This window comes from Facklamia sp. P12955 (genome assembly GCF_050409565.1).
Taxonomy (GTDB): Bacteria; Bacillota; Bacilli; order Lactobacillales; family Aerococcaceae; genus Facklamia.
The window spans coordinates 1-57,671 of record NZ_JBNUPF010000014.1 but is presented as its reverse complement, the minus strand read 5'-3'; the positions used below and the strand labels follow the sequence as shown (position 1 = coordinate 57,671).

The 57,671-nt window shown below is 36.0% G+C and carries 50 protein-coding genes and 1 pseudogene (1 of these 51 running past the window's edge); 41 read left to right on the top strand and 10 right to left on the bottom strand.

Annotated features, from left to right (window positions below; genetic code table 11):
- From ACQV2G_RS05415 to ACQV2G_RS05345, 15 genes are all read left to right on the top strand, one after another.
- Positions 1-491 carry the 3' end of a hypothetical protein gene (locus tag ACQV2G_RS05415; RefSeq protein ID WP_428876304.1) on the top strand. Its footprint begins 682 nt before the window's first position, so only the last 491 of its 1,173 coding nucleotides appear in the window; its start codon lies off the left edge, out of view; its stop codon occupies positions 489-491.
- Between the two features lie 72 nt (positions 492-563).
- Positions 564-1,757, top strand: coding sequence for a class I SAM-dependent rRNA methyltransferase (locus tag ACQV2G_RS05410; protein ID WP_428876303.1), 1,194 nt, complete (start codon positions 564-566; stop codon positions 1,755-1,757).
- Positions 1,758-1,775: 18 nt separating this feature from the next.
- Entirely contained in the window at positions 1,776-2,477 is a 702-nt protein-coding gene (locus ACQV2G_RS05405) for an ABC transporter ATP-binding protein (protein ID WP_428873556.1), read from the top strand.
- A 12-nt stretch (positions 2,478-2,489) separates the two neighbouring features.
- On the top strand, positions 2,490-5,402 hold the full coding sequence (locus ACQV2G_RS05400; protein WP_428876302.1) for an FtsX-like permease family protein: 2,913 nt from the start codon (positions 2,490-2,492) through the stop codon (positions 5,400-5,402).
- Positions 5,403-5,495: 93 nt separating this feature from the next.
- Entirely contained in the window at positions 5,496-7,544 is a 2,049-nt protein-coding gene (locus ACQV2G_RS05395) for a serine hydrolase (protein ID WP_428876301.1), read from the top strand.
- A 129-nt stretch (positions 7,545-7,673) separates the two neighbouring features.
- Entirely contained in the window at positions 7,674-8,195 is a 522-nt protein-coding gene (locus tag ACQV2G_RS05390) for a hypothetical protein (RefSeq protein WP_428873559.1), read from the top strand.
- A gap of 68 nt (positions 8,196-8,263) precedes the next feature.
- The gene (locus tag ACQV2G_RS05385; protein WP_428873560.1) at positions 8,264-8,914 is read left to right on the top strand and encodes a glycoside hydrolase family 73 protein; all 651 of its coding nucleotides are present in this window, start codon (positions 8,264-8,266) and stop codon (positions 8,912-8,914) included.
- Positions 8,915-8,941: 27 nt separating this feature from the next.
- Positions 8,942-10,078: an ATP-grasp domain-containing protein gene (locus tag ACQV2G_RS05380; RefSeq protein WP_428873561.1), complete on the top strand. Its 1,137-nt coding sequence runs from the start codon at positions 8,942-8,944 to the stop codon at positions 10,076-10,078.
- A gap of 140 nt (positions 10,079-10,218) precedes the next feature.
- A complete protein-coding gene (locus ACQV2G_RS05375; protein ID WP_428873562.1) occupies positions 10,219-12,600 on the top strand; it encodes a UvrD-helicase domain-containing protein in 2,382 nt (793 codons plus the stop codon).
- A gap of 10 nt (positions 12,601-12,610) precedes the next feature.
- Positions 12,611-14,635, top strand: coding sequence for an NAD-dependent DNA ligase LigA (gene ligA / locus ACQV2G_RS05370; RefSeq protein ID WP_428876300.1), 2,025 nt, complete (start codon positions 12,611-12,613; stop codon positions 14,633-14,635).
- Positions 14,625-15,926: a CamS family sex pheromone protein gene (locus tag ACQV2G_RS05365; RefSeq protein ID WP_428873564.1), complete on the top strand. Its 1,302-nt coding sequence runs from the start codon at positions 14,625-14,627 to the stop codon at positions 15,924-15,926. The genes ligA and ACQV2G_RS05365 overlap by 11 nt, the downstream gene beginning before the upstream one ends.
- 16 nt (positions 15,927-15,942) lie before the next feature.
- Positions 15,943-16,242, top strand: coding sequence for an Asp-tRNA(Asn)/Glu-tRNA(Gln) amidotransferase subunit GatC (gene gatC, locus ACQV2G_RS05360; RefSeq protein WP_428873565.1), 300 nt, complete (start codon positions 15,943-15,945; stop codon positions 16,240-16,242).
- A 1-nt stretch (position 16,243) separates the two neighbouring features.
- The gene (gatA, locus tag ACQV2G_RS05355; protein ID WP_428876299.1) at positions 16,244-17,710 is read left to right on the top strand and encodes an Asp-tRNA(Asn)/Glu-tRNA(Gln) amidotransferase subunit GatA; all 1,467 of its coding nucleotides are present in this window, start codon (positions 16,244-16,246) and stop codon (positions 17,708-17,710) included.
- 10 nt (positions 17,711-17,720) lie between these two features.
- A complete protein-coding gene (gene gatB / locus ACQV2G_RS05350) occupies positions 17,721-19,151 on the top strand; it encodes an Asp-tRNA(Asn)/Glu-tRNA(Gln) amidotransferase subunit GatB (protein ID WP_428873567.1) in 1,431 nt (476 codons plus the stop codon).
- Between the two features lie 110 nt (positions 19,152-19,261).
- The gene (locus ACQV2G_RS05345) at positions 19,262-20,149 is read left to right on the top strand and encodes a YitT family protein (RefSeq protein WP_428873568.1); all 888 of its coding nucleotides are present in this window, start codon (positions 19,262-19,264) and stop codon (positions 20,147-20,149) included.
- Between the two features lie 129 nt (positions 20,150-20,278).
- On the opposite strand, the pseudogene ACQV2G_RS05340 reads toward ACQV2G_RS05345, so the two are convergent.
- The 3 genes and pseudogenes from ACQV2G_RS05340 to ACQV2G_RS05330 form a co-directional block, all read right to left on the bottom strand.
- A pseudogene (locus ACQV2G_RS05340) lies at positions 20,279-20,407 on the bottom strand (IS3 family transposase); the annotation flags it as partial.
- 549 nt (positions 20,408-20,956) lie between these two features.
- The gene (uvrC, locus tag ACQV2G_RS05335; protein ID WP_428874873.1) at positions 20,957-22,768 is read right to left on the bottom strand and encodes an excinuclease ABC subunit UvrC; all 1,812 of its coding nucleotides are present in this window, start codon (positions 22,766-22,768) and stop codon (positions 20,957-20,959) included.
- 15 nt (positions 22,769-22,783) lie between these two features.
- Complete coding sequence (locus tag ACQV2G_RS05330; protein ID WP_428873570.1) at positions 22,784-23,107, bottom strand: hypothetical protein; 324 nt, start codon at positions 23,105-23,107, stop codon at positions 22,784-22,786.
- A gap of 129 nt (positions 23,108-23,236) precedes the next feature.
- Here ACQV2G_RS05330 and ACQV2G_RS05325 point away from each other — a divergent pair, with 129 nt between their 5' ends.
- From ACQV2G_RS05325 to map, 7 genes are all read left to right on the top strand, one after another.
- Positions 23,237-24,940 carry a M3 family oligoendopeptidase gene (locus tag ACQV2G_RS05325; RefSeq protein WP_428873571.1) on the top strand — a complete coding sequence of 568 codons (1,704 nt, stop codon included), beginning with the start codon at positions 23,237-23,239 and terminating at the stop codon, positions 24,938-24,940.
- A gap of 25 nt (positions 24,941-24,965) precedes the next feature.
- Positions 24,966-25,976, top strand: a complete 1,011-nt coding sequence (locus tag ACQV2G_RS05320; protein ID WP_428873572.1) for a Gfo/Idh/MocA family protein — start codon at positions 24,966-24,968, stop codon at positions 25,974-25,976.
- Between the two features lie 61 nt (positions 25,977-26,037).
- Positions 26,038-27,306, top strand: coding sequence for a DEAD/DEAH box helicase (locus tag ACQV2G_RS05315; protein ID WP_428876298.1), 1,269 nt, complete (start codon positions 26,038-26,040; stop codon positions 27,304-27,306).
- Between the two features lie 97 nt (positions 27,307-27,403).
- Entirely contained in the window at positions 27,404-28,555 is a 1,152-nt protein-coding gene (locus ACQV2G_RS05310) for a glycosyltransferase family 4 protein (protein WP_428876297.1), read from the top strand.
- A gap of 109 nt (positions 28,556-28,664) precedes the next feature.
- Positions 28,665-28,910, top strand: a complete 246-nt coding sequence (locus ACQV2G_RS05305; RefSeq protein WP_428873575.1) for a GlsB/YeaQ/YmgE family stress response membrane protein — start codon at positions 28,665-28,667, stop codon at positions 28,908-28,910.
- 84 nt (positions 28,911-28,994) lie between these two features.
- Positions 28,995-29,786 carry an acyl-ACP thioesterase domain-containing protein gene (locus tag ACQV2G_RS05300; protein ID WP_428874870.1) on the top strand — a complete coding sequence of 264 codons (792 nt, stop codon included), beginning with the start codon at positions 28,995-28,997 and terminating at the stop codon, positions 29,784-29,786.
- Positions 29,787-29,831: 45 nt separating this feature from the next.
- Positions 29,832-30,590 (top strand): type I methionyl aminopeptidase, encoded by a 759-nt coding sequence (gene map, locus ACQV2G_RS05295; RefSeq protein WP_428873577.1) that lies wholly within the window; start codon positions 29,832-29,834, stop codon positions 30,588-30,590.
- 620 nt (positions 30,591-31,210) lie between these two features.
- Here the strand turns inward: map and ACQV2G_RS05290 are convergent.
- From ACQV2G_RS05290 to ACQV2G_RS05275, 4 genes are read right to left on the bottom strand one after another with little or no spacing between them, the layout of a single operon-like run.
- Positions 31,211-32,323 (bottom strand): glycosyltransferase family 4 protein, encoded by a 1,113-nt coding sequence (locus ACQV2G_RS05290; RefSeq protein ID WP_428876296.1) that lies wholly within the window; start codon positions 32,321-32,323, stop codon positions 31,211-31,213.
- A 5-nt stretch (positions 32,324-32,328) separates the two neighbouring features.
- The gene (locus ACQV2G_RS05285) at positions 32,329-32,601 is read right to left on the bottom strand and encodes a hypothetical protein (protein ID WP_428873579.1); all 273 of its coding nucleotides are present in this window, start codon (positions 32,599-32,601) and stop codon (positions 32,329-32,331) included.
- 24 nt (positions 32,602-32,625) lie between these two features.
- Complete coding sequence (locus ACQV2G_RS05280) at positions 32,626-33,867, bottom strand: aminopeptidase (RefSeq protein ID WP_428873580.1); 1,242 nt, start codon at positions 33,865-33,867, stop codon at positions 32,626-32,628.
- Between the two features lie 15 nt (positions 33,868-33,882).
- Positions 33,883-34,332, bottom strand: coding sequence for a flavodoxin (locus ACQV2G_RS05275; protein ID WP_428873581.1), 450 nt, complete (start codon positions 34,330-34,332; stop codon positions 33,883-33,885).
- A 195-nt stretch (positions 34,333-34,527) separates the two neighbouring features.
- Between ACQV2G_RS05275 and galE the strand changes: the two genes are divergently transcribed.
- The 9 genes from galE (at position 34,528) to ACQV2G_RS05230 (ending at position 44,563) form a co-directional block, all read left to right on the top strand.
- A complete protein-coding gene (galE, locus tag ACQV2G_RS05270; protein WP_428873582.1) occupies positions 34,528-35,538 on the top strand; it encodes a UDP-glucose 4-epimerase GalE in 1,011 nt (336 codons plus the stop codon).
- A 24-nt stretch (positions 35,539-35,562) separates the two neighbouring features.
- Positions 35,563-36,393: a hypothetical protein gene (locus ACQV2G_RS05265; RefSeq protein WP_428876295.1), complete on the top strand. Its 831-nt coding sequence runs from the start codon at positions 35,563-35,565 to the stop codon at positions 36,391-36,393.
- 23 nt (positions 36,394-36,416) lie between these two features.
- Positions 36,417-37,592, top strand: a complete 1,176-nt coding sequence (locus ACQV2G_RS05260; RefSeq protein WP_428874869.1) for a glycosyltransferase — start codon at positions 36,417-36,419, stop codon at positions 37,590-37,592.
- A 3-nt stretch (positions 37,593-37,595) separates the two neighbouring features.
- Complete coding sequence (locus ACQV2G_RS05255) at positions 37,596-39,008, top strand: lipopolysaccharide biosynthesis protein (RefSeq protein WP_428873585.1); 1,413 nt, start codon at positions 37,596-37,598, stop codon at positions 39,006-39,008.
- Between the two features lie 35 nt (positions 39,009-39,043).
- Positions 39,044-40,345 (top strand): O-antigen ligase family protein, encoded by a 1,302-nt coding sequence (locus tag ACQV2G_RS05250; protein WP_428876294.1) that lies wholly within the window; start codon positions 39,044-39,046, stop codon positions 40,343-40,345.
- On the top strand, positions 40,342-41,409 hold the full coding sequence (locus ACQV2G_RS05245) for a hypothetical protein (protein ID WP_428876293.1): 1,068 nt from the start codon (positions 40,342-40,344) through the stop codon (positions 41,407-41,409). The genes ACQV2G_RS05250 and ACQV2G_RS05245 overlap by 4 nt, the downstream gene beginning before the upstream one ends.
- Before the next feature lie 13 nt (positions 41,410-41,422).
- The gene (locus ACQV2G_RS05240) at positions 41,423-42,184 is read left to right on the top strand and encodes a glycosyltransferase family 2 protein (protein WP_428874867.1); all 762 of its coding nucleotides are present in this window, start codon (positions 41,423-41,425) and stop codon (positions 42,182-42,184) included.
- A gap of 48 nt (positions 42,185-42,232) precedes the next feature.
- Positions 42,233-43,555 (top strand): nucleotide sugar dehydrogenase, encoded by a 1,323-nt coding sequence (locus ACQV2G_RS05235; RefSeq protein WP_428873589.1) that lies wholly within the window; start codon positions 42,233-42,235, stop codon positions 43,553-43,555.
- A 129-nt stretch (positions 43,556-43,684) separates the two neighbouring features.
- The gene (locus tag ACQV2G_RS05230) at positions 43,685-44,563 is read left to right on the top strand and encodes a M15 family metallopeptidase (protein WP_428874865.1); all 879 of its coding nucleotides are present in this window, start codon (positions 43,685-43,687) and stop codon (positions 44,561-44,563) included.
- Between the two features lie 158 nt (positions 44,564-44,721).
- On the opposite strand, the gene ACQV2G_RS05225 is transcribed toward ACQV2G_RS05230, so the two are convergent.
- The gene (locus ACQV2G_RS05225; RefSeq protein ID WP_428873591.1) at positions 44,722-45,276 is read right to left on the bottom strand and encodes a chromate transporter; all 555 of its coding nucleotides are present in this window, start codon (positions 45,274-45,276) and stop codon (positions 44,722-44,724) included.
- 4 nt (positions 45,277-45,280) lie between these two features.
- Entirely contained in the window at positions 45,281-45,832 is a 552-nt protein-coding gene (locus tag ACQV2G_RS05220; RefSeq protein WP_428873592.1) for a chromate transporter, read from the bottom strand.
- Between the two features lie 144 nt (positions 45,833-45,976).
- On the opposite strand from ACQV2G_RS05220, the gene ACQV2G_RS05215 reads away from it, so the two are divergent.
- From ACQV2G_RS05215 to ACQV2G_RS05175, 9 genes are all read left to right on the top strand, one after another.
- Entirely contained in the window at positions 45,977-47,092 is a 1,116-nt protein-coding gene (locus ACQV2G_RS05215; protein ID WP_428873593.1) for an ATP-NAD kinase family protein, read from the top strand.
- Between the two features lie 300 nt (positions 47,093-47,392).
- Complete coding sequence (locus tag ACQV2G_RS05210) at positions 47,393-49,063, top strand: formate--tetrahydrofolate ligase (protein WP_428873594.1); 1,671 nt, start codon at positions 47,393-47,395, stop codon at positions 49,061-49,063.
- Positions 49,064-49,157: 94 nt separating this feature from the next.
- Positions 49,158-50,012, top strand: coding sequence for a bifunctional 5,10-methylenetetrahydrofolate dehydrogenase/5,10-methenyltetrahydrofolate cyclohydrolase (locus ACQV2G_RS05205; protein WP_428873595.1), 855 nt, complete (start codon positions 49,158-49,160; stop codon positions 50,010-50,012).
- Positions 50,013-50,021: 9 nt separating this feature from the next.
- Positions 50,022-50,648, top strand: a complete 627-nt coding sequence (locus tag ACQV2G_RS05200) for a cyclodeaminase/cyclohydrolase family protein (RefSeq protein WP_428873596.1) — start codon at positions 50,022-50,024, stop codon at positions 50,646-50,648.
- Between the two features lie 18 nt (positions 50,649-50,666).
- Positions 50,667-51,803, top strand: a complete 1,137-nt coding sequence (gene gcvT / locus ACQV2G_RS05195) for a glycine cleavage system aminomethyltransferase GcvT (protein ID WP_428873597.1) — start codon at positions 50,667-50,669, stop codon at positions 51,801-51,803.
- Positions 51,804-51,886: 83 nt separating this feature from the next.
- Positions 51,887-52,246: a glycine cleavage system protein GcvH gene (gene gcvH, locus ACQV2G_RS05190; RefSeq protein ID WP_428873598.1), complete on the top strand. Its 360-nt coding sequence runs from the start codon at positions 51,887-51,889 to the stop codon at positions 52,244-52,246.
- A 119-nt stretch (positions 52,247-52,365) separates the two neighbouring features.
- Positions 52,366-53,715: an aminomethyl-transferring glycine dehydrogenase subunit GcvPA gene (gene gcvPA, locus ACQV2G_RS05185; protein WP_428876292.1), complete on the top strand. Its 1,350-nt coding sequence runs from the start codon at positions 52,366-52,368 to the stop codon at positions 53,713-53,715.
- Positions 53,715-55,208 (top strand): aminomethyl-transferring glycine dehydrogenase subunit GcvPB, encoded by a 1,494-nt coding sequence (gcvPB, locus tag ACQV2G_RS05180; protein ID WP_428873600.1) that lies wholly within the window; start codon positions 53,715-53,717, stop codon positions 55,206-55,208. The genes gcvPA and gcvPB overlap by 1 nt, the downstream gene beginning before the upstream one ends.
- Positions 55,209-55,335: 127 nt before the next feature.
- On the top strand, positions 55,336-55,794 hold the full coding sequence (locus tag ACQV2G_RS05175; protein WP_428873601.1) for a Fur family transcriptional regulator: 459 nt from the start codon (positions 55,336-55,338) through the stop codon (positions 55,792-55,794).
- A 48-nt stretch (positions 55,795-55,842) separates the two neighbouring features.
- Here the strand turns inward: ACQV2G_RS05175 and trpS are convergent, their stop codons facing one another.
- Positions 55,843-56,832: a tryptophan--tRNA ligase gene (trpS, locus tag ACQV2G_RS05170; RefSeq protein ID WP_428876291.1), complete on the bottom strand. Its 990-nt coding sequence runs from the start codon at positions 56,830-56,832 to the stop codon at positions 55,843-55,845.
- Positions 56,833-57,165: 333 nt separating this feature from the next.
- On the opposite strand from trpS, the gene spxA reads away from it, so the two are divergent.
- The gene (gene spxA, locus ACQV2G_RS05165) at positions 57,166-57,564 is read left to right on the top strand and encodes a transcriptional regulator SpxA (RefSeq protein WP_428873603.1); all 399 of its coding nucleotides are present in this window, start codon (positions 57,166-57,168) and stop codon (positions 57,562-57,564) included.
- The last annotated feature ends 107 nt before the right edge of the window (positions 57,565-57,671 follow it).

The window sequence follows — 57,671 nt, the reverse complement described above, 5'->3', positions numbered from 1 at the left end:
TCTCTTATCGTTTAGATCATTTAATTCAACCTTCTACTTCATCTATCATGAGCGAGTATCAAGATTGGGAAAATCAATTCAACCATCAAATTAAAATTAATGAGCAAGCGAATGATTTTTTATTCGGAACAAAAATTGAATCCGAATTTTCTAACCATTTACAAGTTAAGGAAACGGAACACCGAACACCACAGTTCAATAAAACACTAAATTTGATGAGCCAAGGTTTAACTGATAAATTAACGAGTTTCACCATGGACTTTGATCCAGATAAACAAATTTTAGATGTTACCTTGGAGGGTATTGTAGAAAATGTAGCTTTTAACTTTTTTAGCAAAGATACAGCTGAACTTACTACTAAAAGAGTTCGATTAGAATATTCTTTTAAACCTAAAAAAGTAGTTATTCCCCAAAGAACAAGTCTTAAAACAATCAGTCCGGCAGCTGCTGACTATTTAATGGAAGAATTACTATCAAAAGAGAAAAAGTAATGCTTTAAGAAATGGGCTTGTTTTCTAGAGGCTTCTACTATAAATGATCTTAAGAATGAAAGAGGTAATAGAATGAAGTGTTTTTATTTAAAAGATTTTGCGAGTCAAAGAATTCAAGCAGGAGAAAAATTAATAAGGTTAGAAGACTTTGAAGCTCCTGATGATATTAAAGATGCACCTGAGGGGATGATTATCTTTATTACTGATCGCAGTCATAACTTTAAAGGGCAAGCTTTCGTTGGTCGGCAAAACAAAGGCTTTGCTTGGGTTTTTAGCTTAAATTTGGAAGATTTGTGGTCCAAAGAACTCTTTTCAATTTACTTTCAAGAAGCTGTTGAACGTAGACAATCTCTATTGGACGACCCTACAACAACGGGTTTTCGTTTATTCAATGGTGAAGGAGATGGATTAGGAGGAATATCAATCGACTGGTATGACCATTTCATTCAAATCAACTGGTATTCTAAAGGTGCTTATGAGTATCGCGATTGGTGGCTTGAAATTCTTTTAGAATCTCCACTTGAAGTTGCAGGTATATACGAAACCAAGCGTTTTCCAATAGGTGATAGTGAAAAAGCAATGGGACATGTTACCGGAAAAGAAGCCCAACAGCCTCTAATTATTAAAGAACAGAATCGAAAGTATGCTATTTATTTAGGTCAGGATTGGATGACAGGCCTTTTTTTTGATCAAAGAGAGGTACGACAGTATATTCAAGAGCAAGCAAAAGGCTTGTCTGTGTTAAATCTTTTTTCATACACGGGTGCATTTTCAGTTGCAGCTAGCCTAGGTGGTGCCAGTAATACTATCAGTGTAGATGTAGCTAACCGTTCATTAGAGTTAACTAAAGAAAATTTCTTAATTAATCAATTGGACGCTGACAATTTATCTAACGAGATTAGAATTATGGATGTGTTTGATTATATTGACTATGTCAAACGCTCTTCAAAAGATTTTGATATGGTGGTATGTGATCCTCCTAGTTTTGCCCGAACCAAACGTTATGTTTTTTCAGCCTTAACTGATTATATAAAAATGGCTAAAGATTTGTTTAAAATAACGAAAGCAGGAGGTTTGTGTGTCTTATCCACAAACCATTCAGCTTACTCAAAAGATAAATTTATTGAGGATATGAATGAAGCTGGGCGTTTAAGTGGCAAGAAGGTTCAATTGATTCAAAGTTTTAGACTTCCCGAAGACTACCCTTCTTCCGTTGATCCTACGAGTCAGTATCTTACAGTTCTGGTATATTATTGTTCTGAATAAGAAAGGCAGGGAGTAAGAATGTCTTATATTGCATTAAAAGAAGTTGTTAAAGAATATAAAACTGGCGAAGTCGTTACACGAGCAAATGATGGAGTCAGTTTTACAATTGATGAGGGAGAGTTTGTGGTTATTTTAGGTCCTTCCGGAGCTGGTAAATCAACTACACTAAATATCTTAGGTGGAATGGATCAAGCGACCTCCGGACAGGTAGTTATAGATGGAGAAGACATTGCTAAATACAAGGCTAAGCAGTTAACGCGTTTTAGGCGAAATAACGTTGGTTTTGTCTTTCAAAATTATAATTTAGTTCCTAACCTAACAGCTAAAGAAAATGTGGAATTAATGATCCACATTGCTAAAAGTAATATGCAAGCAGAAACCGTACTTAAAGAAGCAGGGTTAGGACATCGATTAGATAGTTTTCCTGCTCAGCTATCTGGTGGAGAGCAACAGAGAGTTTCTATTGCGCGGGCCTTAGCAGGTAGACCCAAAATTCTTCTTTGTGATGAGCCTACAGGTGCTTTAGATTATGAAACCGGCAAACAAATTTTGAGATTATTACAAGATACATGTCGAGAAACACGTACAACTGTTGTGGTAATCACTCATAATACGGTGATTTCGAAAATGGCAGACCGTGTGATTAAAATTCGTAATGGACAAGTAGAAGAAATCGTCAAAAATCCGCATCCTACTAATGTATTAGATTTACATTGGTAGAAAGGAGGTAACATGAAATCGCTCATAAAGGATATCTTTCGTGAGATATTAAAAAGTTTCCCACGATTCTTATCGATATTAGCTATTATTAGTCTAGGAGTTGCTTTTTTTATTGGAATCAAAGCAACAGGACCAGCTATGGTAGAAACCGCGCGTGACTATTATGAAACTTATGATTTGCCCGACGGTCGTATATTATCTACTCAAGGTATTAATGATAATGACATTAAAGAAATTAAAAATTTAAAAGATGGCGCAGAACTTCGGTTACGTCCCATTAAATCAGTTATTGGTATGGTTGAGCCAAGTACTCAACCTATCAAAGTTTTTGGTATCAATGAACAAGATAAAAAATATTATCAATTGGTTGAAGGGAGATTTCCACAGAAAGCTTCTGAAATCACATTGGATAGTAAGTATCTTGATTTAATTAATACTGATCCAAACGAGTCTGTCAAAGTTGGAGATAAGGTAAAAATCACTCTGAACCAACGAGCAAGTGAAGACGCTATAGATAGTGATAATTCAGATTCAATCTTTTCAATAAAAGATAGTGAATTGATAACAAATGAGTTTGAAGTTGTTGGATTTGTTCAAACACCACTTTATTATGAACGCATTAATCGAGGCCTCGACCATTCTGTTTTTGGGTTAATTCAAGAAGATCAAATACAAGCCAGTTACTATAGTGAAGTTTTCTATTGGATACGTAATAATAGAAAGAGAGCTTATGAACCAGCTTATCAATCAAGGCTCGATCAACTAAAAATTAAATTAGAAGATTTGTTAGCTAATCGTCCAAAACAGCGTTTGGAAGCCAGTAAAAAGGATATTCAAGCTAAATATGATGAGGTTAGTTCAGATTTAGAAGAAGCTAATAATGACTTTGAGGCGGCAAATAAAAAAATCTCCGAAGTCGAAAAGACACTGATAGATTCTGAACAAGACCTTCAAGAAGCTAAGATAGAATTTAGTCAAATTGAAGAAAACTTATTGCGGCAGTCTCTAGAAGGCAATATAGACTCTAATAATCCTCAAGCTTTAGGAAAGCCTGAAGAACAAGCAGAGTTGTTGGAAGGTCAAGAACAAAGCTTAATGGCTAGTAATGAGTTGTTTTTCGGAGAAAATCAACTGAGTCGCTCAAAAAAAGCTGTAGCAGATAGTATTGCTGAGAATAATCTAGAATTAAGAGAAGGACAATTAGCACTTGAGGAACTTAAAGAATTAGAAGCAGATTTAAAAGAACCGACTTATCATGTGTTGACACGTCAAGACGATGCAGCTTATAAATCTCTGAAAGAAAATGCGGAAAAATTGAATGTTATTTCTAATTTGTTTCCAGTTTTCTTTTTTGCTATTGCCGTTTTAGTTGTTTTCACAACTGTTAAGCGCATGTCAAGTGAACAAAGAAACTATATGGGAACCATGCAACAAATGGGATACCATCGCTGGCAAGTAATCTTAAAATTTGTGGTGTATGCTGGATTAGCAGGAGTGATTGGAATAGTCTTAGGAATATCTTTGGGCTATCGTATCTTTCCACCAATCATTCTACAAGCATATAATTCCATGTTTTATTTGGCTAACCCATTGATTCCTCGCTCTTTATATTGGAATATGATTGTCGGTGCTATTGCTTTAGCTTGTACACTGATACCAGCAATATATACACCTTATGTATTGTTAAAGCAAGCTCCTGCACAACTTTTAAGACCTGAACCCCCTAAACAAGGTAAACAAATTTTACTTGAAAATTGGACTGAGTTTTGGAAACGCTTATCTTTTAATCGTAAAATGACTTTGAGAAACCTTTTCAGATATAAAGGAAGAAATCTCATGACTTTCATTGGTGTAGCAGGCTGTTCAATGTTAATTCTCACTGGTTTTGGAATTAGTGATACTATTTCAGGTTTGCTTTCTAATCAATTTGAGCAATTACAACGCTATGATGCTACCCTGGTCTTGAATGAAGATTTAGGCCAATATCAAACTCAAAAACTGCAAGATGAATTAGCAGATTACGAAGGCATTGAAGCGTATTATCCAATCCGTTCAGAATCCTTAGAATTAGAAAATGATGTTGAAAAAGAAAATGTCAATTTAATAGTTCCGCTAGGTGATGTTCAATCATTTAAAGACTTTGTATTTGTAAGACAAGGTGGAGATGATAAAGTGGCTGAACCAGTTGATTTAGATGAAGCAGGACCTCTTTATACAGAACGATTAGCTGAGTTATTCAACTTAAAACCCAACTCTAAAGCTATCTTTAAAATGGACGATGAAAATTATACGATTCCTTTAAAGGGAGCAGCAGAAAACTATGTCAATCATTATCTCTATATGGGAGAAAATGACTACAATCAGGTGTTTGAAAAGCCCGCTCAAATTAATGCTTTTTTACTGAAATATGAAGCTAATGCCAAAGTGACTCGTATAGAAGACCAGTTACAAGATAATGAGGATGTTCAAGCTATCGTTAATATAACTAATATAGAAGAAGTAGTTAGCAAGACGATGGATAGTTTATACGTCATTACAATTGTTTTAATCGTTTCAGCGGCAGCCTTAGCTTTTGTGGTCTTGTATAACTTGACCAATATTAATATAGAAGAGAGAAATCGTGAACTGGCCACTATCAAAGTTTTAGGTTTTTATGCAAGAGAAGTGAGTTTGTATGTCTATGAGGAAATCTTTATAATCACAGTATTAGGTTCTTCTTTTGGCCTGATAGCTGGACGTGTGCTTACACATATTATTATGAAACAGATGCAAATGAATTCAATGCTCTTTTATCCTAGGGCAACCCTAGCATCCTTTTTAATATCCTTTATTCTTACATTTATTTTCTCAAGTTCTGTTATGCTGATCATGCACCAAAAAATAAAACGTATTAATATGGTAGAAGCTCTCAAGGGACTTGATTAATCAGTCCCGTATTGTTAAGCCCTTTAAGAATATGCTACAATGGTTTAAGTTAAGAACCAATTATAGAGCGACTATCTAAGAGGAGGCAATCAAATGAAGTGTCCAAATTGTGGACGGAAAGTCCGTAGTAAGACCCAATGTGCGTACTGCGGTTATAGATTTAATCAAGCAGATAAAAAAGAACAGAGTTTATTGAAAAAGAGAAAACCTAATGATGAAATATCAGTTGAAAAAGATATCCGTGGTCTAAATGAAGTAGCTGATAATGAAAAACATTCTCAAGCTATCAAAGACAATAGACAGCACGTTCCTGTTAGGCGATCTCTTGAAAAAGAATTAGCAGAAGCAGAAAAAGAAGCCAAATTAGCTTATGAACGTTCACTTCAATCAAATTCAAAAGGCAATGAATCGGAAGAGGATTCAGAAGAAGCTTTTAAGAAAAGGGCAGACGAAATTTTATCTTATCCGTACACTGGCTCATTATTTTCTGATGAATCCACCGATAATGCTGAAGATTATATTGTCCCTAGAACTAAAAAGACTAGTTTTGGTAAAACGCTTTGGACTATTGTCAAATGGTTAATTTTATTGGCAGCCTTTTTTTTAATGTTTGTTTACGGACCTCAATTGGTAGGCATGGTTAAGAGTTATTTGGACCCAATAATAAATCAAAATAGTGAACAACCTGTCCAAGAAACTGAGACTTCTCAACTTCCAAAGGATACTGAAAAAACAATGAATGTTACTTCAGATAATTCTTCTTCTGAAGTAAAATCAGAAGAAGAAAATCAAACAACCACTGTAGAAGATACTGTTTTTGAAATAGAAAAATCAAAGGTAGATGTGGATGCTTATCCGATGATTACAGTTAATCTCGATTTTGCCAACTCTCTTTCTGATGTAGATCAAGAAACATTTAACTTTAAAGTGAAATATAATGAGACTGAAGCAGAATTGAAGGATGAGTTTTCTCTTTTTAAAGAAGGCAAGAAACTTAGATTATCCTTTAATGATCCCGCTTTATCAGTGATTGGTGAAGATACAAGTCAACAAGAGCTTTTAATAAGTGCAGAGAATTTTTCAGAACGCATCGCTTATGAAGTACCAAATAAGCAAGATCAAGCAGAAAGAATTGATCAGTTTAATCAAATAGTTACCAATTACTTTTCTAATCAGGAAACAGTAGCTTTACAAATTCAACAGCTAGGAGATAAAGCACCCTTTGTTTATGAAAACCAAACAATGGAGGCTGATCGTCTAATCGCTTGGTTTATTTTACAACGTACCTATGAATTGCTAGCAGAAGAAACAATTACTCTTGACCAAGAAATCCCTGTTAAAACACAATTAATTGCTTCTGGGGATACAGGACAAGTGGCAAGTCAAGCTAGAGATTCCTATACAGTCCAAGAGTTGATTGATTTAACTATTCAATCAGGAGATGCCTCTGCCATGAATCATCTCGTTCAGCTTGCTGAGGGTGTCAACCGCTTTAACTACTGGTTAAAAGAGTCTGGATATTTTGCTACTCGTATGAACGCTCCATTAGCTATTGAAGAAGATAGGTACATAACGGGTGCAGTCACTGATGTAACGGACTTAGCTAATTTACTTGTCAAATTAGCTAAAAACGAATTGATTGATGGAGAATATGACGACTTGCTGAAAGAATCAGTCAATCTCTCACCATTCACAGATAAATTTCCCAATTATAATGCTAATGTGACTCAACGTTACGAATTATTAACTACCGAAGAAAACCCACAACTTCAACATATTGCCGGGATTGCTCAAGCAGCAGGAGAAGACTATATTTTTGTAGTTCTTACAAAAAAATTCACTGAACCTTATGAAATGAATGGTAAGATAAGCCAAACAATTAATGATATACTCATACAATATTTAGCGAACCAAGAAGGTGCTGAGATCTTAGAAAATGAAACTACTCTTGAGGTGACGCAAGAACCAGTTCAGACTACTCAAGCAGTAGTAACCCCACCTGTTACATCGGTTGAAACAGGTGTAGAGCCGACAGATAATTTATATAATGGCAAGCAAACAGAAAACTATTACTGGTTTGGCGATGAATACCGTAGAGGCACCTGGTATCAAGATGAAAATGGTGCTTGGTATTATTATTAAAAGGTTTATTCAAATGATTAGTTTTGAGATAGAAAGACTTCAATTTAAGAAGTCTTTCTATTTTTAAGAGCTTTTCCACTTCTCACATCACTTTTTAGGTGTATAATAGAGAAAAAGGGAGGAATTTCAATGAGTCCTACACTGATACAAATCGTTATTCATGCTATTAAAGAGAAATTTCAAACTGAAAAAGCTTTTTATGCGGAAAAGTTAGGCATTAGTCCTCAATCTTGGGACCGATGGAAAAAAGGAGAACAAGGTTTAAAATTTGAAAATATCCAAATAATATCGACTTTATTTACTGACTATGAATGGATGCTTGTTCAAAAAGTTGTGCGAAATGCTGAAATAATTCCAGAGGTTTCAGCTAATCCTGTTGGAGAATACCTCTATCTTAAATATCAAATCGCCAAGACTTGGGTTAACCATGGTATGGTACGCTTAGAATGGCATCAGAGTGAAAGCTCAGAAAACCAACAGAACACAATGATCTTGCAATTAATTGCAGATTATCAATTTTGGGGATACAACGATATAATAGAAATTCGTCTACCTGGAGTTTTGAGACAACAATTAGAAACTGATGAGGTAAAACTCTTACAATGGTTTGATGACCAAAGTGATAAAGTAAGAGACACTGTCGAAGAATAAAAATAGAGTGGTGAAGCTATTTGGTGCAAAGAAAACGCAAAAAAGCTCATAGACCCAGAAAAAAAACTTTGAAAAATAATAAGAAACTTAAACAATTCAAAAAATGGCAGGAAGCTTTCTTTAAACGATTAGGATGTTTAAGCTTCTTTATGATTATCTTTATTAGTTTACTTTTTGTGTTGTTATTTCGTTGGATGTCACAACCGGCTCCTAATTTTTATCAAAATGAGCTTTATCAATCAGATCACTTGCTCAAAGAACAATTTATTGCAGATTTGGTCCCAACTGCCCAAGCTTTACAAAGAGAGTTTGGTGTCTATGCTTCTGTGTCTTTAGCTCAAGCTGTTTTAGAATCGGACTTTGGTAGAAGTCAATTAGCTAGCCAGCATAATAATCTATATGGTGTAAAAACAAGTGCTGACGATCCTAATTCTGCACTCTATCCAACAATGGAGTTTTTTGATGGCGAGTGGGTTGAGATTAAGGATTATTTTAAGGTGTATCCTTCTAGACAAGCATCAATGCGTGAGCACGCTCTTTTAATGATTAATGGAACTTCTTGGGATCCTAATCAATATCAAGCTGTATTACAAGCCAAGGATTTCCAATCACAAGCTCAGGCATTACAAGATTCGGGTTATGCAACCGATCCAAATTACGGAGAAAAATTAATAAATATGATTGAAGAGTGGCAATTGGATCAATATGATCAACCATAAAAAGAATAATATGATGGGAGGGATAAAATGGTTCGAAGACATCAACCAGGAAGTATGATTGGTATTATTGGAGACTCACTTACAACCGCTTTACTGGCCCAAGAGGCCGGAAGATTGGGGTATCGTGTAGCAAGCATGGTGAGTCATGATGAAAACCCGGTCAAACAATTTTCTTATTGGCAAATAGTCGATGCTAACTATCAAGACGAGAGTTTAATCGAATTTGCAAGCTTAGTGGATATGATATATATTGAACCAGGTATTTTATCAAACCGACATTATAAATTATTGGAAGAATATACTGACTTGGCTTTATCAGAAGATTTAGTTGCAATTACAACAGACCGTTTAATTGAAAAAGTTTATTTAGACTCTACTAAAAGTTTAGTAGCTCCTTTTTCAATGGTGACTTCCATTGAAGATATTAAAGAAGCGATAGAATATATAGGTTATCCTTGTGTTCTTAAGTCAGGACAACGACATTTGAATCAAGCCAAGGACCACATTCTTCTATTCAATGAGGATGATTTACCTTTAGCAGAGAAGAAAGTTGAGCAAGCAACATGTATACTTGAGGCTTGGATTCCAGTTGAGAAGAGAGTTTCTTTGACTGTTGTCAGAAATGAGCGAGGAGAATTATTGATTTATCCTCCCTTTGAATTAGTAGATAAAGGGTTAATTATTGGTACACAAGTAAGGTATCCTGCGCGTATTGTTGATGAGGTTTCTAATGAAATCAACCGATTAGGCCGATTAATTGCTGAGTCACTTACATTGATTGGGGCTTTGACATTAGAGTTCTTTATTACATCTTCTGGTGTTATTTACATCAATCAAGCTTCGATTGGCTTATCGCAAGCGGCAACTTTTACAATCGGCTCGATGTCCATATCGCAATTCGAAGCGTGTATGCGAGCACTGTCAGGCTTGCCTTTGCCTACTTTAAAAGTAAAATCAGCAGCAGCTATAGCGATTCCTTTAGAATATTTAAATATAGAAAATGTCATGACACAATATATGTCTCGCACAGATTGGGGTTTTGCTTTAGTAAATTTTCCTGGACAATTACACAATCATTTGGAAGGACAGGTAATCATAACGGGAGATAGTTTAATATCGTGTGATCGGCAAATTGAAATGACCGGATTATATAAAATTCAATAGAATTAAGAAGCTGAAGGGATAGCCTTGGCTTCTTTTTATTTTATGAGGAGTTGAGAGAAGGCTATAAAGGACATAGGAGATTGTTCTTATTTTTGATATAATATCAAATATTGGAAGCGTTGGTGAAATGGAGTGATAATATGAATTTATTAGAAAGTATAGGTCGATTAAATAATAAGCAAAAGGAGGCTGTATTGACTACCCAGGGACCGCTGTTAATAGCCGCTGGGGCAGGTTCAGGAAAAACACGGGTTCTTACTCACCGAATCGCTTATCTTGTTGAAGAAGAAAGAGTAAATCCTTGGAATATATTGGCTATTACTTTTACAAATAAAGCCGCAAATGAAATGAAAGAGCGGATTAAAAACTTAGTTGGCCCAGATGCAGACTCTATATGGGTCTCAACATTTCATGCAATGTGTGTGAGGATACTTAGAAGAGAGGGCGAAAAAATCGGTTATCAACGAAATTTCTCAATCGTAGACCCATCTGAACAACTAACTTTGATGCGTCAAGTGTTAAAAGAATTAAATTTAGATAGCAAACAATTTAAAGATAAGAATCTTCTATGGCAAATTGAACAAGCAAAAAATGAAGGTAAAAGCCCAGCACATTATTTACAAACTGCCGGTAATTTTGTTGAAGAAATTTATGCAAAAGTCTATCAACTTTATCAGACAAAATTAAAACAAGCCAACGCCATGGATTTTAATGATTTGATTCTTAATACTGTTAAATTATTAGAAGAATATGATGATGTCCGTCACTTTTATCAGCATAAGTTTCAATATATTCATGTTGATGAGTACCAAGATACCAATAATACTCAGTATCAACTCATTCGATTATTAACAGGAATTCTTAATAACATTTGTGTAGTAGGAGATGCTGATCAATCTATTTATGGCTGGCGCGGCGCAAATATGGAAAACATTTTAAACTTTGAATCTGACTTTCCTCAAGCTAAAACGATTCTATTAGAACAAAACTACCGTTCCAGTCAAAATATTTTAGCTGCAGCTAATAGTGTGATTAAAAATAATCGAAATCGTAAAGTTAAGAAATTATGGTCTAATAAGGACAAAGGAAGCAAGATTAAGTTTTATCATTCAGACAACGACTCAGAGGAGGCGCTTTTTGTTATTCAAGAAATTATTGAGCTTAAAGATCGTTTTAATTTAAAAAATGATGATTTTGCTATTCTTTATCGAACTCAAGCTCAGTCACGCTCTTTAGAGGACCAGCTGTTAAAAGCCAATTTACCTTATAAAATTATTGGGGGCTTGAAGTTTTATGCTCGTAAAGAAATCCAAGACACCTTGGCTTATTTAAGGTTAATTAATAACCCCGCTGACAACCTTAGCTTTAATCGAATTGTGAATGTTCCTAAACGTGGAATTGGAAATACCACTATCGAGCGGTTATCAAATTTTGCTGCTCAGATTCAGTTACCCTGGTTCATGGCGATCGATTATTTAGATCAGTCTCAACTATCTAAAGCAGTACAAAAGAAATTACAAACGTTTGCTCAAATGGTTAAAAATCTTCAAGAACAAGCAAAATATCTCTCTATGAGTGAACTAGTAGAGCAAGTGTGGCAGCTTTCAAACTATACTCAGGCTTTAATTGAAGAAGGCACTCTTGAAAGTCGAGCTCGCTTAGAAAACTTAGAAGAATTTGCTTCAGTAACTAAACTTTTTGACCAAGAGGATCATAGTTTACTGTTAGAAAAAGATCCTGATTTTCAAAATCAAGATCAAAGCACTATCGAATCGCAAGCAATTTTAGAAATATCAGGTTCAAATGTTGCTTTGGATCTATTTGAGTCAGCAGTGGAAAGTGAGGACGATACTAATCAATCAACAGCTTTATTGACTCAATTCCTTACAGAATTGTCTTTGGTTAGTGATAACCAAGAAGAGGATGAACAAATGGGTATCACTTTGATGACTCTACATGCAGCCAAGGGCTTAGAATTTCCGGTTGTCTTTATTGTTGGAATGGAAGAAGGGATTTTCCCATCCTATCGTTCTTTTGATAATGAAGAAGATTTAGAGGAAGAAAGAAGATTAGCCTATGTAGGAATGACACGCGCTGAGGAAATATTATATTTAACAGCAGCATCCAATCGTCTACTATACGGACGTTATCAGCAAAATTTAGTTAGTCGATTTATAGATGAGATTGAACAAGATTTACTTGAGCATATTGGACTTCCAGGAAGAGTCAAAAGATTTACTGCAAATAATCGAGGAAAAAACCAAGCCAATAGAGTTAAGTTAAGTCCCCCTTCGGCTCCCGTTAAGAAGAAGCGAGCTTTCCAAGCAACTTCAAATGTCAAAGGTCTAGAAATGATTAACTGGCAAGTGGGAGACAAAGTGGACCACAAAGCTTGGGGTCAAGGGACAATTGTAAAAGTTGACAAGTCAGCTAGCGACCAAATTTTAAAAGTAGCTTTTCCAGAGCAAGGAATTAAACAGTTAATGGCAGCATTTGCTCCAATTACTAAGTTATCAGATTAGGAGGCTCCTGATGTCTAATCAGCAGAAAGAAAGACAACGTTTAGATGCTTTAAAAGAAAAATTAAATAATTATGCTTACTCTTACTATGTATTGGATCAGTCATTAATTACGGATGCAGAGTATGATGAGCTGTATCAAGAATTGCTCATGATTGAAGCTAAGTATCCGAAGTGGGTCACTTTGGACTCACCTAGTCAGAGAGTGGGTGACCAGCTGTTAGAAGGTTTTCAAAAGGTTAAACATGCTCAAACCATGTACTCTTTAAGTAATGCTTTTAATGAAGCAGACATACATGCTTTTATTAAAAAGGTAGAAGAAGTGGTTGGGTCTCAGCATTCTTTTATCTGTGAGTGTAAAATCGATGGTCTTGCCATTGCCTTAACTTATGAAGATGGTTTGTTTGTTCGAGGAGCTACACGAGGTAATGGTCAAACGGGAGAAGATATTACTCAAAACCTACGAACAATCCATTCCTTACCATTACGACTGAGAAAGCCCGTTTCAGGTGAATTTCGAGGAGAAGCTTATATGCCTAAAGAGGTCTTTTTAAAATTAAATGAACAAAGAGATGAGGCAGGGGAAAGTCCCTTGGCTAATCCTCGCAATGCGGCAGCTGGTGCATTGCGACAGAAAGATCCCGCAAAGGCAGCAAAGAGGCAACTAAACATATTTATGTATAATTGCTCTAGTCAATCGGATATAGAGGCAACTTCTCAAGGAGAACTCCTAGAAGAGATGGAAGCTGTTGGCTTAAGAACGAACTCTTTTAGAAAAGAATGTCATAATTTTAATGAAGTATGGGAGTTTATCCAAACGGTTGGCCAAAAAAGGCACCAATTACCCTATGAGATTGATGGAGTGGTTATTAAAGTCAATGCTTTTGAATATCAAGAAAAATTGGGGCATACTATTAAAGCGCCCCGTTGGGCAATTGCCTATAAGTTTCCAGCAGAAGTTGCTCAAACAACTTTACTTAATGTAGATTGGACAGTGGGTAGAACTGGAGTAGTTACCCCTACCGCTATTATGGAGGCTGTTCAATTGGCAGGAACTACTGTTCAAAGAGCAAGTCTTCATAATGTAGATCTTATTGAAAAACTTGATTTACATATAGGTGATCAAGTCGTTATCCATAAGGCAGGAGATATTATTCCCGAAATATTAGAGGTTGATCTAACTAAAAGAAAGCGAGATGATCGACCGGTAGCTATTCCTACCGAATGTCCACAATGTCATGAAGAGCTAGTGAAAATTAAAGATGAAGTGGCTTTAAGATGTGTTAATCCTAACTGTCCCGCCCAAAGGTTGGCTCAGATTACTCATTTTGTTTCCCGATTAGCCATGAATATTGATGGTCTGGGTGAAAAAATTATTGAGCAATTATTGGACCATCATTTGATTGAAAATCCGGCTGATCTTTATTATCTCAAGCAAGAAGACCTTTTAAAACTTGATAAGATTAAAGAAAAGTCAGCTAACAACTTGATCCAAGCGATTAATGAGTCTAAGGATAGGGGATTAGATCGATTACTATTTGCTTTGGGAATTCGTCATGTCGGTGCAAAAGCTGCTCGCCTAATTGCCGAAGAATTTGGTACAATAGAAACAGTGATGATTGCCGAGGCAGAACAAGTCGGTCAAATTGAGGGCATAGGTGAAATCATCTCTCAATCACTGGTTCATTATTTCCAACAAGAGTCTTCATTAAAATTGATTGATCGTTTAAAAAAAATAGGTGTCAAAACCGATTTTCAAACAACCGTGATTGGCACTCAACAGACCAATGAATTTAAAGGAAAGACTATTGTTCTAACTGGTAGTATGAATGCTTATACTCGTAATGAAGCAAAGCAAATTTTACAAAATTTAGGAGCAAATGTAACCGGCTCAGTCTCAAAGAAAACAGATATATTGATTGCGGGGGCAGAAGCCGGCAGTAAATTAATAAAAGCTCGGGATTTAGGTGTTACAATCATAGATGAATCTACATTTATAGAAAAATTAGTAGAAAGTGGAATTAACGATGCAAAATAAATTGAAATGTATCACATTGCTAACCTGTCTTACTTTATTGTCAGGTTGCTTAAATAATTTAGAGGTAAAAAAAGAAGAAGCAGAACTGACACCTGAGAAGGTGATGGCTAGGTCAACTTCTAACCAATTAGCTAATGAAAATTATCGAGCTGTAATAACAGATGGTAAGTATCAACTCGGCCCCTCAGCTAGTGCAGACTACACATTATCTTCAACGGGCAATGCCTTTGCTTTCGAAGATGGTCTGTTACGTTTGTCACGAGAGGTGTTTCCTACCGATCAATACTTTTTACAAGAAGGCCAATTGATTGATGGTGATACATTGACTTCTTGGGTAGGCAGAGAAGCAGACAATAATCCAGCAGGCTTAAACCCTGCTATCCCTGTCGATAGTGGTGGTGCTAATCGTGAAACAACATCTTCTGACACTGATACTACTGTTGAGAATCAATCCCCTACTATTGAAGAAGCGACAGTAACTTCGGTTTTAGAAGATGGTCAAGAGGTTATGGTTGATGTAGAGGGTAATATCATTGATGAGAACGCCGGTAGGCCAGATCAGGTTGTCACTCAGGTTCAATCTACGCCTATTTACTTATCGCAAATTTTAGAAAAAAATATTATGGTTGAAACTGAAACAGGGTACAAGCTAGCAGGTATTGTTCTTGGCTTATCCATGAATTCGCGTTATGAGTACACCGACCCAGAGGGGGTTGTTTACGAAGAAGAAATCTCTATGGGAGAAATGCGTGAGCGCGGAAGAGCTTATGCTAATATAATTGTGGGTCGTTTAAGAGCAACCGAAGAATTGAGATCTATTCCTATTCTAGTGGGTATATACCGACAGGCACCTTCTGATGAAATTGTAGGGGGTAGTTTTGTCTTGGATGGTATTTCACGTGAGGGAAATGCGGTTTCTGATTGGAAAGAGCTTAATGAATACCGAGTTGCTCTACCTATGACTGATTCAGGTGTCGAAGCAGAAAAATACGCTTATTTTGATAGTTTTTCTAAAGGCATTCGTGAGTTTTTCCCCAATCTGAATGGTATTTCCGGTCAAGTATTATATGCAGACGATCAGTTGAAAACATTAGATATTGAAATAGTCACACAGTTTTATCAAACAACAGAAATTACTGCTTTAAGTCAGCATGTGCTGGACACTGCGCAGAAAACATTACCTGAGAACATAGCAATTGAGATTAAAATTGTTTCTAATGCGGATACAGAAGCTTATATAGGTAGAAATGCAGGAGAAACGGAGTATCAATCACATATATTTAGACAATAAGAAGAGGGGGAAAAGAATGATTACACGCGAGGAAATTAAGCATGTTGCAAAATTAGCCAAATTAAGTTTTAGTGAGGAAGAACTGGACCAATTTGCTCCAAATATCCAAGAGATTGTTGAAATGGTTGAGCATTTACAAGAGGTGAACACGGAAGGTGTCGAGCCGACTTATCATGGTAACCAGTTGAAGAATGTTTATCGTGAAGATATCGCAGTCCCTAATCCGTCTTATCGAGCCTTATTGGATAATGCCCCAACAGTAAATGAAGGCTATATTCAAGTACCAGTGATTATCGAAGATGAAAAAGGAGATTAAGATGAAAAAATTCCCAACAACCATTACTGAGATGAAAAAAGGGCTAGAATCAGGAACATTTACAGCTGTCGAATTGCTTGAACATACCTACCGGCAAATTGAGACTTTGGAGAGTGCTGTTCAATCCTTTTTAAATTATGAAGATTTTAAAGAGCCGGCTTTTGAAGTGGCTAAAGCTGCAGATGAAGAAGGCTATTCGAATAATGATTCAAAATTATTAAAAGGCATTCCTATAGCAATCAAAGATAATATTTTAACAGCTGATTTTAAAACAACTGCAGCCAGTAAAATGCTTGAAGATTTTGTGCCAACTTATGATGCCTTTGTTATAAAACAATTAAAAAAGGCAGGAGCCATTATAGTGGGTAAGGTTAACCTAGATGAGTTCGCTATGGGAGGATCTACTGAAAATTCCTATTTTAAAACAAGTAAAAATCCTTGGGGTCTTGAAAGAGTACCAGGAGGCTCTTCGGGGGGGTCGTCAGCAGCCGTAAGTGCTAGACAGGTGCCAGCAGCTTTAGGAACCGATACCGGTGGTTCGATTCGTCAACCTGCCTCTTATACAGGTATTGTTGGAATGAAGCCAACTTATGGTCGTGTTTCTCGTCATGGAGTGATCGCTTTTGCTTCTAGTCTTGATCAAGTCGGACCGATGACTTTAACAGTTGAAGATAACGCTTTACTTTTACAAGTGATTGCGGGGCATGATCCAAATGATGCGACCAGTTTAGCCGACGAAAAATTAGATTTTAGCAGTTTGATTGGTCAATCCATTGAAGGCAAGCGAATTGCTTTTCCTAAAGAATATCAATCAGAGGTCATTGATGCGGATGTTCGTCAAGCAATGGAAAAAGCAGCTGATTATTTTACAAGTAAAGGAGCAATCGTTGAAGAAGTTTCTCTTCCTCACTCTGAGTACGGGATTAATGTTTATTACATACTAGCTTCTGCGGAAGCTTCATCTAATTTACAGCGTTATGACGGTATTCGCTACGGTTATCGTTCAAAAGCAGCTGAAAATTTAGAAGAAATCTACTTAAAATCTCGCTCTGAAGGCTTTGGTCCTGAAGTCAAGCGACGATTAATGGTAGGGACTTATTCTTTAAGCTCAGGCGCCTATGATAAATTCTTCAAGAAGGCAGCGCAAGTGCGCTCATTAATTATTCAAGACTTTAAAGAAGTATTTGATCAATTCGATCTTATTATGGGACCGGTCACTAATTCGACAGCTTACAAAATTGGTGAACGCATTTCAGATCCGCTCAAAATGTATGTGGCAGATTTGTTGACAATCCCGGTTAATTTGGCTGGAATACCCAGCCTATCTGTACCTGCCGGCTTTGATAGCAAGGGCTTGCCTATTGGAATGGCACTCACAGGCCCAGTGGATAGCGAAGCCTTACTTTACCAAATGGCTTATGATTTTGAGCAAGGTCACGACTTTGTTAAGCAAGCACCTAAACTATAGGAGGATCTAGATGAATTTTGAAACAGTAATCGGACTTGAAGTCCATGTGGAATTAAAAACCCAATCTAAAATCTTTTCTTCCTCACCTGTTGGCTTCGGTGTGGATCCCAACGCCAATACCAATGAGAAAGATTGGGGCTATCCGGGAGCGTTACCGACTATGAATCGCCAAGCGATAGAATACGGAATGAAAGCTTCTCTAGCTTTAAATTGCCAGGTAGCTAAGCAGATGAAGTTTGATCGTAAAAATTATTTTTACCCGGATAATCCATCTGCCTACCAAATTTCTCAATTTGATCAACCGGTCGGGTCTAATGGATACCTGGATATTGAAGTAGAAGGAAAAAAACGTCGGATACGTATTGAACGTGTTCATTTGGAAGAAGATGCAGGAAAAAACACACACGGAGTGGACGGCTATTCATATGTTGATTTAAATCGCCAAGGTACGCCATTAATTGAAATTGTTACCGAAGCAGATATTCGTTCCCCTAAAGAGGCCCACGCCTTTCTAGAAGCCTTACGGGAGAGAATAATGTATACAGGCGTTTCGGATGTGAAAATGGAAGAGGGCTCTTTACGCTGCGATGGTAATATTTCAATTCGACCTTTTGGCCAAGAAGCTTTCGGGACAAAAACTGAAATCAAGAACTTAAATTCCTTTAATTATGTTCGCAAAGGTTTAGAGTTTGAAGAAAAACGTCAGGAAAATATTTTAAGATCTGGTGGTATCATTTATCAAGAAACACGTCGTTATGACGAGAAAACAGGACAAACGATTCTAATGCGTACTAAAGAGGGGGCGGCAGATTACCGCTACTTCCCTGAACCAGATCTACCACCGGTAACTATTTCACAAGAATGGATTGATCAAGTCCAGCAAACGATGCCAGAAATGCCAGAAGTGCGTCGTAAAAAGTATGTTGAGAATTATCAGCTTCCGGAATACGATGCCATGGTCTTAACCCTTCAAAAGGAAATGTCAGATTTCTTTGAAGAAACTATTCAAGAAGGAGCAGATGCAAAGCAAGCTTCCAACTGGTTAATGGGAGAAGTATCTGCTTATCTAAATGCACAACAGCTTGAGCTTTCTCAAACAGCTTTAACTCCTAAGAATTTAGCAGAAATGATCCAACTAATTGATAAAGGAACAATTTCTTCCAAAATTGCCAAAAAACTCTTCAAAATATTAGCTCAAGAAGGGGGCAACGCTAAAGAAATTGTTGAAGCTCAAGGAATGGCTCAACTTTCAGATCCAGCCCAATTGAAACCTTTGATTGAAGATATTATTGAAAATAATCCACAATCCGTTGAAGACTATAAGAATGGAAAAGATCGAGCTGTTGGATTTTTTGTAGGACAAGTTATGAAAAAAACTAAAGGTCAAGCAAACCCCCAAGTCGTTAATGAGTTAATCCTTGAAAAATTGCAAACAATGTAGCTATAAGGAATCATAAACGAGACAAGTGAAAACCGACATTTGTGTCGTTTTTACTGGATTCAAACAATTATAAGAAAAGCCATTTATAAAAGAAGATAGGAAGTGTAAAAATGAAAAATATCATATCGTCATTATTAATGACAATCGTCGGAACATTCTTAGTCGCATTAGCTATCAACTTAGTATCTTTACCGAACGAGTTGGGAGATGGCGGAGTTACTGGTTTTACCCTCTTTCTTCACTATACTCTAAACTTTGATATTCCTAAGACCGCCTTCGTTTTAAACGTGATTATTCTGATTATTGGTTGGAAATTATTGAGTAAAATGACGATTGTTTATACGCTCTTATCAATTGCTGCACTTTCGTTTTTTTTAAAAGTCGTTCAGCCTACCCCTTTCATTCCAGATAACCAATTAGTTGCTCCTTTAGTATCAGGGGTAATTATGGGAACAGGATTGGGAATTGTCATTCGTGGCGGTGGATCAACCGGAGGTACAGATATTCTTGCTTTAATTTTGAATAAGTATGTTGGAATTAGCGTTTCAAATGCTTTACTAATATTTGATGGAGTGATTATTTCCTTATTATTTTTTGCGATTGGTCTAGAAAAAGGCGCTATTTCCATTGTTGGGATTCTCCTGTATAGCCGAATCTTAAACTTCTGGGTTACAGGTTACAATCCTAAAAATGCACTGTTTGTTATTTCAGAAAAACATGAAGAAATTGGTAATGAAATTATGGATAAAGTTAAGCGCGGGGTTACTATCTTCTCTGGTTATGGCTTCTACTCAAAGGCTCAACGACAAATATTATATGTGGTGGTTTCCAATCGTCAGCTAATGGCGGTTAAAAAGATTGTTCATAATATTGACCCTAAAGCATTTATTGCGGTTAACGATGTTCAACAAGTGGATGGTGAAGGCTTTACCTTCTTACGTGAACCTGAAGAAATGACTTTAGAGACTGACGAAAGTATTTTAAATACAAATGGCTAATATAATGCTTTCTATTTCTTAAGAATAATTATAAAAACCTTGCATGATTTGGCACTGCACCCCATAAATGGGACAGAATAAAGAACACCTTTGTTAGGCTGTTTGTTGTCGGTATTGAACCGGTGACACCTAGCCTAATTTTTGTTGAACTCGCTTATGATTAACAGTTTTTTCTGTTTCTAAGTTGATTAAATGGGTGATTTTACGGTAACCATAGGTGAAAGGCTGTTTCTTACATAATTGTCCAATTTTAATTTTCCCTTCATTTTCTAGGTTAGCATTTACACGAACTTTCTAACGATAATAAGTAGATCGAGCGATCCCTTAGCAGGAGAGGATTAAACTCACCGAAACATGTGCTTTTAAACTTTCAACCGTTTCGACGACTACTTTTGGTACCCACTCCTCTTCAACTCTTTGTGTTTTTTAGGACATCCATCGCTGCTTGATGACGTTTTAATTTGATTTTGAGTGGATCTATCTCGCTAAGTTCTTCTAATCCTTTGCCATAAGTCTATTCTTTACCTCCAGCTTGATTGAAGCGCTAGGTTTGACCTTAACGATCCCAACGCCAGCAAGTTTTTACTTGAGATGTGTTCTTAATGTTTAATTCATTCATTATTTGTTTATTAGTCCGGCTTTCATTTTTCAATTCAATACATTTCCATTTTGTTTCTGCAGAATAAGCTAGGTGATTAACCCTAATCAAACACCTCCATTAAATTCATTTCACACGAATTCAACGGAGGTGTTTTTATGTTTGTCTCACTATTCGGGGTCAGTGCCAATTATGCAAGGTTTTTCTTATCAGTTATTAGAATCATTAAGAAATTCGAGAATTCGTTTTGAGGTCGGACGGGAAATGCCCAATCTACGCAGAGTGTCTACATCAGATTCTTTAATTTTTTGTAATGATTTAAAGTGTTTTAAAAGTTTAGAGCGTGTAGCCGGGCCAACTCCTGGTATAGTATCTAAAATAGAAGCCACCTGACTCTTAGCACGTACTTTTCGGTGATAAGATATTGCATACCGATGAACTTCTTCTTGCACTCTTTGAATAAAGTGGAAGGCTTGGGAACGCGGATCAAGGTCGACTATCTTTTCAGTGTAACCTTCCAGTAAGGAGGCCGTCTTGTGTTTATCATTTTTAACCATACCGACTACGGGGATAGCTAATCCTAACTCATTTTCCAAGACATCTCTAGCGGCTCTTACTTGTATAATCCCTCCATCCATCAAAATTAAATCAGGTAATGGTTTATTTTCTTTGAGCAAGCGAGTGTAACGACGCCTGATTACTTCTTGAGAATGAGCAAATTCATTGGCTCCATCTCCACTCTTAATCTTAAATTTACGGTAATTTTTGCGATCTGGTTTACCCTCTTGATAAACAACCATCCCCGAGACCGTATGAACACCTTGGATATGTGAGTGGTCAAATGCTTCAATATGATTAGCCTGTTCAATTTGAAGGGCCTCTGCTAACTCTTCGATGGCGCCCAGCGTTTTACGTGTGCTAGCTTCAATTAAGCGGAATTTCTCATCTAAAGCTAATTTAGCATTTTTTTCACACAAATCGAGCATTGCCTTTTTCTTTCCTCTAAGAGGTGTTTGAACAGGAATTTCAAAGACTTCTTCTAAAACCTCTTGATCAACAGAAGCAGGGACTAAGATAGCTTTTGGAATAACATTATATTGCTCTTTATAGAAGCGAGCAATATAAGTTGTTAGTTCATGATCTGGTTCTTTTTCACCATAACTAGGAAAAAGAGCAGCTTTACGTTTAAGAATAGAACCCTGTCTTAACATAAAGGTTTGTATAGATATCCATCCCCTATCATAATAGAAATTAAAGACATCCATATTATCATAATCTTGACTCATAATAGCTTGTCTTTCAACGGTTGTCTCAATATATTCAATCTGATCGCGTAAATCAGCAGCTTGTTCAAATTCTAGCTTATCAGCTGCTTCAGACATCTTGCGCTTCAAGTCGTTTTTAATTGGACCGACTTCACCATTAAAGAAACGTTTAATCCGATTAATTTGCTTTTGGTAGGTTTCTTTTGAAACGGGATGATCACAACAACCAATACACTGTCCCAAATGGTAGTAAAAGCAAGCGCGCTTTTCATTTTTACCACAACGTCTTAGAGGATAAATTTTATGTAATAATTGTTGAGTGGCTGTAGCGGCTTGTACGTTTGGAAAAGGTCCAAAATAATGTCCGCCATCCTTAAGAACTCGATTGGTAATAATTAATTGAGGGTCCTTTTCATTAGTTATTTTTAAATAAGGATACATACTGCCATCTTTAAGTTTTATATTGTATTGCGGCTTGTATTGTTGAATCAAATTAATTTCAAGGATCAAAGCTTCTTTGTTAGAATTGGTAACAATTGTTTCAAAATGATGAATCTCAGAAACCAGTTTTGCTGTTTTACTATCATGGGCTCCTCTGAAATAAGATCGCACGCGGTTTTTTAAGTTTTTAGCTTTACCCACATAAATAATTTTATCATTAGCATCTTTCATTAAGTAGCATCCGGGCAATTCAGGTAATAAAGGGAGTCTTTGTTCAATATTATGTCGTATTTCTTCAGGGCTTTCTTTAGGCAAGGATGGGTCTCCTTTCTAGAGTTTTTTTTGATTAGGGAGTTGTTGGATTACTTTTTCATATGAGCGGGGGACTCTTTTTTCAATAAGATATTTTTCAGTAATAAATTGCTTTTTATTGTTAAAGTGTCCGTATATAAGAATCTGATCTCCCACCATAACCTCATACATAAAAGTTAAAGCTTTACGGGCAATCAAAGCAGTAAATTCTTGGTTTATTAAGTCAATAGGATTTAATGGATGCTTGATTAGTTTCAATTTAAATAAGACCAATGTCGGATCACTGGCCTTAATTAATTTTTGATAAATGACGATCCCTTTATATTGAAATTTCTTAGTCATTTGGATGCTCCTTAAATTCACTTAGATATAGTATAGCAAAAGCAGTCAAAAAAGTTTATTTTTAAATCGTTTTCAGCATATTCACGCTGTGTTATAATAAAAATAATAAATAAAAAAGGATGTGGAAGCATGAAATTCAATGAATTCGAATATAAAAGACCAGATATGTCTCTTTTAAAACAGTCATTCCAACAGCAAATTGAGGGAATCAAAAAAGCTGAATCGGCTGAGGATGCACTTGCAGCGGTTAAGGCCATTCAAGACATTCAAAGAGATATTGAAACGAATTCAACATTAACTTCAATTCGTCATTCAGTGGATACCCGTGATCAATTCTATTCAGATGAAACGGATTTCTGGGATGAAAACTCACCCCTTATTAGTGAGTGGGAAAGTGATTATTATCGAGCTACACTTGGCTCACCTTATCGTAAAGAATTAGAAGAAGAACTACCTCACACTTTCTTTAAGTTAGCAGAAAATCATTTGAAAATCTTTTCTCCAGAAATTATACCGCTATTACAAAAGGAAAATCGTTTGGTATCAGAGTATGGTAAGTTAAAAGCTTCTGCTGAAATTGAGTATAAAGGTGAAATTTATAACTTATCAAGTATTGGCGCCTTTACTCAAGATGCTGATCGAAAAGTACGTAAAGAAACTTCTGAGTTAATTACTGATTGGTATTTAGAACGCCAAGATGAGTTTGATCGTATTTATGATCAATTAGTTAAAACGCGTCACGAAATTGCAACAAAGCTAGGTTTTAAAGATTTTGTTGAAGTGGGTTATGCGCGTATGGCACGTTTAGACTATGACCGTAAGGACGTTGAAGTCTATCGCAAAGAAGTGCAAAAACATGTCGTACCTTTAGCTGAGAAACTATTTGAACGTCAGCGTGAACGTCTAGGTTTGGATAAGCTAGCCTTTTATGACTTAGGTCTAACTTTCCCTACAGGCAATGCCAAACCTGAAGGAAGTCCAGAAGAGATTGTTGCTAAAGGTGTTGAAATGTACCATGAATTATCACCAGAAACAGGTGAGTTCATTGACTTATTAATTGAATACGATGTTTTAGATTTAGAGTCTAAACCAGGTAAAGATACAGGTGGTTATTGTACGTATCTACCAAATTACAAGACGCCTTATATTTTTGCCAACTTTAATGGTACATCACACGACGTTGAAGTATTGACTCACGAGGCAGGCCACGCCTTCCAAGTTTATAATTCAAGATGGATTCAAACCCCTGAAGCTGTATGGCCAACTTTAGAGTCTTGTGAGATTCATTCAATGTCAATGGAATTTTTAACTTGGCCATGGATGAAAAACTTCTTTGGTGATAGCATTGAGAAGTTTAAGTATCAACATTTAGCTGGAGCTGTTCAATTTATTCCTTATGGTGTTTGTGTGGACCACTTCCAACATGAAGTATATGAAAATCCAAACATGACACCAGAAGAACGTCGTCAAACTTGGAGAAAATTAGAAAAAATTTACAACCCTTGGATTGATTACCAAGGCAATGAGTTCTATGAAAATGGAGGCTGGTGGTTCAAACAATTGCACATCTTCACTATGCCTTTCTATTATATTGATTATACTTTGGCTCAAGTATGTGCTTTCCAATTCTGGAAACGTAGCCAAGTAGATCATGATCCAAAAGCTTGGGAAGATTATTTGAATATTTGTAAGGTTGGGGGAACTCAGACTTTCACAGAAATTATTGCAACAGGGAACTTGAAGTCACCATTTGAACCTGGCAATCTTGCGGATACTTTAGCAAGTATAGAGGCCTACCTCGACCAAGTCGATGAAGAAACTTTAAGAAAATAATGGTGATCCTAAAGGAGCGTTTGTCATGTTGAACTATGCGACGATCGGTAGCTCATGGATTACTGAGCAAATGATGAATGCGGCTCGGTTAACACAGCGTTACCATCTCACAGCGGTTTATTCACGTTATCTTGACTCGGCTAAACAGCTTGCACAAAAACATGATGCCGATTATTTTACCAATGAATTAAATAATATTCTCTATGATCCTAAAATCGAAGTGATTTATATCGCTAGTCCTAACTCCTTTCATTTTCAGCAGGCTATCCAAGCTGTAAAAGCAAAAAAGCATGTAATTATTGAAAAACCTATGGTAACCTCCTCAGCTCAATGGCATGAGCTCTATTCACTCGCTGACGAAGTCGGAGTTTATGTATTTGAAGCGGCAATGCACTATCATAGTCGAAATTATAGTCGTTTGAAGCCTTTAATTAAACATAAAATGAAAGAGTTGGACAGTCCTTTATATGGTGCTAACTTTAATATGGGACAATACTCTTCTCGCTATGAAACTTACTTAGAATCCAAAGAAAAGGGTTGGCAAGTTCCGAATGTTTTTAATGCTGATTTTCATGGTGGTTCCTTGATGGATTTAGGTGTCTATCCTTTATACATAGCGCTCGACTTATTTGGTCTTCCTGAATCTGTTTACTATCATGCGATAGATGATGGACGACAAGTTGATTTGTTTGGTACAGTCATTTTAAAGTATGCTCAAACACAAGTTTCAATCTTTTTGTCCAAGACTGTTCATTCTTTGATGCCGAGTGAAATTTATATTGGCCAAGAAACTTTTATCATTAATGATATCTCACGCTTAACCAAGGTGAGTTTAGTTAACACAGAGGGTAAGAAGGCCCAAATCATAGATTATTTACCAGCTAATCCAATGTTTGATGAGTTATTAAGCTTTTCAGATATGATCCTTGAAGAAAAAACAATTCATCAAGAAATATTGTATGAGAACTGGAGACAATTATCCTTGCAAGTGGTTCAAGTTCTTGAGTTATTACGTCAGTCAGCTAAACTATTATAAGACCCTTGAACGGTTAGAAGTCAATGACTTTTAGCCGTTCTTTCATGAAGAAGGAGATTGTATGAAGGAATTATCAAATACACAATTAAAAAAACACTGGCAAGAAAAACATTTTTCCGAGGCAACACCTATTCAAAAACAAGTCTATCCCTACCTTAAAAATGAAGAGCCGGTTGTAGCTATTTCGCCAACTGGTACGGGAAAAACACTGGCCTATTTGCTTCCTATCCTAGAAAAGATTGAAGTAAACCAACATCTACAAGCCATCATATTTGCCCCTACTCAAGAATTAGCTCAGCAGATTTTTTTAGTGGTGGATGAATGGAGCCGATTACTTGGAATGACTTCTATGAGTATTGTTGGCGGTGCTAATGTCAAAAGACAAATTGAAAAATTAAAAAATAAACCGGAGCTTATTGTGGCAACTCCTGGACGTTTTAATGAGTTACTAAAGCAAACATCTAAACTGAAGGTTCACACGGTTAAATGGATTGTCTATGATGAAGCAGACTATCTTTTTTCAAAAGGTGAGCAGCAAATAGCAGACATTGAAATGATTGAGAAACGCCTCATGAGAGATATTAAACGCTATTATTTTTCAGCTACTAAAAGTAAAGATTTTCTTGATTATTTACAAGCAAAAAATTATGAATATGATCGTTTAGAAATTTCAATGCATTCAGCCAATATGCAAACTGAACATTTGTACCTAGAAGTTAACAATCGACAAAAAACAAATATGTTAAAACGTTTGGCTCAAATTGAAAGCATGCAAGCGATTGTCTTTTTTGATCAAATTAGTGAGTTAGAAAGAGCTGCTGCAAAAATGATTTTTGAAAATTTATCCATATCTGTACTTCATAGTCAATTAACCAATCGAGAAAGACAAATGGCCTTAGAACAGTTTAGACAGCAAAAAACAATCTATTTATTAACGACGGATTTAGCTTCTAGAGGACTTGATATAGAAGGAATACCTTATGTTATTCATTATCATCCAGCACGAGATGTGCGGACTTATTATCATCGTTCAGGAAGAACTGGACGCATGGGGAATGAGGGATGTGCTATTTCACTGGTCAATCAACAAGAAGCTATAGACCTAAAAAATATGCTTGATGACAGTAGTATTCACTTAGAAGAAAGAGTGCTTTATGATCGTAAATTATTAAATGAATGGCCTGAGGAGGAAGAAATAAAACGGTCTATTAAACGAATAACCAAGAGTAAATCACATCCAAAAAAACCAAAAACAGCAGTCAAAGCTAAAAAGAAAAATCGTAAGCGTAATACTAAAAACATTGGGAAACCGCGCAAAAGGGAAAAATAAAAGCTTTACCTAAATTTTACAATAAATTTACAGTATCTTTTTATCATTGAGTTATAATAATTATTAAGATAGGACATTAAGGTAAAGGAGAAGTGAAATGAGAATTTTAATAGCAACAGAAACATTTGTACCTGCTACAGATGGTATCTGTACACGCCTTGCTCATATGACAGTTGCTATGAAGGACTTGGGTCATGAAATAATTGTCGTATCACCTGATTTAGGAATTACTGAGTATAAGGGTGTAGAAGTGATACCGATGGATTCTTTTAACTTTCCTTTATACAAATCACGTCCTTGGGGTTTACCTTCTCGCAAAATGAAAACAATTATTCAAAATTTTAAACCTGATATTATTCATGCAGTCAATCCATTTTTCATGGTAACTTCTGCTGTTAAATATGCTAAGCAATTGGGAATTCCTTTATTAGCTTCCTACCATACACACTTGCCTGATTATCTTGATTCCTATAATTTACCGCTCTTGAAACCAATTCTATGGGATTATATTCGCTTTTGGCATAATGACGCTGATTTAAATGTTACTGTTTCAGAAAGTTTAAAAGTAGAATTAATCCAACAGGGGATAGCTGCTGAAGGAGTTATGCCGCGTGGTATTGACCTTAAAAAGAGGCATCCTAAGTTTTTTGATCAGAATTTATATAACAAATGGACTTTTGGATTAGATAATCAAAAACTACTAGTCTATGTTGGACGACTTGCTGCTGAAAAAGATTTAGATCATTTATTACCAATCCTTTCTTACCGAGAGGATATCTGTTTAGCAATTGTTGGGGATGGTCCAGAGCGCCAATATTTAGAAGAATTATTTACAGGCACAAAAACGACCTTCACTGGCTTTTTAACTGGAGAAGACTTGTCTAAGGCATATGCAACAGGAGACGCCTTTATATTCCCATCTGTTTCAGAAACTTTTGGCTTAGTTATTTCAGAATCGATGGCTTCAGGAGTTCCGGTAATCGCTGCTGAAAATGGTCCTACCCTAGAACAAATTACTCCCAACCAAACAGGAATGATTTATCAATCAGGGAATATAAAGTCATTAATGGAAGCTTTAAAGATTTTAGATAATCCTTTAAAGCTTAAGAAAATGGGGTTAAGAGCCCGTCGAGAAGCTGAAAAATATTCATGGAAAAACGCCACCAGCATGCTGTTAAATTATTATGAAGAAACAATTCATCTTAGTTCTCAAAAACTCTCACATCTTAGTAAATTAGTAAATCAATAAAAGAGCAGCTCATCAAACGCTTAATAGGGTAAGGACAAAACAAAGGATTCGCAAAATGTAGTAATTTGTTATATAATTTATATAGAAATGAAAGAAAGAAGGTATAATTATGGGACTTATTATGACTTTAATTGTTGGAGGAATCATTGGATGGTTAGCAGGTATGGTTCTAGGTAAAGATATTCCTGGGGGAGTTATTGGAAATATCATTGCTGGTATCATCGGTTCATGGATAGGTGGTCAATTCTTCTCTAATTTTGGCCCTGTAGTATCTGGCATTGCTATTTTCCCATCATTAATTGGAGCGATTATTCTGATTGCAGTAGTATCCTTTGTCTTAAAGAAAACAAGATAAGTTGATTAGCTTAACACTTAGGCGGGTTCATTGAACCTGCCTTTTTTCTTTATTTACTGATATTCTTATTTGGGAGGAAATGACATGGTGGAAAAACTGACGTCTTATACTCAAACATTTAAAATAAATACTGATTGGTTTATCGATCCAGAAAATAAAAGTAATAATTTTACTAAACTATTAGAAGCTGTTCTGGAAACTTCCACAAGGCATGATCAAGTTAATCAATTTGATCAAACTGACTCTATTTTGGGGCAGGATGAAAGTTGGGTAATTACGCAAAACATCTGCATGATCAATCAACTGCCTCAATATGGTGATACGATTGAAGTTCAGACTAAGATTATTCAGGCCAACCGATTTTTATTAGAGCGGTGGTTCGAGATAAGGTCTAAAGATCATCTTTTGTTAGAATGTCAGATGCAATTCGCGGTGATTAATTTAAAAACTAGGAAAATGGGCCGTATTGCTCATAAAAAGTTAGAAGAATTACAACTTATTGACCACCAACAAGAGGTTAAGAAAATAAAGCTTAATTTTCCTGACGATATAACTCTTTGGAAAGAAAAAGACCAAGCTATAACAAATCAAGATATTGATTTTAATCATCATGTCAATAATCTTGTTTATATAAATTGGTCCATTGGTAGTCTTCCTTCTTGGTTACAAAATAATTATGACATAAAAAACTTAGCGATTAAGTATGGTCGAGAGTTGCTTAGAGAGCATCAAGTTAAAATTCTTACAGAGGCTAATGTCAAAATAGAGACTCAAACTGATGCTAAAAAAATAATAACTTATCAAACTATTTATAATGCTACTAATCAGCAAGAAGCGGCTCGGATTGAAATCGAATGGCTGGAAAAAGAGCTGTAATTCGTTATAATAGATTCGATAATGAAATTAGAAAGAAGGCTATTAATGATCACACTTAAATCTGAAAGAGAAATTCAAGCCATGAAAGAATCAGGAAAAATCCTTTCTGATATTCATGTAGCATTACGGGATTTTATAAAAGCGGGGCTAACTACTAAACAAATCGATCAATTTGTTCAAAATAAAATTGAAGCAGCTGGAGCTGTCGCTGCCCAAATCGGCTACGAAGGTTATAAATTTGCTACTTGCACCAGTGTTAATGACGAGATATGTCACGGTTTCCCATCTAATCGTAGCTTAAAAGCTGGTGATATAATAAAGGTAGACTTCTGTGTAGATTTTAATGGAGCTATCTCTGATTCTTGTTGGTGTTATGCGGTAGGTAAAATTAGTCCAGAGCATAAGCGATTAATGGAGGTTACCAAGGAAGCATTATATCGCGGGATTGAACAAGCTAGACCTGGGAATCGTATAGGGGATATTGGACATGCTATTCAAACATATGTGGAAAAAGAGGGCTTTGGTGTAGTTCGCGACTTTATTGGTCACGGTATTGGTCCTACTATCCATGAAGAACCAGCTGTTCCTCACTATGGTATAAAAGGCAAGGGACTTCGATTAAAAGAAGGCATGACAATTACCATTGAACCAATGGTAACCACAGGAGATTGGAAAATGAAGATGGATGCCAACGGTTGGACGGCCAGAACCCGAGACGGAGGATACTGTGCCCAGTACGAGCATTCATTAGCTATTGGACCAGACGGACCTATTTTATTGACTCAACAGGAAAATGAAATATAATTTAATTGTTTAAAAATAAAAACAAGGGGTTGGAACAAAAGCCCTGAATAATTAAAGAAAGTTCGGTAAACGGTATAATCGTTAATCGGACTTTTTCTTTAACAATATAAACATAGAAAGCGTTTCCTAATATAATAGTAGGAAACACAAAACTATTTAGGAGGGGCTTTCTATGTAGCAACAGTGTATTATGAATTAAACTTGCTTTCCTTTGAGAAGATCCAATACTAAGCGAGCTCTACGAGGAGCAATTCGAACAGATTCCAGAAGCAAATATTCGCCCACTTGAACTTGCCGATGGGCGACCTGTTTATCATCCTCGTGTCTTACTTAAAGTATTGTTATTTGCTTGTTCTAAAGGCAATTTTTCAGGCCGTCGTCTCAAAAAGTATCACCGAAAAACTGCCTAGGATTTTATTCCTCGTAAAGAAAAACACACCACTTGTCAAGCGACATCAACGGTCGCAATAGCTTTTCTAAGACCGATGTCGAGCGAATATTTATGGCCAATAATCTACGTCAATACGCAAAGTAACTTTCCAATCTGGGCTCGCTGTAAATTTTGAGGCAGGGCTGAGCAGCCCTTTTGTTCCAGCCCCTTGTTTTTATGATTGAAGCCTTTAGGAAATAATTGATTGATAGAGTTTTTCATAGCGGCTAATTATTTCATCCCATTTGAAGGGGTTGATTGCTTCTAAAGCATCTTGAGACAAACGTTCATAATGGTTTAAAATATAAAGAATTGCTTGATCGAAAGCTGTTTGATCAAATCGATCTACAGAAACGCCTACATGGTAATTTTTAAAAAATGAATCGAATCCTTCGTTTTGAGTATAGATTACTGGCAAACCTTGACTCATTGCTTCTGGATAGACTAATCCAAAGGTTTCAGGGAAAGATAGTAGGGCGAAAAGATCCATTGAACGATATAAACTGACCATTTCAGCTTTGTTTAAAGCGCCGTGGTAGGTAATATGATCCATTGCTTGCAATTGCTTGAGAATTTTAGCATCCCAATTGGGACCAGCAATATGTAACTCCGCTGCTTGGTATTTTTTTGAAAAGTGTTCGATCATTTTAGCTAATTCAACAAAACGTTTACCAGAAGATACTTTACCAGCGGTTACAATACGCAGTGGCTGATGACAAATAAATTTCTTTTCATTGAAGCGATTGTTATGCCAATAATCATCAATGCCGTTAGCAATGACCTGGCTTTTACCTTTAAGATTATCCAATTCTTTAGTGGGTATAAAGCGATTAAAAACCTGTTGGTAAGTATTTTGTGAAATAAAGATAATCTGCTTGGCATCGCGCATAATATCTAAGCCCACATTTCGCATCCATGGCATTTTTTCAAAAAAAGTATGTAGGTCCGCATTGCGTACAGCAACAATATAGGGGACATGATATTTAAGATAAACTTGTCTAGCTAACCAACCATTTGAAAAGAGTGAGTGTGCATGAGTAAGATCAAAGCTATCTAAACTGTATGATTCTTTTAAATCTTGCCAAATCTTATGGTGTTTAAGTGGAAAAAACCAGCGCATCCATTGATCGTGATTTCTAGATAGATTTAAGTAATCTCCACTAGCTGCTACTCTTTCTTGAGGGAATTGATGCGAAATGGGGACATAAACTTTTAATTTATGTCCCTGCTTTACTTGACGATCATAGACTTGTTTAAATAAACCAGAAGTTGAGAAATAGGAATTAATATGTAAAATATCCATATTATCTACTCTTGCCCTTCTTCGATTAGGGCTTCTAATGAAGAAAGTCGATTTTCTAAATCTTCAACTTTTTGATTCATGGCAGCTTGACTGCCTTCATATTCTTTCGTTGTTGGAATAGAGAAAGCTTTTACAGACAGATAAACAAGTAAGAAGAAAATAATGATGCCGATGATTAGAAGCGGCCAACCGGTTCGGTCTACCCGTCGATCTATTTCTTCAATGTGTTTGGTTATTTCTTCTTCAAAATTTGTGTTAAAGTTTGAAGGGGTTACCATCCTTAACACCTCCTTCTAAAGTGATTAAAATGCCCATTCACCTTTACGGAAGATCGGGGTAACAGTACCATCTACTGAGATTCCATCAACATTCATTTCCGCATTTCCTACCATAAAGTCCACGTGAACATTCGATCGATTAAGTCCCACTTCCTCTAGCTCTTTTTGGCTCATTTTAGCACCATTTTTTACAGAAGTAGCGTAGGCTTGTCCTAATGCGATGTGGTTAGAAGCATTTTCGTCAAATAGAGTATTAAAGAAGATAATGCCTGATTGAGAAATTGGTGATTGATGCGGAACAAGCGCTACTTCACCTAAGGAATCAGAACCCTCATTTTCTTCTACCAGTTGACGTAAGGTTTCTTCACCTTCTTTGGCTGATACTTCGGTAACTTTACCGTCTTTGAAAGTGAATTTCATTTCATCAATTATAGTTCCACCATAAGCTAATGGTTTAGAAGAAGAAATATAGCCCTCTGCACGTCTTGAATCTGGAGCTGTAAAGACTTCTTCTGTAGGCATGTTAGCAATAAAGACTTCGCCTTTTTCATTAAGTGATCCGGCACTTTCCCAGACATGGTTTTTAGGTAAGCCGACAGTGAAATCAGTTCCAGGTCCTGTATAATGCAACTGATCGAATTGTTGTTCATTAAGGAAGCGTGCTTTTTCGCTAAGACGTTCTTCATGTTCATCCCAAGCTTTAATTGGGTCTTCTTCATAAATACGTGTTGTTTTAAAAATTTGATCCCATAAAGCGTCTACTTGTTCTTCAGAAGTTTTTAGTTCAGGGAAAACAAGAGCAGCCCACTCTTTACCTGCACCTGCAACAACTAACCATGAAACAAGATTTGATTGTGTCGCAATACGTACATCTTTCATAGCTTGAGAAGAAGCACGGTTTGCTGCGTTTATTTTTGCAGGATCAATTCCTTTAAGAACATTTGGATCACTTGAACGTAGTGAGATACGTTTAGCTCTTTTTTCTACAAAGTAATTGCCTTCATCAATTATAAATTGCGGAATATCGGTCAGTGTTTCTTCAGATTGATGGGTAAAATGAAGACGAGTTAATGTATCGTCTGCCCAATTTACTTTAACAAACTTAGCACCTGCTTTGTAAGCAGCTTCAGTCACTAAGCGAACTAATGGGGCTTGATCAAGATCAGCGAAAATTAAAATATAATCTTCTTTACTAACTGCAATTCCTTTATTGACGATTAAGTTTGCATATTTTTCAAGAAGTTGATCAAAATTTTTTAAAGTCATAGTATACCTCTTTCCTTATTGATTTAATTTTTCAGCAATACCATCAGCTAAAGCTTGAAGACGTTCAATATCCTCACCTTCGGCATTTAAGTTAATTTTACATGATGGGCCACCAGCTTGAGCGCCTACTTTTAAAAATTGTTTTTCAAAGTGATCGACAGCACCACAAAAGACTTCATAGTAAGTATCGCCTGAACCAAAAACACCAAAGACTTTATCTGATAGATCTAATTCACCCAAATCATCGTAAAAATCTAGCATTTCGTCTGGTAGTACTCCATCGACTCCGTAAGTATAAGAACCGATTAATACAGCATCATATTCTAAAAAGTCTTCTGCATCTGCTTGCATGACTTCAACCACATCAGTAGTGATACCGTGAGCTTCAAGACGCTCAGCAATAATATCAGCCATTTCTTCGGTATTTCCAGTAAGACTTGCAAAAATGATTAATGCCTCTGCCATTATATTCCCCCTTAAGGTTAAGTTGTTTTAAACCTTGTGTTATTATATCAAACTTCATAGCAATTGTGGACCTCAATTCCTATTAGGTTAAGAAGTAGGAGTAAATTTAGGAAGAAATTATGAAGAATGAATCTAGCTAGATTTGTTATGCTATAATTAATCAGAATATAAATAAGCTAAGGATGGAGGCTATATATGTCAATCTTAGTTACAGGTGGAACTGGATATATCGGCAGTCATACAGTTATTGAACTATTAAACAATGATCAAGAAGTAATCGTTGTCGATAATTTTTCAAATTCAAAACCAGAGGTTTTAAATCGTATTCATACAATTACTGGTAAAAACGTTACTTTTTATCAAACTAACATTGAAGATAAACAGGCAATGGCTCAAATTTTTAAAAATCATCCTGTTGATTTAGTCATTCATTTTGCTGGCTATAAGGCTGTTGGTGAATCTGTTGAAAAACCTTTAAAGTATTATCATAATAATCTTAGTGGTACAATTACCTTGCTCGAAGTCATGCAGGAAAACCAAGTCAAAAATATTATTTTCTCATCTTCAGCAACTGTTTATGGTGAGGCACATAAAGCGCCATTTGATGAATCAATGCCGACGGGTGAGGCTAGTAATCCTTATGGTTATACAAAATTAGTCTTAGAAAAAATATTGCAAGACTTATCGTATTCTGATTCTGAGTGGTCGGTGACTTTATTACGTTATTTTAATCCTATTGGAGCACATCATTCTGGCTTGATTGGTGAAGATCCTCAGGGAATTCCTAATAATTTAATGCCATATATTACTCAAGTAGCAATCGGTAAGCGCCGTGAATTGCAAGTGTTTGGTAATGATTATCCAACACACGATGGAACAGGTGTGCGTGATTATATTCATGTAGTAGATCTTGCACAAGGTCATCAAAAAGCGATTAGCCACAATCTAAAAAATAAAGGTGTCGCAATATTTAATCTGGGGACCGGTCAAGGTTATTCTGTCCTAGATTTAATTAGGGCATTTGAAAAAGCCAATCAAGTCCAAATACCTTATCAAATCGTGGATCGTCGTCCAGGGGATATCGCGATTGCCTATGCCAATCCTGAAAGGGCTAATCAAGAGTTGAATTGGAAGGCTCAAAAAAACTTATATGCCATGTGTTTAGATTCATGGAATTGGCAGAAAAAAAATCCTGAAGGATTTTAATGATAAATTGAACGGAGGAAGCATATGTTTCCAGAACAGAAATCAGACAAACGTCCTTTTTTTTCAAAAAGACTTTTGGTCTTTTTTCTTGTAATGATTCTTTTAGTTTTTTCTACTTTTCTCTTTTTTGGCTATCTGGATGATTTGAAAAATTCTTTCCAAGGCACCTTTGTCCATAATCCTTCTGAATGGCAATACTATACTATTGGACAAGAATTACTAGAAAAAAAAGATAGGTCTTTTGAAGACTTAGCAAAAGATGGCATCGAGCTCTTAGTTTTGAGCTATGATTACAGTCAAGCAGGCCGAATTGGGGAGAAAAGAATTAAAGAATTAACTTATTATTTATGGGATTTTAATCAAGAAAAGATAGTCCAAGTCAACATCGATCCACAATTAGATTTATTTATATCAGATACTAAAATGTCAAAAACAATCAGAGAATATGGTTTAAAGCAAGGAGAGTTAGCTTTAGTTGAACAATTGACTCAATCATATAATTTGCCCATTGATTTTTTAATTGTCTTAGATCTTGATAGGTTAGAAGAAGTTGCTAAAAAGAACTCTAATGGAGTATTATTCAAAAATATTAACAATGATGATCGGCAAGAACAAAAGACAAGTCAAATTATGGCTGACAATTTAATGGATTATCATCACTTTTTAAAACTAGCCAAAGAATTAAATCAAACGGATTACCTGGTAAAAAGTAACATTGGTTTTAACCATTTTTTAAAATTTACTCTCTACTATAATCTTCAAAAGGGTCAAAAAACTGAAACATTTGACCTATCTAGCACACAAACAAGAAGTGAAAGAGAAAGATTACTAGAATCCCTAAATTTTAATCAGTAGAAAGTCGTATAAGGAGGAAGCTTTTGCAAAAAATTAGAATCCTACATCTAATGTCATCTTTTGGAGGAGGCATTTCTACATTTATTCACAATTTAGCTAAAGAAGCTAGCAATCAAGAGATGGTTTTTGATGTAGCTACCTACAGTCAAGTTCCTGACTATTTTAAACAGACGATTGAAGAGACGGGTGGTCAGATTTATTTTCTGAATAACCCCAAAAAAACTTCTTGGCAATCCTTTAAGAATAGTTTTGCTAAAGCTTTTCAAGAGAATGCCTACCAAGTAGTTTATAGTCATATTGCAGGTTACCGTTCAGTCATTTATTATTATTTAGCCCATCAATTCCAAAAGGATACGCCCTTTGATTTCTATATTCATGGGCATTACCGTTATGACAAAAATCCAGCTTTAAAAAATAAATTGATGCAAGTTTTTGATGCGCAAGTCAATAGAAGATTGTCTCGTTTACCGATTGGATGTTCTCAACTTTCAATAGAAGAATTGTTTGCTTTGAAAGTTGGAGAATCCTCTGTGGTTATTCCAAATAGCATAGAGCCCAATGATTTCTTTATCGATTTTGAAAAGAAGCGAACAAGTCGTAAATATTGGCTAAGCAAATTCACTAAGAAAAGCAAACAAAGTCTAATAATTGGACAAGTGGGGCGTTTAACGGCAATTAAAAATCATCCTTTGACCTTAGAAGTCATAGCTTATAGTAAAAAGCAGCATCATCCCTTGCGTTTAGTGATTGCTGGTGAGGGGGAAGATCGGGATTTTTTAGAAAAAGAGGTAGAAAAAAAAGAAATTGATGCCCAAGTTTTCTTTGCTGGCAGAATTAGTCCGATTGCTAATTTATTAGCCGGTATCGATTTATTAATTATGCCCTCTTTTTCTGAAGGTTTTGGCACGGTAGCCATTGAAGCTCAAGCGGTAGGCATTCCCGTGCTTGCCAGCGATCAAATAAGTCAAGAAGTAGACTTGGGCTTGGGGTTGATTCAATTTTTATCTTTAAATTGTGAACCTAAAGAATGGTATCAGAGGCTGATTGAATTTTATCATCAAAGTTCAACTAAAATTCCCACTGATGAAGAACGATTTAGAAGTATACAAGCTAAGTCCCTTACTAATGAAGCTGCAGCCAAGCTGTATCGCCAGGTGTTAGATCATCAAGTGAGCCATTTTCGGATAGATTCGAGGTAATATATGAAACATTTTATGAAAAGATTAACAGGGTTTTCCTTAGGACCGATTATTGGTGCATTAATTTCACTGATTCAAATCCGCATTTTGACTCAGTTGTTAGTAGCAGACCAATATGGGGTTTCAGGATTGTATCGAAACTTAATCTTAAACATTCCTAATTTTCTTTATATTGGTCTCGATCAGGCTTTTTCTCGTGAATTTCATCAAGCTGCATCTAAAAAACACCTTTTTCAACAAGCAATTATTATCCCGATCGGGATGGGAATCCTTCTATCATTTGTTATGCTTGTTTTTAATCAGACCATTGCGAATTGGTTGTTTAGTGATCCTAACGCAGGCTATATTGTGATTTGGAGTACAATTTTACTTATTTCAATGATTATTGAACGCTTCGTACTCATTTCTATTCGTATGCAAGAAAAAGCAAAAGAATATTCTGGCTTTACCATTTTATTAAAGAGTTTAATTTTTGCAGTTTCCTTGTCTATAATTGCTTTGGGCATTCGCGATTTTCGTGTAGTGGTTTTTGGAATGATTTTTGGTCAACTTATAGGGGATAGTTTTCTTTTCTTACGTTATAGAGATTTGTTATCGTGGAATGATTTTGTTGTTGACTATGACCTCATAAAAAAATTATTATCTTTTGGTTTTCCGCTTATGATTGCAATGTCTCTTAATTCGGTGCTCAATACAATTGATAGCTTAATGCTTCGGTCTTTTTCTACCAAAAAAGAATTAGGGTTTTATGCTGCAGGCATCGCGATTGTCAATATGATTGGTATTTTAAAGACAGCATTTGCAACCTTTTGGGTTCCTACTGCCTATCGATGGCATGATGAAGGCAAGTCAATGAAGCATTATAAATTTATTTCAGACGCTGTTCTTTTTGTTTTAACGGGTATCTTTTTTGGGATTCTTGTATTTCGCCCCTTGATTATGATGATTTTAGGCGAGGACTATCGTTCTGTTCAGTATATTCTTGGCTTGCTCTGTTTTCCTCATATTATGTATACACTTTCTGAAACAACGACACTGGGAATTGTTTTTTCACGCAAGACCTATTTTAATACATTGGTTTCTTTATTGGCTTTGATTCCTAGTTTTTTTATTAATCTCTGGCTCACTCCAAGATGGGGAGCTTTAGGAGCAGCCACCGCGTCATCCGGAGCCTACATCATGTTTTATCTAGCTAGAACTTATTTTTCAAGTCGGACAGGCTTTTATTTCAAACAAAGTAAACATCTCATGTCCATTTGTTTAATGTTTATTGCTGCCTTCATTAACACTAGTGATTATGCTTATCGTTTGTCTGTAACATTTGGCTTAGCTTTGGTCTGTCTCATTATTCAGTTTTCGACCATCCAAGATGGTTATCAAATCTGGCGTAATCCTGAGAAATGGGATTTTAATTAATTGTTCGAAAAGAAAGAGTAAGAAAGGAGTGGCCCATGTTTCTATATTGTTTACTTTTAGTTACGAGTGTTTTTTTAGGTTCGCAAATTTTAGCCGTTGAAACGCCAATTGCTCAAATTACCTTTTACCGAATTCTTGCTCTTTTTTCTGTTCTGATTCTTGCTTGGCAAATTTTACAAAAAGATCGAAAGCTTTTATTGGTGTTACCCTCTGCTTCAACACGTATGCTTTTTTGTTTTTTAGCTTGGTGGTTAATTGCTTTAACAACAGGTCTTTGGGCTGAAAATTTTAAAGATTGGCTGCAAGTTTCATTTTTAATGACGGTTGGCATGGCATCAATTGTGGCTATTTATTTTTGGGTGGGTACTAAAAGACAGTGGTTTCGTCTGGCTCAAGCCATGTGGGGGATGATGACTGTCTTAGTATTTTGGGGCTATATCGAAATTATCGGTAATATCTATGTATTTGCAGATATGACCAAATTGGATAAATATGGAACTTTTGATTCCCAACCCTGGACTCGGATTCCAATCACCTTTTTTGCCAATCAAAATGACTATGCTACTTTACTTTTAGCGTATGTCACCCTCTGTATGGTTCTATACTATTACAGTCAAAGATATTGGCAAAGGATGTTCTTACTATTAATGTTTGCATTAACAACATTTTTAATCTACCAAACTAGCTCAAGAATGTCCTTAATATGTTTAATTCTTTTTATCGGCTTACAACTAGTTCGCAACTTCAAGTTGGATCTTTTCCAAGGAAAAAGACTTTATATAATGACCGCCTTTATTATTTTTATGATGTTAATTCCACCTATACGTGAAAAAGTTTTTGAAGTGATTTTTCTAGGTGGTCCACAAGCAGGCTTATCTGGTGATACTAAGCGAATGAATATCTGGCGAAATGGTTTACTTTATTTGACCCAAACTTTTGGCTTAGGGGTTGGATCGGGGAATATCGAGCATTGGGCTAAAGTAAGACCTATCTGGCCAACTAATGAAATAACCAATATGCATAATTGGTGGCTTGAAATTTTAGTTTCTAACGGCATTCTTTCACTGTTACTTTATTTATGGGCATACATTGGAATGATAAGACGGTTGGAGTTTGTTGCTAGAGTGGGGAGAAAGACCTCTGTTTTACAAAGCAATATTTCTTTTGTATTCTATAGTTTTTTAATTATTTTTATTCTAGCAAGTATTACTAGTGCAAATAATATGTTGATTGAATGGCACTGGGTATTTTTTGCTTTAATTATAAGTTGGGTAAAAATAATCGATACAAAAGAACAAACGCAGGATTTTAAAAGTAAAAGGAGTTTAGGAATATGAGCTTAGCTACAGTTTTTCACGAGTTATACCGCTTTATTAAAAATAATTATAGAAGAATTATGTTTGGATCAGTTATTATCTCATTATTAGTTGTAGGAGGAAGGTATGTCGTCAACCGCTTAATAAATAGTGATAAAATTGAATCATATAATTATCTAGCCCATGCCTATCAACAAGACCCAGCTTCATTCCAAGTGATTGTTACAATGGAAGATGGCAGTCTGTTTTCAACTGCGGCTGTCTTTGATGACTATTTTGCGACACCAACTATTATTAAACAAATTGAAGCAGAAACTGGTATCGAGTTTGGAAAATGGCTTCAAGCAGAAAAAAAACTTGAAATGTATAAGACCAACACTTTTCGAGGTGGGCTTGCAGGAATTCGAGATGCCGCTTCAAATGTTATTACTTTAAGATTTTTGGTGGGGAATAATGCTGAAGAAAACTTAAAGATAGCCGAAGCATATGCTGAATTATTAGAAAAACAAAAGCTACCTTTCCTCGGGAAAAATACTGTCTCAATCATTCGGTCACCAGAAATTGGAGAAATGATTCCAATTGATTTGATCGAAGAAGTTCCTAGTAGGGAAACTTTGACCCCATTTCAAACTAAAGAGGCTAAAGGAAGTATTATCTATGGCTTATTGGGTCTCTTTTTAGGCGCTATTTTATCGATAGCTTGGAGCATGATTGCACATTATCGAAGACATAAAATAGGCTATGCTTTTGATTATACTTGGGGAATTAATGATCTGCATTTTATTTATAACCGTCAAGATAATCGAGAAGTCTTAGAAAAATTAATTCGAACTCCTAGTGATAGTCAGCGAGTAATCCTTAGACAACAAAAGCATCAAGAAGTGAATGTTCAAGAACTAATCTCTCCTGAAGGAAACACCTACGGAGTGCAAGCGACTAACTTAGCAAGTCTTGATGCAAACTTTTCACCAAATGAAATTGTTATCGTCTTAGACGCTAATATTACCGATAAAAAGTGGTATAATGACCAACGCCAATTGGCAGAGCTTTATCAAGCAAGAATCAAGATAATTCAGATTATTTAAGGAGAATTGTGAGATGAATTCAAAATCAGGATTGGTGTCGATAATAACCCCTGTTTATAACGCAGAAAGATTCTTAAAAAAAACCATCGAGAGCGTGCTTAATCAGAGTTATCAGAATTGGGAGTGGTTGCTAGTCGATGATTGCTCAAATGATATTAGTGTGAGAATAATTCAAGAATTTGCACAAGAAGATAGCCGTATTCAATTGGTTAATTTATCAAAAAACTCTGGTGCCGCAGTGGCAAGAAACAAGGGGCTTGAATTGGCTAGAGGTAGATATATTTCATTTATTGATAGTGATGATGTTTGGGAATATTGTAAGTTGGAGAAACAATTAGCATTTATGCAAGAAAAGGCGCTATCTTTTACTTATACAAATTTTTCCTTAATAGATGAAAGTGGAGAAACCCTTAAAGAAACAGTAGATTTACCAGAACGTTTAGATTATAATGGTCTTCTAAAAAACACAGCCATTGCTTGCTCTACAGTAATGATTGATCGTGAAAAAATAGGAGACTTTAGAATGCCTTTAGTGCGGAAAGGACAAGACACAGCAACTTGGCTAATGTTAATGCGTGAACGAAAAATTGAAGCTTATGCTTTAAATGAAGTGCTTAATCACTATCGTCAAGTTTCTGGTTCTATTTCCTCCAACAAGCTTTCAGCTCTTAAGCGAACATGGTACACTTATCGCCATTTAGAAAAATTACCACTATATCAGTGCATATATTATTATAGTCATTATGTTTTTCAGGCAATTAAAAGGCGGTTATAATTTAACAAGCAATTATATAAGATAGCTAAATAAGGTTAGGAGACAAAAATGAATATATATCAAAATTTAATTGAAGGTAAAACAAAGTTAGCAGTTGTAGGTTTAGGGTATGTGGGTATGCCGATTGCCATAGAATTTGCTAAGCACATTGAAACAATTGGCTATGACAACAATGTTCATAAAGTGGAGCAATATTTACAGGGTATCGATCCAACTCTAGAGGTTGGAGATGAAGCAGTCAAGAATACAAATTTAGCTTTCACCTACGACCAAAGTAGGCTAAAAGAAGCGAACTTTATTATTGTTGCGGTTCCAACGCCTATCAATCAAGATAAGACACCTAATTTAGATCCGGTTATTTCAGCCACAAGAACTGTAGGTAAAAACATGTCTAAAGGGACTTTAGTTGCTTATGAGTCAACGGTTTATCCTGGGGTTACTGAGGAAATGTGTATTGAAGAACTTGAAGAAAGTTCAGGATTAGTGCATGGTGTTGATTTTTGGGTAGGTTATTCACCTGAAAGAATTAATCCAGGAGATAAGGTCCATACTTTACCAAAAATTAAAAAGATCGTTTCTGCTACAACTGCTGATGCTTTAGATACAATGGCTAAAGTATATGAACTAGTAATTGAAGCGGGTGTTCATCGTGCACCAAGTATTAAAGTTGCTGAAGCCGCTAAAGTTGTTGAAAATAGTCAAAGAGATATTAACATTGCATTTATGAATGAGTTAGCTCTCGTTTTTGATCGAATGGAAATTGATTCGCAAGATGTTATTGATGCCATGAATACCAAATGGAATGCTTTAGGTTTCACACCAGGACTAGTGGGAGGACACTGTATTGGTGTAGATCCTTACTACTTTGTTTACGAGGCAGAAAACTTGGGCTATCATAGTCAGATTATTCTTTCTGGTCGCCAAATAAATGATCAAATGGGAGATTTTATTGGTGATAAGTTGATTAAGCTCATGGTTAAGGCGGGTAAAAAAGTAACAGACTCTAAAGTAGTTATTTTGGGTCTAACTTTTAAAGAGCATACACCAGATACGCGCAACTCAAAAGTTGCCGATATTATCAATTATTTAAGGACTTTCGATATTGAGCCTGTTGTAGTAGATCCTTGGGCTGAATCAAGTGATGCCAAAGCAGAATATGATGTTGATTTAACAGCGTTCGATCAAGTTCAGGATGCGGATGCTGTTATCTTTGCAGTAGCTCATCAGGAATTTCGAGAACTAAATAATACAAGCATCGAAAAATTGTTTAATGCAAAATTATCACCTAAAGAAAGAGTTCTTATAGATGTCAAAAGCATACTGGATGCTGATTATTTTAAGGAAGCTGGCTATACTTTTTGGCGCTTATAATAATAGCTGGCTCTCAAGCACTTTATCGAACAGGATAAATAGTTTGAGAGTTTCCTTAAGTAGTTTGCGTATCAGAATGTTTATTATTGGAACACTTGATCCTTTGAAAACAAATATGAGGTGATAAAAATGAGTATTAAGAAAATTTTCTTAATATTTTTACTTCTACTTATTTTTCCTTTTGACAAAGCGGTGGCTTTAGCTAAATACAATTTACCAGAATTGAGTCAGATTGATGCGATAAAATCAAATGCTAGTGTTGATGAATTAATTGATTCAATTCCTGCTGAGGGAAATTTAAATGATCCCAATTTACTTTTGGTGAATCCAAGCAACCCAATCAACAATCAAATTGAAGTTGATTTAGTTACTTCAATTGAAGGAATTCCATATGCTGCTAACATTGAAGAAAAACTTAGTCAGCTGTTACAAGCAGGTTTGGAGGATGGTTATCTATTTACAATTATTTCAGGATACCGTTCGACAAATCAGCAAGCAGGGTTAGAAAGTTCTAGAAAACAGTCTTTAATGGCGGTCGGTTATAGTGAATCAGAAGCGAGATATTTAACCAATTTATATACAGCACCAGCAAATGCCACAGAGCATATGACTGGGCTCGCTATTGATATATTAGGTCAAGATTGGACCAGCATAGGAGGAGGCTTAACTGAAAATTATAGCGAAACGGCATCGGCCCAATGGTTAGTAGAAAATGCAGCCAATTTTGGGTTTATTTTAAGATACCCTCAAAATAAGACAGAAATGACTACTTTTAATTTTGAACCTTGGCATTATCGCTATGTAGGTCAACTAAATGCGCAATTTATGATGGAACATGGGCTTACTCTTGAAGAGTACCTAGCCCTTATTGAAGAACGTGACCGGCGTAAAAAAATTGAGAAAGTAAAACAAGCGGCTGAAAATCAAGCGGTTGATGAAGCAAAAAGGTGGTTAGAAGAACAAAAGAAAACGATTGATAAACTGTTTTATAACTCATCAACTGATTAAATGACAAAGAGCTTGTGACCGAAGTTAGCTAAAACACCGTCCTTAACACTGTTAAACAGCGTTAAGGACGGTGTTTTAGTTTTATTAAATAAACAAAGAGTTGCCTACCTTCTGTTTAATATAACCCTAAAAAGGACAAATGAGTAACAACTGATTTTTTAAAATGCATGATAAATCAAATTAACAATCCCTGCAGAAATCATAATCACGATGGGGTTAGCTTTAAACTTATTAAGTAATAGCATGGCTATAATAAAAATTACCAACATTAACCAATTAGGGTCCATCCAAACAACAGTCTCTTTTTGCCAAATAGCATTCACAAAAATTGATAAGCCCGAACTAGCTATTAAGGCAATCACTATAGGCCTAAGGATAAAAAGGGTGTCTTGCATTAAACTTAGTTTTTGAAAACGCTGATAAAGATAGGCTAAAAAAGTCACGATAATTATCGATGGTAAGGTACAGCCGATAGTAGCAACTATTGCACCACTGACACCACCGATTTGAGTACCAATAAAAGTAGAGGCATTAATAGCAATTGGACCAGGTGTCATTTGTGAGATTGTAATTAGATGACCAAATTCTTCTAAAGATAGCCAATGCTCTTGGTGAACAACCAAGTCTTCAATCAAAGGCAAAGCAGCATAGCCACCACCAAAAGAAAGTAAGCCAATATTTAAAAAAGTAAGAAATAGTTCCCAATAAATCAAGTAATCACCTCTTCAAATAAGAATAAATAAAGCCACCACATAAAGAAATAAGAATTAACCATGAAATCGGGAAGTTAAAATAACTAACTAAAATGAGAGCGCTTATAAAAATGAGAATTAGATACTTTTCTTTTTGTTTAACAAGATCTTTGATCATGGTATAAACAACAGAAACAATTACCGCTGCTACTCCCGCTTGCATTCCTTCTAACATCCAAGCCACCCATTGATTTTCAATAAAGACCTGATAAAAATGTGCAATGATAGAGATAATTGCAAAAGGAGGAAGAATAGTGGCAAAAACAGTGGTGAGAACACCGAGCCATCCTGCTAATTGATAACCTACAATCACCGCGGCATTAATAGCGATTGCCCCTGGAGAAGATTGAGCGATTGCGATTAAATCGAGCATTTGATTTTCTTCAAACCAATGATAGTCATCAACAAATTGCTTTTTCATAAGACTTACAATTACATAACCTCCACCAAAGGTAAAAGCACTTAATAGAAAAGTCACTCTAAACAATTTGATATAAAATTTCAAATTTTTTTGCAAAAAATCACTCCTACAAGGAACTTGTAAAATCAGACAATTTAAATTATAGAAAGAAAAGTAAAAATTGTAAACTAGAGCTTAGGTATGACAAGAACATTTATAAGACCTATAATAGAATAGAAGATTATTGAGAGGAGAGAATTAATGAAAAAATTAGGAATTGTAGTAAATCCCATTGCTGGTATGGGAGGACGAGTTGGTTTAAAAGGTACCGATGGTAAAGATGTATTAACTGAGGCGATTAAGAGAGGAGCTAATCCTGAGGCCCCTTTAAAAGCCTTGAAAGCGCTCAAAGAATTAGCTCCTCTTAAAGAAGAATTAATTGTATATGTTGCTTCTGGTAAAATGGGAGAAGATTTAGTAAAAGAAACCGAATTGAATTATGAAGTGATTCATCAAATCGATGGTGACAGTATGGCGAAGGATACCATTCATTTAGTTGAAAAATTTCAAGAGAGAGAGGTGGATTTAATACTTTTTGCAGGAGGCGACGGAACGGCACGTGATATTGCTTCAGTTACTCAACTTGCTATTCCAACGATTGGGATACCAGCGGGTGTTAAGATTCATTCTCCTGTTTATGCAGTGACACCGGAACATGCCGGTAAGTTAGCTTTGAGGTATTTGAAAGACAAGGAATTGTCTCTAAAAGATGAGGAAGTTATCGATATTGAAGAAGATGCATTCCGTAGGGATGAAATAATTACTAAAGTCTATGGATACCTAAGTGTTCCTTATGATGAAAGTCATTTACAAAATTTGAAATCACCTACTCCTCAATCGGATGAGGCAGCAAGAGTTTCTATAGCGCTTGATATTATAGATAGAATGGAAGAAGATGTCTTCTACATTATTGGCTCTGGTTCAACAGTTGCTCCGGTAATGTTAGAGTTAGGTCTGGAACCAACATTATTAGGTGTTGATATCATTCGAAATAAAAAAGTTGTAAAAAAAGATGTCTATGAACAAGAGATTTTGGATATCATTGGGGACAAGCCAGCTAAATTGATTGTTACACCGATGGGTGGTCAAGGATATCTCTTTGGCCGAGGCAATCATCAATTATCTGACAAGGTTCTTGCCAAGCTAGATAAAGAGGATATTATAATCGTTGCAACACCAGGAAAATTAAACACCTTAAAAGGTCAACCGCTTTTAGTTTATACAGGTAATCGTGAAATTGATGAAAAATTAGCTGGTTATCATAAAATTTTACTAGGATACCATAACTCCAGAATGTATAAGGTAAGTGCAATTTAAGAAATAACGAAAATTTTGTGAAAAAAGATTAAGTTGACCAAGTGGTTATCACTATATTAATAACAACTTTCATCTATTAAATAGCGGTTGTGAAAAGCACAACTAACTTTCTTTATTGATAATATAAACAAATTTAGTACTTGCTTACATAAAAATGTTTGTGAAAAAACCGAATTGCAAGCTAAAAATGCAATTTTTTAAAAACTGTCTGCAAAATGTAAGAGTTTCCTAACGTTTTATGGTATGATGAAAGATGCATAGAGATACTATGTGATTTATCTAAAGGGGGAAAAGATTTTAATGAAGACAGATATTCAAATCGCACAGGAAGCTAAATTGCAACCAATTGAAGATGTGGCTGCAAAGTTAGGTATTTCTAATGATGTATTAGAGCCTTACGGTAAAACAAAAGCTAAAATCGATTTTACTAAATTAGATATGGATAACAAGGACTTAGGAAAATTAATTCTTGTTACAGCGATTACTCCAACTCCTGCTGGTGAAGGTAAAACAACTACTTCAATCGGCTTGGCAGACGGAATGTCTAAAATTGGTAAGAAAACAGCAGTTGCTTTACGTGAGCCTTCATTAGGACCAGTATTTGGTATTAAAGGTGGAGCAGCTGGTGGTGGATACGCACAAGTTGTTCCAATGGAAGATATTAACTTACACTTTACTGGAGACTTCCACGCGATTGGAGCAGCAACTAACTTAATCGCTGCCTTATTAGATAACCACATCCACCATGGTAACGCATTAGATATTGATACAAACCGAATTGTATGGCGTCGTGTTGTCGATATGAACGACCGTCAATTACGTAATATTGTAAATGGATTAGGCCGTCGTGTTGATGGAGTAACACGTGAAGATGGTTACGACATCGTTGTAGCTTCTGAAGTAATGGCAGCATTCTGTCTATCTAATAATTTACAAGAATTAAAAGAAAAATTAGGTAATATGATCGTTGCTTACACTCGTAAAGATAATAAGCCAGTTACTGTTAAAGATATTAATGGTGCTGGAGCTGCAACTGCATTACTTAAAGATGCAATCAAGCCAAATATTGTACAAACTTTAGAAGGGACACCAGCTTTTGTGCACGGTGGACCATTCGCAAACATTGCTCACGGATGCAACTCAATTATTGCAACGAAACTAGCAATGAATTATGCAGATTACACAATTACTGAAGCTGGTTTCGGTGCAGACTTAGGTGCTGAGAAATTCTTAGACATCAAATGTCGTCAAGCAGGGATAGCTCCTTCAGCAGTTGTAATCGTTGCAACAATCCGTGCATTGAAGATGCATGGTGGAGTTGATAAAAAAGAATTAGGACCTGAAAATGTAGAAGCTTTACGTAAAGGTATGCCTAACTTAATGCGTCACATTAACAATATTAAGAATGTGTTCGGATTAAACCCAGTAGTAGCTATCAATGCGTTCCCAACTGATACAGATGCCGAAATTGAAGCATTACGTGAAGAATGTGAAAAAGAAGGCGTTAAAGTTGTTCTTTCAACTCACTTCTCTGATGGAGGTGAAGGTGCAACTGAACTAGCTAAGGCTGTAGTTGAAGCATCTGAAAAAGAAAGCAACTTTAAGTTTGCTTATGATGTAGAAGCTTCTATCGAAGAAAAACTTGAAACATTAGTAACTAGAATCTACGGTGGTGCAAAAGTTGAGTTTACTTCAGTAGCTAAGAAGAAAATTAAGCAATTCACCGAGCAAGGACATGGTAAATTACCAATTTGTATGGCTAAAACGCAATATTCATTCTCCGATGATCCTAAATTATTAGGAGCTCCAGAAGGATTTACTGTTACTATCCGTGACTTAACCGTTTCTGCTGGTGCAGGCTTCCTAGTTGCTATGACAGGTGACATTATGAAGATGCCTGGCTTACCAAAAGAACCAGCTGCTAACCGTATTGATGTTGATGAAAAAGGTAACATTGAAGGATTGTTCTAAAAAGAATTGATTCTAAGATAAAATTAATAGTCGAGCGAGTAAATTTTTGCTCGTTCGACTTTTACAGTGTATTGAATAGAAAAGGGAGGATCTTATGGGCAAGATTTTAGATGGTAAAGAAGTTGGGAAAGCAATTCGCGAGCGTACTCGTCAAGAAGCAGAAGCTTTAAGAGAAAAAGGGATTGTTCCTAAATTAGTAGTGTTACGTGTCGATGAAAACCCTTCTTCCATGGCTTATGAAAAAAATGCTATGAAAGTAATGGAAAAATGTGGAATCGAAGCAGAAGCTCGTACTGAATTGGATGCTAAGACCACCGAAGATGTCTTAAAAATTATCGATGAATTAAATGCAGATAAATCTGTGTCAGGCGTTATCATTATGCAACCATTCCCGGAAGGAATTGAGCGAGCAGAAATTGCTGAGCGCTTAAATCCATATAAAGACGTAGATGCCTTGAACCCAGTTAACTTAGGTAAGCTAATTAACAATGATCCAACTGCAATGGCTCCTTCTACAGCACAAGCTTGTATCGAAATTCTTGATTACTATGACTATGAATTAGAGGGTGCTGAAGTTTGTGTTATTGGTTCATCACCAGTTGTTGGTAAGCCATTAGCAGTTATGTTATCAAACCGTAATGCAACTGTTTCAAATACACATGTCTATACTAAAGACAACACTATCCACACTACTTTAGCTGACATTGTGGTCTCAGCTACCGGAGCTTTAGGACTTGTTGGCCCTGACTACATCAAAGAAGGTGCAACAGTAATTGATGTTGGCTTTGGTTACAAAGATGGTAAGGCAACTGGAGATGTTCGCTTTGATGAAGTTGAGCCTAAAGCAAGTGCTATCACTCCTGTCCCAGGTGGTGTTGGTTCTGTAACAACAGGTGTTCTGGCTTCACAAGTTGTTAAAGGTGCTAAGCTTCTAAATGGCTTAGAATAGGAGCGCGTAATGAAAGAATTAAAAGTCACAGAATTTATTGACAAGTTAGCTTCTAATGATCCAACTCCTGGTGGAGGGGCTGCAGCGGGCGTTACAGCTGGATTGGGTATTGGTGCTATTTTGATGGCTATGATTTTCTCGCAAAGTGATAAATTGTCTAAAGAGGATCAAACTTTTCTTGCTAAAAAAATTGAAGAGTTTGAAAAAAGTAAAGAGATTTTTGTGAACATTATCGACCGCGATGCAACTGAGTTTGAACCACTTTCTAAAGCGTATGGTATGCCGAGAGCAACAGACGTAGAAAAACAAGTGCGTAATGAAGCAATTCAAAGTGGGTTAGTAATTGCATCTCAACCTCCAGTTGACTTGATTTCAGAAGTCAGCCAAATTGTGGAGGGCTTTGACAAGGTTATTCCTTTAATTAAAAAAATCATCGTTTCCGATGTTGGTGTAGGTCTTCAAATGTTACGTTCGGCTGTTCAGGCTTCTTCATTAAACTTATATATTAATGGAGGACAGCTTAAGGATAAGGAAAAGCAAGAAGAGTATTATGAGCTTGCTAACAACAAGGTCGCTGAATTGTCCTCTCAATTAGATGAATACTACGCACAAGTCAAAGATATTTTAATCAAGTAAGGCGAAGGAGATAGTATAATGACAAACGTTCAATTAGATGAAAATGGATTGAAAAAAACACCTATGTATGACTATTACATCGAAAAAGGATGCAAGATTACAGATTTTGGTGGATGGGGATTACCAATTCAAATCACCAAAATTGCTGAGGAGCACGAGGCAGTTCGTAATGCAGTAGGTTTATTTGACGCTTCACATATGGGAGAGGTTCGTGTTAAATCGGCTAAGATGAATGCTTATGACTGGTGGAACGGATTAATCACTAATGATGTGCATAAAGCTACTTTCAACGGAAAAGCTCAATATACCGCTGTATGTAAAGAAGATGGCGGCATCTTAGATGATTTGATTTATTACCGCCGCAATGATGACGAGTTTGTTGCAACTCCAAACGGCTCTAACCGTGAAAAGATTGTTCAATGGATGCATGATCATAATCAAGAGGGTCAAGTTGAGATCACAGATGAAACTTATGACTGGGGATTAATCGCTGTTCAAGGACCAAATGCTGAAGAATTATTGGCTCGCATTACAGATACTAACTTGAAAGAGATTGAATATTATTCTTATAAGCAAGATCAAGTAGTAGCTGGTTTTGATCGTGTTCAAATCTCACGTACTGGTTATACCGGTGAAGAAGGTTTCGAACTATATATTCCAGCTGAACATATGCTTGAGATTTGGAAGAAATTAGTTGAAGAAGGTCAAGATTTAGGTGTTAAAGAATGTGCGCTAGGAGCACGTGACACTTTACGCCTTGAAGCTGGTTTACCACTGTATGGCAATGACTTCGATGAGAGCGTCAACCCAATCGCAGGTGGTATTGCATTTGCAGCACCAAAAGCTAAAGAAGCAGATTACATCGGAAAAGAAGCAATTGCTGCTTATCGCGCCGGCGATAAGAAAGAAGCGTCTCGAGGATTTAAGATTGACGGCAAACAAATCGCTCGTCATGGTATGGAAGTTAAAAATCAAGAGGGTGAAGTGATTGGGGTAGTAACATCAGGAACGAAATCACCTACATTAGGATACCCTCTAGGTTTCATGCGTGTTGCCACTGATTATAAAGTTGGTGATAAAGTAATTATCGATATCCGCGGTAAAGAAATTGAAGCAGAATTAACTAAGAAAGACTGGTTAGCTGCTAGTAAGTAAATTTAAACTAAAGTGGTTTCATTTTTGTTAAATGTTTGATAAAATGAGCACATAAACAATTTTAAGAAAAGGGGTCATTTATAATGTCACAAGTATTTTTTACAGAAGAACACGAATTTATTGAAATTTTAGCACCTAACAAAGCACGTGTAGGTATCACTGCTTTTGCTGCAGAGCAATTAGGAGATATCGTTCACGTTGAATTACCAGAAGTCGACGATGAATTCGATGCTGAAGAAGAAATCGCAACAGTAGAATCTGTTAAATCTGTATCTGAAGTATACGCACCTTTTGCAGGTAAAGTAGTTGCGGTGAACGAAGAGTTAGAAGATGCACCAGAATCAGTTAACGAAGATGCTCAAGGTAAAGGATGGTTCTTCGAAATTGAGACTGAAGAAGACATCGATACATCAGAATTCTTAACTGAAGAGCCAGCTGAATAATCATAAATTTTAAAGGTTTGTTTATTAGAGTGACTCTATGTCACTCTAATATTTAAGTCAAAATTGCTATTAATTTAAAAAGTACGAATTAAAGAAAAAAATAGACTAAGGAGCAGATCATGGCAAAATTTAGATATTTACCTAACACAGACCAAGACCGCCAAGCAATGCTAGAAACAATTGGCGTTAAAGATATTATGGATATCTTCTCTGACTTGCCAGAAAATGTACGCCGTACAGGCAAAATGAACTTACCTGAACCACTTTCTGAATTGGAAATTGTTAAAGAACTGACTAGAATGTCGGCTCTAAACACTTCGTCCAGTCAAATGCCTTTTTTCTTAGGTGCTGGAACGTATGACCACCATGTACCTTCGATTGTTAATCATATTATTATGCGTCAAGAGTTCTTAACTGCTTATGTTCCCTACCAACCAGAAGTATCTCAAGGAGAATTGCAAGCATTATTTGAATGGCAAACAATGATTGCTGAACTGACAGGTATGGATTTGGCAAACTGTGGTATGTATGATGGATATAACGCAGTTTCCGAAGCAGCAAACCTTGCGTTTAACCATGTTAAGAAGTCTAAAAAAGTATTAGTTTCTAAAGGGTTAAACCCACAAGCAATTGAAACTGTAAAAACTTACGGTTTCGGTAAAGATTACGCTGTTGAAGAAATAGCACTTGAAAATGAAGTCACAAGTCTTGAAGATTTAAAAGCTAAATTAGATGCTGAAGTAGCGGCAGTTATTGTTCAATATCCAAACTTCTTTGGATCGGTTGAGGATTTAAAAGCAATTAAGTCAGCTTTAGAAGGAACAAAAACATTGTTAATTGTTTCTGCTAATCCATTAGCTCTTGGAAAACTAGAAAAACCAGGTGCTTTTGGAGCAGATATTACTGTTGGAGATGTTCAGCCTTTCGGTATACCAATGTCTTTAGGTGGCCCTCACTGTGGTTACTTTGCCGTTAATGACAAGTTAATGCGTAAGATTCCTTCGCGTATTGTCGGGGAAACAGTAGATGAAGAAGGTAGACGTGGATTCGTTATGACCCTTTCTACACGCGAGCAACATATCCGTCGTGAAAAGGCAACCTCTAACTACTCTTCAAACCAAGCTTTATTCGCTTTAGCATCATCTATTGCTATGTCAGCATACGGTAAGGTTGGTATTCAAGAATTAGCACAGGCTAATATCAATAATACACATTATCTTGCGAAAGAACTAAAAGCAGCAGGTTTTGAAATTCTTAACACTAGACCGTTTTTCAACGAGTTTGTTATCAAACTAAATAAAGATGTACGTCAAGTCAATAAAGAATTATTTGAAAAAGGATTTGTTGGTGGCTTTGATGCTTCAAAAGCAATTGGTGTTGATAATGCCTATCTACTTTGTGTAACTGAAAAGCGTACCAAAGAAGAAATGGATAAATTTGTAACTGCTTTAGTGGAGGTGGCAAAATAATGATCTTACAAGATTATGATAAATTGATTTTTGAAATTTCGCAAGAAGGGCACACAGCTTATGATTTGCCAGTTTCTGAAGTAGAAGAGTATGACTTATTATCAGAATTAGGAGAATATGCACGTCAAGAACCTGCGCGTTTGCCAGAAGCTTCTGAACTACAAATTGTACGTCACTATACAGCACTTTCAAACCGTAACTTTGGTGTTGAATCAGGTCCTTATCCATTAGGATCATGTACAATGAAGTATAATCCAAAGATTAACGAAGATGTAGCTGCTATGGATGGCTTTGCGAATATTCATCCTTTACAAGATCCAGACACTATTCAAGGTGCACTACAATTAATGTATGAATTACAAGAATATTTGAAGGAAATCACTCAATTTCCAGCATTAACTTTACAACCAGCTGCAGGTGCTCAAGGTGAGTTAGCAGCAATATTAGCTTTTAAAGCTTATTTTGAATCCATTGGAGAATTGGAGCAACGTCGAGTAATACTAATTCCTGACTCTGCTCACGGAACAAACCCAGCCACAGCTATGGTAGCTGGTTTCGAAACGGTTGAGCTTCCTTCCACTCCAGAAGGGATTATTGATGTCGAGGCAGTGCGTGCTGCTGTAGGGCCAAATATTGCCGGTATTATGATTACAAACCCATCAACAGCTGGTTTGTTTGAAAAAGATGCTAAGGAAATTGTAGATATTGTTCACGAAGCGGGTGGACTTGCTTATTATGATGGTGCAAACTTAAATGCTATTATGGGATTAACTTCTCCAGGTGCAATGGGCTTTGACGCTTGTCACTTGAACTTACATAAGACCTTTACTGGACCTCATGGTGGTGGAGGACCAGGATCAGGACCAATTGGCGTTGTGGATAAATTAGCACCATTTATTCCTGGACCCAATGTGGTAAAAAATGGCGACAAATATGAGCTTGAAACACCTGAGAAATCTTATGGTCGTATCAAAGGAAACTTTGGAAACTTTGGTGTAAACGTTCGTGCTTATACATACATTCGCTCAATGGGAGCTGAAGGATTACGTCGTGCTTCTGAAGATGCTGTTCTTAATGCTAACTATTTACGAGTACGTGTTAATGAATACTTTGATGCACCATTCCCTAACTTCAACAAAAACGACTTTGTATTGGACTTAAGTCGTCACAAGAAAGATTATGGAGTAACAGCTAAAGATGTTGGTAAGCGACTTTTAGACTTTGGTATTCATGCTCCAACAACTTACTTCCCATTGCATGTTAATGAATGTTTAATGGTTGAGCCGACTGAAACAGAATCTAAGCAAGACTTAGATTATGTAGCAGATATCTTAATTAAGATTAATCAAGAGGCTATTAATAATCCTGAAATTGTTCAAACAGCTCCACATAATACACCCGTAAGACGTTTGGATGAAGCAGGAGCTTCTCGTAAGCCAGTTCTAAAATATACTTTTGAGAAACATGAATCAGAATCTGCTGAAGTAGAATAAAAAAATCAAAATCAACTGATCTCGGTCAGTTGATTTTTTGATGGATATAATTTAAAATGTTAAATTGTAACAGCTTCAATTTATTATCATTCATTTCTATATAAACATATTAGAAGGTGGTTTGTCCATGCAAACAGAAAAGGCTATTGAATCCGATATTAATCAACTTTTAGAAAAAATGAAGAAGGGTAAAGTTCGTATAACTCCTCAAAGACGAGCCATCTTAAAAACAATCTTGACAAAAGTCAAGCATCCAAGTGTTGAAGAGATTTACCAGCAAGTTCAACAAGACTATCCACAAATGAGTTTAGCAACAGTTTATAATAATGTTCGTGCTTTTGTGAATGCAGGCATTTTACAAGAGTTGAACATTGATGAAAAAACAAAACACTATGATATTAATGTGCACCCCCACGGACATACAATTTGCGAAGCTTGTGGAAAAATTGAAGATGTTTTTTTAAATCAATTTAATGATATATACACCGAAATAAAAGAGTTAGATAAATTTAAGGTAAGAGCGATGGAAGTATCCTTTTATGGGTTTTGTCAAGAGTGTTATGAGAAAGAAGCACAAAACAATTAAAGAAAACTGCCAACTTGTTGAATAAGTTGGCAGTTTTTTTGCTATGTACTATCTATATCGTATACCCATTACTTTCTCCATACGAGCCAATGTCTGAGAAGCTGTTTCATTAGCTTTAGTTGCACCTATAGAAAGAATATCATAAAGTTCATCGCCTGCGATTAGCTGATTATAACGCTTTTGAATAGGCTCTAAGACAGATACAACTAAATCAGCTAAGTCTGATTTAAAGCGACCATAACCTAAGTCATGATATTGATTAACGATCTTTTTAATTGGCTGTTCACTTAAGCTTGCGTAAATTTCAATTAAGTTGGATAAACCAGCTTGGTTAGCCGTGTCATAATTAACGACTCCAATTGAATCAGTAACAGCTGATTTAATTTTCTTAATGATTTGACGCGGTTCATCCAACATTGAGATTTTACTTTTTTCATTTTCATCTGATTTGGACATTTTTCGACTTGGGTCTTGCAGACTCATAACTCGCTTACCAGCATTTGGATAAATAGGTTCTGGTTTAACTAATATGTCTTCTCCGTAGCGGTTGTTAAAACGGTCTACAAAATTTCTTGTTAATTCAATATGCTGACGCTGGTCATCACCTACTGGAACATATTTAGCATCATAAAGAACTATATCACCAACCATTAATGCCGGGTAACAAAGTAAGCCAGCACCAACTGATTCTTGTTTAGCAGACTTGTCTTTATATTGTGTCATTCGTTCTAGCTCACCTACGCCAATCTGACAGGTAATGAGCCAAGCAATTTGAGAGTGAGCAGGTACTTCTGATTGTACGAATACTGTGGATTTGTTCGGATCGATACCAATCGCTAAATAAAGGGCAGCTAGTTGCTTAGTTTGTCTTACCAATATTTCAGGGTCCTGTGGGACTGTGATGGCATGTTGATTCACAATACAATAGGTTGCTTGATATTTATCTTGTAAATCAACAAATGATTTCATGGCTCCAATATAGTTTCCAAGAGTAGGTATGGAGGATGGTTGTACACCGGAAAAAATGGTCTCTTTCATGATCTTCCTCTTTCTAATGGCTTATATTTACATTAATAATTATAACCTATCTAAAATTAAATGCTAGCTTTTATGAAAAAAGATTGAGTGTTTTCACAAACTGGCAGTTTTTCATCAGTAATTCTAATAAATGTCACACACTAATCATTGATTATAGTTTGCTTTAAAGCATTTTTGTTGCTATAATTCTATATGTAGTACTAAATACTTTGTGAAACTCACTTATTGTATCGAATAGATTTGATTGTTAAATGATAAAATCTTAAGTTCAATAATTGAATATGTACGTGTCTTTAAGAGAGAAGAATGTTCACAAGAGAGGATGATCTTTTAATGGTAACATTATATGTAACTCCAAGTTGCACGTCATGTAGAAAAGCCCGTTCATGGCTAGAAGAAAATAATATTGCATTCGAAGAGCGCAATATTTTCACTGAACCTTTAACGATAAACGAAATAAAAGGTATTTTGCGTATGACAGAGGAAGGGACAGAGGATATCGTTTCAACTCGGTCAAAAGCCTATTCAGAATTAGATGTAGAAATCAGCGAATTACCTTTAAATGATTTTTTTGAGTTAGTTCAAAATCAACCAGGTTTGTTGCGTCGACCAATTATTTTAGATGATAAACGCATTCAGATTGGTTACAACGAGGATGAAATCAGACGTTTCTTGCCTCGAGAAGTAAGAGCTCGCGCATTGCGTCACGCTCGTGCTTTGGTAAATGAATAAACAAAAATTTGAGCCTTCGGGCTCTTTTTTTGAATAAATAGAATTGCATTGGATAAGCTGTCAACCGTAAATGAAAATGTCCTGAAATTTTAAAAATTTGCGGGATA

Bases quoted from the DNA above. Each gene is read 5' to 3' on its own strand.
- gatC (WP_428873565.1), top strand. From the start codon at position 15,943: ATGATTACACGCGAGGAAATTAAGCATGTTGCAAAATTAGCCAAATTA.
- ACQV2G_RS05305 (WP_428873575.1), top strand. From the start codon at position 28,665: ATGGGACTTATTATGACTTTAATTGTTGGAGGAATCATTGGATGGTTA.
- gcvPB (WP_428873600.1), top strand. From the start codon at position 53,715: ATGATCTTACAAGATTATGATAAATTGATTTTTGAAATTTCGCAAGAA.
- ACQV2G_RS05380 (WP_428873561.1), top strand. From the start codon at position 8,942: ATGGTTCGAAGACATCAACCAGGAAGTATGATTGGTATTATTGGAGAC.
- ACQV2G_RS05345 (WP_428873568.1), top strand. From the start codon at position 19,262: ATGAAAAATATCATATCGTCATTATTAATGACAATCGTCGGAACATTC.
- ACQV2G_RS05215 (WP_428873593.1), top strand. From the start codon at position 45,977: ATGAAAAAATTAGGAATTGTAGTAAATCCCATTGCTGGTATGGGAGGA.
- ACQV2G_RS05265 (WP_428876295.1), top strand. From the start codon at position 35,563: ATGTTTCCAGAACAGAAATCAGACAAACGTCCTTTTTTTTCAAAAAGA.
- ACQV2G_RS05410 (WP_428876303.1), top strand. From the start codon at position 564: ATGAAGTGTTTTTATTTAAAAGATTTTGCGAGTCAAAGAATTCAAGCA.
- gatB (WP_428873567.1), top strand. From the start codon at position 17,721: ATGAATTTTGAAACAGTAATCGGACTTGAAGTCCATGTGGAATTAAAA.
- ACQV2G_RS05300 (WP_428874870.1), top strand. From the start codon at position 28,995: ATGGTGGAAAAACTGACGTCTTATACTCAAACATTTAAAATAAATACT.
- ACQV2G_RS05275 (WP_428873581.1), bottom strand. From the start codon at position 34,332: ATGGCAGAGGCATTAATCATTTTTGCAAGTCTTACTGGAAATACCGAA.
- gcvT (WP_428873597.1), top strand. From the start codon at position 50,667: ATGACAAACGTTCAATTAGATGAAAATGGATTGAAAAAAACACCTATG.
- ACQV2G_RS05395 (WP_428876301.1), top strand. From the start codon at position 5,496: ATGAAGTGTCCAAATTGTGGACGGAAAGTCCGTAGTAAGACCCAATGT.
- ACQV2G_RS05330 (WP_428873570.1), bottom strand. From the start codon at position 23,107: ATGACTAAGAAATTTCAATATAAAGGGATCGTCATTTATCAAAAATTA.
- gcvH (WP_428873598.1), top strand. From the start codon at position 51,887: ATGTCACAAGTATTTTTTACAGAAGAACACGAATTTATTGAAATTTTA.
- ACQV2G_RS05200 (WP_428873596.1), top strand. From the start codon at position 50,022: ATGAAAGAATTAAAAGTCACAGAATTTATTGACAAGTTAGCTTCTAAT.
- ACQV2G_RS05280 (WP_428873580.1), bottom strand. From the start codon at position 33,867: ATGACTTTAAAAAATTTTGATCAACTTCTTGAAAAATATGCAAACTTA.
- ACQV2G_RS05205 (WP_428873595.1), top strand. From the start codon at position 49,158: ATGGGCAAGATTTTAGATGGTAAAGAAGTTGGGAAAGCAATTCGCGAG.
- map (WP_428873577.1), top strand. From the start codon at position 29,832: ATGATCACACTTAAATCTGAAAGAGAAATTCAAGCCATGAAAGAATCA.
- ACQV2G_RS05255 (WP_428873585.1), top strand. From the start codon at position 37,596: ATGAAACATTTTATGAAAAGATTAACAGGGTTTTCCTTAGGACCGATT.
- trpS (WP_428876291.1), bottom strand. From the start codon at position 56,832: ATGAAAGAGACCATTTTTTCCGGTGTACAACCATCCTCCATACCTACT.
- ACQV2G_RS05175 (WP_428873601.1), top strand. From the start codon at position 55,336: ATGCAAACAGAAAAGGCTATTGAATCCGATATTAATCAACTTTTAGAA.
- ACQV2G_RS05405 (WP_428873556.1), top strand. From the start codon at position 1,776: ATGTCTTATATTGCATTAAAAGAAGTTGTTAAAGAATATAAAACTGGC.
- ACQV2G_RS05240 (WP_428874867.1), top strand. From the start codon at position 41,423: ATGAATTCAAAATCAGGATTGGTGTCGATAATAACCCCTGTTTATAAC.
- ACQV2G_RS05375 (WP_428873562.1), top strand. From the start codon at position 10,219: ATGAATTTATTAGAAAGTATAGGTCGATTAAATAATAAGCAAAAGGAG.
- ACQV2G_RS05390 (WP_428873559.1), top strand. From the start codon at position 7,674: ATGAGTCCTACACTGATACAAATCGTTATTCATGCTATTAAAGAGAAA.
- ACQV2G_RS05285 (WP_428873579.1), bottom strand. From the start codon at position 32,601: ATGGTAACCCCTTCAAACTTTAACACAAATTTTGAAGAAGAAATAACC.
- ACQV2G_RS05245 (WP_428876293.1), top strand. From the start codon at position 40,342: ATGAGCTTAGCTACAGTTTTTCACGAGTTATACCGCTTTATTAAAAAT.
- ACQV2G_RS05365 (WP_428873564.1), top strand. From the start codon at position 14,625: ATGCAAAATAAATTGAAATGTATCACATTGCTAACCTGTCTTACTTTA.
- ACQV2G_RS05400 (WP_428876302.1), top strand. From the start codon at position 2,490: ATGAAATCGCTCATAAAGGATATCTTTCGTGAGATATTAAAAAGTTTC.
- galE (WP_428873582.1), top strand. From the start codon at position 34,528: ATGTCAATCTTAGTTACAGGTGGAACTGGATATATCGGCAGTCATACA.
- ACQV2G_RS05210 (WP_428873594.1), top strand. From the start codon at position 47,393: ATGAAGACAGATATTCAAATCGCACAGGAAGCTAAATTGCAACCAATT.
- gatA (WP_428876299.1), top strand. From the start codon at position 16,244: ATGAAAAAATTCCCAACAACCATTACTGAGATGAAAAAAGGGCTAGAA.
- ligA (WP_428876300.1), top strand. From the start codon at position 12,611: ATGTCTAATCAGCAGAAAGAAAGACAACGTTTAGATGCTTTAAAAGAA.
- ACQV2G_RS05230 (WP_428874865.1), top strand. From the start codon at position 43,685: ATGAGTATTAAGAAAATTTTCTTAATATTTTTACTTCTACTTATTTTT.
- ACQV2G_RS05325 (WP_428873571.1), top strand. From the start codon at position 23,237: ATGAAATTCAATGAATTCGAATATAAAAGACCAGATATGTCTCTTTTA.
- ACQV2G_RS05315 (WP_428876298.1), top strand. From the start codon at position 26,038: ATGAAGGAATTATCAAATACACAATTAAAAAAACACTGGCAAGAAAAA.
- ACQV2G_RS05250 (WP_428876294.1), top strand. From the start codon at position 39,044: ATGTTTCTATATTGTTTACTTTTAGTTACGAGTGTTTTTTTAGGTTCG.
- spxA (WP_428873603.1), top strand. From the start codon at position 57,166: ATGGTAACATTATATGTAACTCCAAGTTGCACGTCATGTAGAAAAGCC.
- ACQV2G_RS05310 (WP_428876297.1), top strand. From the start codon at position 27,404: ATGAGAATTTTAATAGCAACAGAAACATTTGTACCTGCTACAGATGGT.
- gcvPA (WP_428876292.1), top strand. From the start codon at position 52,366: ATGGCAAAATTTAGATATTTACCTAACACAGACCAAGACCGCCAAGCA.
- ACQV2G_RS05235 (WP_428873589.1), top strand. From the start codon at position 42,233: ATGAATATATATCAAAATTTAATTGAAGGTAAAACAAAGTTAGCAGTT.
- ACQV2G_RS05290 (WP_428876296.1), bottom strand. From the start codon at position 32,323: ATGGATATTTTACATATTAATTCCTATTTCTCAACTTCTGGTTTATTT.
- ACQV2G_RS05320 (WP_428873572.1), top strand. From the start codon at position 24,966: ATGTTGAACTATGCGACGATCGGTAGCTCATGGATTACTGAGCAAATG.